This is a genomic window from Thiomicrorhabdus sp. Milos-T2, from assembly GCF_000702325.1.
Lineage (GTDB): Bacteria > Pseudomonadota > Gammaproteobacteria > Thiomicrospirales > Thiomicrospiraceae > Thiomicrorhabdus.
Genome location: NZ_KL370891.1, coordinates 2,137,921 through 2,195,591, shown reverse-complemented (window position 1 = coordinate 2,195,591; position 57,671 = coordinate 2,137,921). Strand labels below are relative to the sequence as shown.

Sequence of the window (57,671 nt, the reverse complement as noted above, 5' to 3'; positions counted from 1 at the left end):
CGTTTGACAACAACACGGCGCATCTGGAATTGACCAAGACGTTTTTTCTGGCTTGAACCACTAAACTCAATGCATTGGTCTTCAAGAATATGAGGGGCTTTTTCATCGAGTTCGTAGGATTGTATGACGGTAATTGCCGCTCTTTTTTTCAAACGACAGACCAGCTGGATTTTTTGGTCATTGAGCTTTTTCCACCAGAGGTAGTCTAAGTACCCTTTATCCATCACATAGGTTGAACCTGGTTCTAAATTCCACTCTCGTGCTTGAGTAATATCAGGAATATTGGCCTGTGTGATTTCAAAACAAACAGGGACTTGGTTGGATAGTTCTAGTTGCATATGCAGCTTAAAGCCTGTGACTCGAGAACCTTGTACTGCCCAGTCAAAACCTTTACCGAGCAGTTGAATTGGAGAAGAGTCTATTAGATAGGTAAAAGCGTGGAGTTCTTTTCGTAATTGTCGATTCACACCAGCCATGAGTTGTTGGCAAAGTGCTTGGTAGACATCAGCAGAGCGTTTACGGTTTGCTTCAGATAATGTGCTGCGTTTCAGCTCTTTTACGCCTAAGTGGTAGTGGTGAGAGGATTGGGCGTTAAACCCTTCAACCAACTGGCGTAATGATTTAGTGCCACTAAGTTGTGCGTACATCATCGCGACTAATTGATTCCAGCTACTAAACCCTTTGGCGTGTTTATCGGTTTGATATTGATGAACAAGTGATTGAAAAGTGGTACGAATGGGTTTTAAAAATTGGGCAAATCGGGTAGAGTTAAACATAGCCGTAATCTCATTGTTTTTGAAGTCTATTTCGTGGTGGAAATACTTCTATCCTAGGAGTTACGGCTTTTTTGTCAAGGCTTTTAATATTTATTCCGGACACTAGTGCCAGGCCTGGTAAGTTAGCTAGGGTGATACCCTTTTTGATCTTAAAGTGACCTTATTTAATTAGAGAGCCTGGTTGAAAACATCAAATGGTCCTGCACGGTTTTTGGCGAACCTTTTGGTATATGTTAGTAAGCGTAATAGAGAAACGTATAAAACCAAAGTTAAAATTGTATTAAAAATGGTTTATACGCAAATTCTAGGTTTTACCAGGCCTGGTAATTAGGGTATTCATCTCAGCATACTGCATAAGGTAAATCGTTATAGCTTAAATGACTTCTGCTTAAAGAATATCTGATTGAATCAGAGTTTTTTTTAGACTAAATCCCAAGTAATTTAACCAAAAAGTAACCACCAATAATCAGAATAACAAACAATATAGCCGCCAAAATAAATGCTTTTCCACCGACTTGTTTCATTTTACTGAATTGAGTTTCCATCCCTAAAGCGACCATTGCCATAGTTAATAAAAACGTATCTAAATGATGAATAGAATTGACGACATCTTTTGGTAATAGGTGTAATGAATTAAATGCAGCTACGGCTAAAAAAGCAATGGCAAACCAAGGAATTGCGGCCACAAAAGAGGATTTTTTGTTTTCATTTTCAGTGTTTTTACGAGACATTAACCAGCTGACTACTAATATTGCTGGCACAATCATTAGAACCCTAGTCATTTTTTCAATGACCGCATAGTCTTGCGCATTTTGCGGTAAGATGCTTGAAGCCCCGACCACTTGAGCGACTTCGTGAATAGTGGCACCAAAATAAAGTCCTTTTGCTTCATTGCCTAATTGAAACAGATGCATATCATTTAGGATTGGATATAAAAACATTGATAAGGTTCCAAAAACAACTACCGTGGCAACAGCAGCAGATGTTTGGTGGCCTTGGGCTTTGGTTGCAGGTTCCATTGCCAATACCGCTGCCGCACCACAAATAGCACTACCTGCCGAAGTAAGTAATGCGGTTTCTGAATCCATTTTTAAAACATTAGTACCAATAATATAGCCAACTGACAAAATGGTTGTTATGACCAATGCGGCTAATAAAATTCCCTGCCAACCGATAGAAGCGATTTCTTGTAATGTAATAGAAAAACCATAAAGAATAATCGCCAAACGTAAGATCTTACGTGCTGAGAAGCTAATTCCAGAATGCCATTCAAGTGGTATATGTTGATGTAATGTATTGCCGTAGATTGCGCCAAGCAAAATTCCAACAATTAACGGGCTTAAACCTAGTTGAGTGATAAATCCTGTTTGAGCAATGGAGTGAGCGGCAATCGCAAATAATGCGACCAGTAAGATACCTTTTAAAGCGTCTCCTGTTGGGAATGACAGAGCAGATAAATTCATGACTTTTCTCGTTAAATTTTTAGTGATGTTGTTAATGAATGGATATTGAGTTACATTTTAGAAGAGTCTGTATATAATTAAATCTTATTTATTTATATATAATATCGGAATTTCTGATGATTAAGGCCAACTACCTTCTCACCTTTGCTAAGGTGGCAGAATTAAAAAATATTTCACTCGCCGCTGAAGCCTTACACCGCTCTCAACCAGCAGTATCAGGTCAGTTAAAAAGCTTACAAGAATCATTTTCTGAACCATTGTATGTGCGTAAAGGCACAGGGGTGGAGTTAACCGAGTTAGGGCTATCTTTATTACCTTATGCACAGCGTCAAACCAAACTATTAATTGATGCAGAAACATTTCGTTCTCAGATAGAAAATGATAATGTCGTGACCTTAAAAATAGGTGCTTCAACTACTATAGCCAATTACTCTTTACCAAGATTAATTGCCCAATTTCATAAAAATTATCCAATGATAAAAGTGGATGTTTTGGTGGGAAATACTCAAAAAGTTTTAAATAATATCACTACTTTAGATGCTGCTTTTGTAGAGGGGCGGGTGCGTGGCATAAAAAATACTGGTTATTACTCCATAACTTGGCAACAAGATGAACTGATTGTCATTATGCCGCAAAATCATCCATTAACAGGTGTTGAGCAAATAACGCTTAAATCGTTAATAGAATATCAAATAATACTAAGAGAACCAGGTTCTGGTACACGAGAAATGATTGAATTGGCGTTTAAACAGAAACTTGATTTTGAAATTGATCCTGTAATCGAGCTTTACAGCACCGAATCAATAAAAGAATCTGTAAGAGTTGGTTTAGGTATTGCCTTAGTATCAAAGCAGGCGATAGAAACCTTACCCCCAACTATTGAATGGCGTGACCTTGCCGAAGAAGACAGGATTATTAGGCCACTGTCCTTGTTATTACCTGAGCTAGGCCATAATACTCATTGGATTCGTGCGTTTATTCGCTGAATTTAATAAAATTGCAGGCCTGGTAATTATGGTTTGTATTGTTTTAAAGAAAATAAAAACAGCCTATCTCACCAGTGAGATGGCGAAGCAAGTGACCATGATTTTGTCCAGTTAATAGGCACGGTAGCTTCATTGAGCAAACAACCTTTTTCTAAACAGGGAAATATTTCTGCATAGGTTTTGACTTCCGTTGCACTGACCCTTCGATTAAGATCCTTAGCTTGTATTTCAGTTGGGCTTGATAAACCAATAGCCGCGGTTATTTCCGTTAAATTTTTGATTAATTTGGCTTGGTAGCTAGCGACTCGTTCTCCTTTGATTTCAATATCTAAGGCTTTATAACGACTTGGGTCTTGAGTGGCGATGCCTGTTGGACATTTATTGGTGTTACAGCTTCTTGATTGAATGCAGCCCAGCGCAAACATCATACCGCGTGCAGAATTAACCGTATCTGCACCTAAGGCTAATAATCTAAAAACATGAAAAGCTGAAAATGCTTTACCTGAAGCAATTAAACGAATCTCATCTTTAAGGCCAAACCCGACTAATGTAGAGTGCACGATATTCAGGGCATCTCTTAAAGGTGTACCAACGGAATTGGTAAATTCAATTGGCGCCGCACCGGTGCCACCTTCGCCGCCATCTACGGTAATAAAGTCAGGTTTAATGCCTGTTTTAAGCATCGCTTTACAGATAGCAATAAATTCTTCTGGTTTTCCTAAGCTTAGTTTAAAGCCGATGGGTTTACCTTGCGATAACTCTCTAAGTTGCTGTATAAATTCTAATAGCTCAATAGGGGTTGAAAATGCACTATGACCTGGTGGCGATTCAACATCTTCACCCAATTTTACATTACGTATTTGGGCGATTTCAGGTGTCACTTTAGCCGCAGGTAATATGCCGCCATGCCCAGGTTTTGCACCTTGAGAAAGCTTGATTTCAATCATTTTGACATTTGGATGACAGGCGTTTTTTACAAATAGCTCGGGGTTAAAATCTCCGCTATGGGTTCGGCATGAGAAATAACCGGTGCCAATTTGCCAAACTAAATCTCCATTCTCTTGCAAATGGTGCGGTGATAAACCACCTTCTCCAGTGTTATGAAAAAAACCACCTATCTTTGCACCTCTGTTTAAGGCGAGTATGGCATGACGACTTAAAGCGCCATAACTCATAGCTGAGATATTAAAGATTGCGGATTCATAAGGTTGTAAACAAGCGGAGCCACCAAAACGTATTCTGCAGGCCTCGTGTTTGGCTTGCTTAGGCTGCTTGGCCTGTTTAGGTGCTAAAGAGTGATTAACCCATTCATACCCGACTCTATAAACATCAAATTGGGTTCCAAAGGGGCGTGTGTCTCGCATACCTTTAGCACGTTCATAAATTAACGAGCGAAACTCTCTACTGACGGGAGAGCCATTAATATTATCTTCCACAAAATACTGTTGCATCTCTGGCCGAATGGATTCAAATAAATATCTTAAATGCCCTATAACAGGGTATAAACGCAGTATGGTGTGAGTTTTTTGGGTTATGTCGTATAGGCCTAAACCTACAATGGGAAGAATAAAAACATAAACCCACAAAGCTCCTGACCAAACCCAAGATAGAAGGTAAATAAAGAGTATAGAAAACGCAGAAACCCATAAAAATAATTGTTTAACGTTTGGCATGTCTACTCCAATATATGGTGTTTTTAAGGAAGTTTACGCTTAGATTTTACCTCATTCCATCGTAGGGTCGATGAAATAGGTGTTTGCGAACCAATATGCCATACAACGCTTCAAACATAACAGAAGCCAATATAAAGCAGATAAAAACAATAATCGCATTAGGATTCTTTTGATAAGTATTCACAAGTAAAACCGCTAAAGCCCCAAAACTGACGATACTTGCTAGTAATACAATGAATTTATTAGCATTGATTTGATGACGTAAACGATAGGCCGCTATGTTTACAATAAAGAACACCAGTAAAAAGCTTGCACTACCAATAATAGCAATCTCTTCTAAACTAATGGTATTGGCAATAGTTAGGCTAAAAACTGCAGTAAGAATTGCACCCATAAAAGGGATATTTCTTTTCTCAGAATCCATTATTTTAGGCAATTCACCTTTAATAGCGAGAATGTAAGCTAGCCGAGAATTGCCATAAATAGTGGCATTAATGGCTGAAAAGGTCGCCAATAATGCAGCAATGGATACAAGAATAAATCCAAAAGAACCTAGAGCAGGTTTTGCAGCTACAGCTAAAGCATAATCTTTAGCCGTTATTAGCTCACTTTCAGGTACGGTTCCCACCGTAATTAACGCAATTAAAACATACAAGACAACCACTAAAATAACCGAACCATAAAAGGCTCTAGGTAGGTTTTTATTGGGGTTTTTAATGTCTTCAGAAGCATTAGCAATGAGCTCAAATCCTTCATAGGCTACGAAGATAATCATACCGGCAATGACAATAGATAACGGGCTTTCCCAGTATTCATAGGATAAACGTTCAACATCAACAAATGAGGCACTAGCTGCAATCACAATAATTAATAAAGCCACTTTTATCACCACAATAATGGTTTCGGACTTTCCTACAAATGACGCACTAACAAGATTTATGGCTAAGGGCAGAAGAATTGCAAAACTAATAAAGAGGTGATTGAGTAACCATGCATTTAATTCAATTCCCGAGTCGCCTTTAAAAAAGGTTTGCGCATAAGAAGAAAAAGCCACTGCATATAAAGATATGGTCACCAAATAACTGAGCCAAAGGAGTAAATTCATTGAACCCGATAACAAGTTATGATTAAACGCCTTGTCTACAAAGGTGACTGTACCGCCTTGGCTTTGGAACTTAACCGATAATTTTGCATACGAATAAGAGGTTAATAATGCCACAATGCCCGCAAACAAAAATGCGATAGCCGTTGCCCCATTAGCAAGCGATACTGCCTCACCTAAAACCGCAAATATACCACCACCAACCATGCCTCCAATACCAATAGAAATTGCACCTAACAGACCAATCGTTCTGGCTTTTTCATGGTGGTTTTGATCTGACATAGTTACCCTTTAATATTGAATAGTTCTTAAAAACGAGAGTTCGACTTTATGAAAAATAATCATACTCTAAAATAGGCATAATACGATGAAGATAAAGATAAATTTCATCCTTTTAGGGTTTGTATTATCAATTTAATTAAAGTAACCAGGCCTGGTAACTCTAGAAAAAGGGTAGCGTCCCTAAATTTCAGGCCTGGTAGCTTCTGTTTTAAGGTTTGATTTGTCTCAGCTATTGAGAAGCCTTTACGAATATTGATAGACCTTTCATTTCGACGATAAGGCTACCCCTTCCTTTCTTTGCTTGCCCAAAGAAAGGAAGCAAAGAAAAGGCACCCCGCTGACAAAATTGATTTTACTAAGCTTGTCTGCTGAAATTCCCATAACTCGCTTCGCTCAAACAATGGGAATTTTTAACCGCATCCTACGCTAAGTAAAAGAGCAATTTCTTACAGAGGGGAGGCTTTTCTACGTTAATTCATCATTTCTTTAGTTGTTTTTATCGTGGGTTGCGGATATTACCAGGCCTGGTAAATTGATTTTTTAATAGATGAAGCAAACCACAAACGCCAAGGTTCCCCTTGGAATAAATTGTGCAGAGTTCTTAACGAAGTGAACGTTTAAAAACTTCAGCTGTTTGAGTACCCCAAGGGCATTTCCTACGGGGCACCAGCGAGTTCTGAAGTTTCAGTGAACAAGTTTAGAACTTGCCAATTTATGGAGTGGGGTGCCCTTTTTGTGGTTACTATTTTTAGGCAAGTAAAAATAGTAACGGGAAGCCTGAATGATAATTTCAAAGGTATATAAATATTAAAAAGGCTTCTCAATCGCAAAGATTAATCATACCTACCAGGCCTGGTAACTTTATAGAAAAGGGTAACGTCCCTATATTCCGTTGATTCTTTTTGATTCTTTTCAGCCATAACATTTAAGCTAACCGGCCGCGCATTAGCGCGGTCAGGTTTAGGGCATTGTTAAGTTATTACTTTCCGTCGTCCCATGAATTTAAAAAATCAGCCAATACATCTCCATGACAGGCTTGTGGTTTACAGAAACAACCAAGTCTTTTCCCTGCAAGTTTATAGACTTCTGATTTTTCTTTATTTGGGAATTTTTCAAAATCAAAGTCATATTTGTATTTTCTAATAACTTCATTTCGGTCGTCTCCTTCCTCATACATTGAATAAGGGTTCCCCCAATATGAACCACGGCCAATGTATTCATAATTAGGTGTACTTTTTTGATTTTTATATTCAGGTTTATCTTTAATATTAATTACACGGGTAAGTTCAATTTTTATTTGGCGAAGGGGGACGTTATTTTCTTTTAATAGTCTTGTCTCTTTGGGGAATTCCTCCCCATCATCAAAAATTATTGAGTGGGTTATATTATCAATGTTCCAGGTTTCAAGTTGAGTTGCAGAATTTATAAATTGGCTCTGCTCAGAGAGTTTTTTAACAAACCCATTAGGGTCGTCTAAATACACTAACGTAACATTTTTAAGCTGCGAAACTATCCGTTCAATTTTACGTTGAAACTTTGAATAGCAATTAAAGATTTTAGGATAGAGAACTAGGACATTATTCATCTTAGTATAAATGTTTTACTTTTAAGTCTAGGTCAGAGTTTTCATTTAAATAATCTACCACTAAACGTCTGTGGCATAAGTGAGGTTCATGTTCACTACATAATAAACAACCATGTTCAAGTATGGTTGGCTTGACAATTTTTTCAATATTTCGTTGAGCCATTAAGTTAAGAAATTTGTCTTCATAAATTTCCCAAGACATGTTTCCTTTTTTGTACGCATTTAGTATTTCTTTTGTTGGTGCTAATTCTGGTGTATGGATATATTCAGCACCACATAGTTCCTTAAGAAAGAATTTTAAATCATCTCTTTTAGCAAAGCCTGCAAGTTGAGAAATATTGTTCAACCGCACATCAAGTAATGTTTTTACATTTTCTTGTTTGATAAAACCAAAAAAGGTTTCGGCATTTTTTTTGGTAAATCCAATTGTGTAAATATCCATTGATAACCTTCCTTAAAAAATTGTTGCGATTAGCTTAAAACAATAACCTTCAAACTCTTCTCCTAAGCTAATACACAAAATATTTTTTAGCTCCGGAGAGTTTGAGATTATATTGTCAAAATTAGGATCCGTAACTGCAAGCTCATAATTTGAACCGTTGTAAATAAAACATGCTCTTCTTTTGTTATAGTTATTGACGAACAAATACAATTCTTCTACTTTAATTAAATAAAGAGATTGTTGTATTGATAACTGACCTGATTGGATTAAATGAAAATTGACTCTATCACCTGTTCCCCAAATATCACTAGGCTTATCTAAGTAATTTACTAGTTCATTTTCATCAATTCGATAATTTTGTTGCCAAGTCGAACCATCTATTAAATAGTTTTCTGGTTGATTTATTAACGGGACGTGTCTTGCAATACCTATAGTTACTTTTTGAAGTGGTTTTACATTGAATTTACCGTGTGGGTTTTGACATTTCGCTTGCTCATGCGTCAGTTCACAACCTTGTTCATCTGATACAGGTCTAACCCAATGATAATGATGAGTATTTACAGTCTTTCCAGCAACACAGTGTTGGTGATGCTTTACGGAGTTTGCAAGTATAACTATTTGATGATTACTCAAAATATCTCCTTAGCCTAAAGCTTGATTGGCCTTTTTAGGTTTTGTTGTATTTGCACCCACACGCTCCGCATGAACATTGTATCCAACCACAATTAGCGCAAATGCCAAAATCGGTAGAACTAAGATTTTCCGCACAACGAAAACAATGAGTTACTCTGAGCCTTTTCCGGGCTTGTGCGTAGGGTTGAAGCAGTTTGCTGCATTTGGTTCTGCTGAGTTTTCGGTCCGCGGATAGATTTCTTCGAATAATGGCCTTTTTAAACGGTGAGGATTTGTTTCGCTCAATAATATACAACCGAACCAAATCGCTCGTCTCTGCAGCTTGGACAAGCGGGTCAAATATCAAAAAACCCAACTTCGGGTTGTGGCCAACCCAATATTCCTTATCGTCTACTTCAAACTTCAACATTGCGGAAACCTAACATTTATTATCAGGCAATTTTGCCTGTTTATTGGTTATTAAATATCTTTCATGTCAAATTAGCAGATTATTTTGCTTATTTGTCTATGTGACAGGTTATGCTCTATTATCTTAATTATCTGTCATTACGAAAGGTTTAACTTTATAAATAATACATTAATAAAGCCTATGTTGCTAGATGAAATGCGTAGTAAATTGCGTCGTGAAGGTTATGCGTATTCTACCGAGAATAGTTATTGTGATTGGGTAAAGCGATTTGTGAAGTTTCATGGTTTTTTGGACAGAGAGTCGATGTTGATTGAATCAATGGGGGGATTATTTAGTGTTGCACTTGATTCTTGAATACAAGGCGTCCCCAATTTCTATTTCTCTTAAAACAATAAAAAACCCGCTAAGGAAATCCTTGCGGGTTTTTTAATTGGCCTATTGAAAATCAATAGGCCTGGTTAGTTTGGAAAAAACTTAAACTTCTAAATAATCCAACATCCCTTCTGCTGCGGTACGACCTTGTGCAATCGCTTCAACCACTAAGCTTGAACCACGAACCATATCACCATTTAGTAAGTATTTTATAAACGGCAAGAGAATCGGCAAAAAATAGGTTTGCACGCGCTAGTTAGTGGGTTTAATATATTGATTTATATATAAATAAAAACGGCAAGAGAATCGGCAAATGAATGAGTTAACTCCTTTTATACCTAATGAAAATGCAAAGGGATATCCTGAGTTGTTAAAACGCTTGGAGGCTTTGCATGTTGCTAGTTATTCGCTTAGTGCTGGGTTGCATCCTTGCGTGTTAGAGGAGGTTGCCAAAGGCATTGCTTTGGTTAATAACTATTATTCTAATTTAATTGAAAGTGAAGGGACGCATCCTGCAGATATATCTAGAGCGATGAATAGAGATTTCTCCAGTGAACTCGATAACCAAAAAAAACAGCGTTTAGCTCTAGCTTACCGCGAGGCACAGGAATTTGTTTTGCATGCTGAGGAAAGTGTTGACTTTGCACATTCTGAAAATCTTAAAATGATTCATGAGGCGTTTTATGGCGCTGCTGATTTATTGCCTGAACAATTATGTGTTACAGACATTAAAGGTGTACAGCATCAAATTATTCCTGGTGAATTTAGAATTTTAGATGTTGAAGTTGGTTTACATTTGGCACCAGCTCCCTCGGATATTCCTAGATTGCTAAATGACTTCTATCTAAATTATCGGGTGTTATCTTCTGATTTGGTTCTTATTAAGATGATGAAAGCGTTTGCAGCACATCATCGCTATATGTATATTCACCCTTTTTTAGATGGAAATGGCCGTACAGGAAGGTTACTAACCGATGCAATGCTTAAGCAGGCTTTGCCAGAGAGCTATGGTTTGTGGTCGTTGTCGCGTGGCTTGGCAAGGAACAATGAAAAATATAAGCAATTCTTGGCTAGGGCGGACCAAAAACGACAAGGAAATATAGACGGCCGTGGTTTACGGAGTGAATCGGGGTTAGTTGAGTTTATTAGATTTATGACTGAGACAGCTCTTGATCAAGCTGAATATATGAAGAACATGTTAAAGCTTGATCGATTGCATGATCGGTTACAAAAATATGTGGACTATAGCGAAGAGTCGATACCAAATGAATATAAAGCGATATTACCAGTAATGCTGATTTCTGGAGAAGTAAAAAAAGCAGAGTTACCAGGTTTGTGGGGGTGCTCAGAAAGAAAGGCGAGAGACATCGCCAAGCAGCTTAAATTATTGGGGTTAATTGACGATGCAAGTAAGTTTGCACCTTATCGCTTATGTTTGAACAGTAAGATGTTGAGCTTTGTTTTCCCTGGTTTGGTACCCGTTAAGAATTGAATTTGTTAGTAAGTTATTTAACAATAAAAAACCCGCTAAGGACATCCTTGCGGGTTTATTAGTTTCAGGCTTATAAATTACCAGGCCTGGTATTCCCTGTGGCCTTTTCTGAAAATTGAGCACAGGGTAATTCAGAGAATTAAACTTCTAAATAATCCAACATCCCTTCTGCTGCGGTACGACCTTCTGCAATGGCTTCAACTACTAAGCTTGAACCTCGCACCATATCACCACCCGCAAAGATTTTTGGGTTAGTGGTTTGGAAAGGGTATAGAGAGGTTTTAGATGCTACAACGCCATTCCAGTTATTGACTTCGATATCGTAGTCCTTAAACCACGCAGGTGGATTTGGTTGGAAACCGAATGCAACGATAACCGCGTCACAGTCAATAACACGTTCTGAACCTTCAACCATCTCAGCACGACGACGACCGTTTTCATCTGGCTCACCCATGCGTGTTTCGATGACTTTGAGTCCCACGACTTTACCGTCACCAATCACTTCAACAGGCGCTAGGTTAAACAGGAACTCGACACCTTCTTCTTTAGCGTTTTGTACTTCGGCACGTGAACCGGGCATGTTAGCTTCATCACGACGATATACACAATAAACGTTATCGGCACCTTGACGAATTGAAGTACGTGTGCAGTCCATAGTTGTGTCACCACCACCAAGAACAACGACTTTTTTACCGGCCATGCTAACGAAAGGTTCAGGCGTTTGTTCCATAGCAAGTTCGTGTTTAACGTTACCAATTAGGAAGTCTAGGGCTTTGTAAACACCAGGAAGGTCTTCTCCAGGGAAGCGTCCTGCCAATGGCTTGTAAGTTCCCATCCCTAGGAATACAGCGTCATAGTCATCAACCAAAGTTTGCATTGAGATGTCTTTACCCACTTCAGTATTGACGTGGAACTCAATCCCCATTTCTTCTAGTATTTGACGACGACGAACAACAATGTCTTTGTCTAGCTTAAATTGTGGAATACCGAAGGTTAATAGACCACCAATTTCCGGTTGTTTTTCAAATACAACAGGTTTTACACCATTACGGATTAAGATGTCGGCCGCTGCAATACCGGCAGGACCACCACCAATAATAGCGACTTTTTTATCTGTCATTGGGATATTAGAAATATCAGGTTTCCAACCTGCAGCAAACGCAGTATCGGTAATGAATTTTTCAATTTGACCAATTGTTACCGAACCAAAGTTGGTGTCTTCCAAAGTACACGCTTGTTCACATAGTCTGTCTTGTGGGCAGATACGACCACACATTTCAGGAAGCGAGTTAGATTTATGGGAAATTTCTGCGGCTTCCATTACGTTACCTTCGGCAACCAGTTTTAACCAGTTGGGAATGTAGTTGTGGACTGGGCAAGCCCATTCGCAATATGGATTACCACAATGCAAACAACGGTCTGCCTGAGCCATAGCATCTTCTAGTTTGAACTCTGAATAGATTTCAGTGAACTCTTTATTTCTTTGGTTAGCCGCTTTCTTTTCAGGAAGCTGGCGGTTTAATTCTAAAAATTGTCTTGGATTTGGCATTTTTAAATTCCTTCCAGTTTCGCTTAGTCAGCTGCTTTTACAAATAAGTCGAAAAGATTGTCTATATCAATCGCTAAAGATTTAACTAACCAGAACTTGCCAATGTAAGCACTGAAGTTATCTAAAACTTCTTTACCCCAAGGACTGTTGGTTTTTTCAACATATTCAGTCAATAGGTTTTTTAGGTAAACACGGTAGGCTTCAGTATTTTCTGTGTCGATGTGAATTGCTTCAACCATTTCTGGGTTTAGGCGATCAGGCAGTGTACGTTCTTCATCAAGAATGAAAGCCATACCACCAGACATACCGGCACCAAAGTTAACACCTACTTCACCTAAACTCACAACCGTACCACCGGTCATGTATTCACAACCGTGGTCCCCTAAACCTTCAACCACTGCCACAGCACCAGAGTTACGAACACCAAAGCGTTCACCACCTGTACCATTGGCAAATAATTTACCGCCAGTTGCACCGTATAAACAAGTGTTACCAACAATAGGCGTCTCTTTAGGGTTAAACTTGCTGCCAGCTGGTGGACGAATAACAATTTCACCACCTGCCATACCTTTACCAACGTAGTCGTTAGCATCACCGTTTAGGTGAAGGTTTAGGCCGTCCACGTTAAACACACCAAACGACTGCCCAGCAATACCGGTTAGGTTTAGCGTGATTGGTGAATTTTTCATGCCATTGTTGCCATAACGTTCAGCAATTTCACCTGCAACACGCGCACCAATTGAACGGCCAGTGTTAACAAGATTAAAGTTGAATGAACCGCCGGTTTTAGCTTCAATAGCTGGTAGAGTGGTTTTTACCATCTCTTCTGCGATATCGCCATGATCCCAAGGGTTGTTACGCTTTACTTGAACGGTATGTGGTTTGTCCGCTGGAACACCACCATCTGAGATAAACGCAGATAAATCGATGTTTTTCTGTTTTTCAGTCAGCGGATTATCAATCATTTTTAATAGATCAACACGCCCAACAAGCTCTTTAAGTGAGCTCACACCTAATTTAGCCATCCACTCACGTGTTTCTTCAGCAACAAAGTGGAAGTAGTTCATAACCATTTCAGGCATACCAATAAAGTGTTCTTTACGTAAACGCTTATCTTGTGTTGCAACGCCTACTGCACAAGTATTTAAGTGACAAATACGTAGATATTTACAACCTAATGCCACCATAGGTACGGTACCAAAACCAAATGACTCTGCACCTAAGATTGCCGCTTTAACCACATCTAAACCAGTTTTTAAACCACCATCCGCTTGCACGATAACTTGACCACGAAGGTCATTAGCACGTAAAACTTGGTGGGTTTCTGCTAGACCCATTTCAAATGGATTACCTGCATATTTAACAGAAGTCATTGGTGATGCACCTGTACCACCGTCATAACCTGAGATAGTGATAAGGTCAGCATACGCTTTAGCAACACCTGCGGCGATGGTTCCCACACCCGGTTCAGCAACCAGTTTTACAGAGACTAATGCGTTAGGGTTAATCTGTTTTAAATCGTAGATTAGCTGAGCTAAATCTTCGATTGAGTAAATATCGTGATGTGGAGGAGGTGAGATTAACGTAACACCAGGTACTGAGTGACGTAATTTTGCAATCATCATGTCTACTTTGTGACCAGGAAGCTGTCCGCCTTCACCTGGTTTTGCACCTTGGGCAACCTTAATTTGTAGTACTTCTGCATTACGTAGGTAATGAGCCGTTACTCCAAAACGTCCAGAAGCAATTTGCTTAATTTTAGACATTCTTTCTGTGCCGTAACGAGCAGGATCTTCTGCTCCTTCACCCGAGTTAGAACGTGCGCCTAAACGGTTCATTGCGGTTGCGAGTGATTCGTGAGCTTCTGGAGATAGCGCTCCTAAAGAGATACCGGCAGAGTCAAAACGCTTAAAGATTGCTTCAACAGGCTCAACTTTATCGATATCAATCGATTGAATGCCCTCTTTAAAGGTAAATAAATCACGAATGGTCATTGCTGGACGATTGTTAACCAGTTCACGGAATTCGTTATATTTTATTTGATCATTTTTCTGTACGGCTTCACGAATGCTATTAACTACTTCAGGGTTAAAGGCATGGTATTCTCCACCGTGCACATATTTGAATAGACCACCTTGTTGTAAAGGCTTACGAGGATTAAATGCTTCCCATGCAAGACGACGCTGGTCTAGTTCAATATGCTCGTACTTAGTACCTTGAATACGTGAAGGGGTGCCTTTGAAACAAAGGTCAACAATATCTGCACTTAAACCAACGGCTTCAAATAACTGTGAACCACGGTAAGACGTAATTGTTGAAATACCCATTTTAGAAAGGATTTTAAATAACCCTTTGTTAATCGCTTTACGGTAGTTTTTAATGTAAAAGCTAACCGGTTTTTCAGCATCAAGCTCATTAGTGCGACGCATATCTTCAATGCTTTCGTAAGCCAGGTATGGGAATACTGCCGTTGCACCGTAACCGAATAACACCGCATAGTGATGAGGGTCACGGGTTGTAGCGGTTTGCACCACAATATTGGCTTCTGTACGTAACTCGTTTGCAATTAAGTGGTGGTGAACCGCACCGGTTGCCATCGCTGCAGGAATAGACGTTTTACCATTTTCAATTTCTAAATCGCTTAGTATCAGAATGGTTTTACCGGCTTTAACTTCCGCTTCTGCTTGTGCGCAAACCGCTTTAATAGCAGCTTCTAACCCTAATTCTTCATGGTTGTACTGTAGAGAAATCGTGCAATTTTCATAACCTGGCTCTTGTATATTTAAAAGCTTTTCCATCATTGATGGGCTTAACACCGGCGACTGAACTTCTAAACGTCTAGCGTGATCAGGTCCTTCTTCAAACATATTAAGTTCTTTACCAAAACAAGTGTTTAAAGACATAACGATGTTTTCACGCAGAGGATCAATCGGTGGGTTGGTGACCTGTGCGAACATTTGACGGAAGTAGTCAAATATTGAGCGGGCTTTGTGTGAGAAAACGGGTAGAGGAGCATCATCACCCATTGAAACAGTGGCTTCTTGACCTTCTTCAGCAAGAACACGAATAACCGCATCACGTTCTTCAAAAGTAACTTGGAAATACTTTTGGTAAATGTCCGCAGTATTGCTATCCCAATCTAATGTTTTTTCAGTTTGGTTTAGCTTCTCTTCAATGTGCATATAACCTTGATCCATCCACTGACGGTATGGCTTGGCGGTTTTTAGCTGATCATCAATATTTTCAGGTTTAATTAATGTACCGGCTTCTAAGTCAACAGCAATGACTTGGCCTGGTTTTAAGCGACCTTTTTCAACCACATCTTCAGGCTTGTAGTTATAAACTCCAATTTCAGACGCAAAAGTGATGTGGCGGTCTTTAGTAATAACATAACGAGTTGGACGAAGACCATTACGGTCAACACCACAAATTGCATATTTACCAGTGTTAATAACCATACCTGCTGGACCATCCCAAGGTTCCATATGCATTGAGTTATACTCTAAAAATGCTTTTTTATCGGCATCCATTGAAGGGATGTTTTGCCATGCAGGGGGTACAAGTAAACGTAACGCTTGGAAGATGTGCATATCGCCCATCATCAAGATTTCCATCATGTTATCTAATGAGTTTGAATCAGAACCTGACTGAGCAACTAATGGCTTTAATTCACCTAGTTCAGGAAGCAAAGGTGTTTCAAATTTCTTTTGACGAGCTAATGCCCAGTTACGGTTACCACGGATAGTATTTAACTCACCATTGTGCGCTAAGAAACGGAACGGTTGCGCTAATCGCCATTGTGGCGATGTATTGGTTGAGAAGCGCTGATGATATGAGATTGAGGACGAAGCAAACTCATCATTTTTAAGGTCAAGATAGAACTCAGGGAGTTCTTTAGGCATGACCAAACCTTTATAGGACAGCAGCTGACTGTTTAATGATGCAATATAGAAAGTGTCATCATTAGGTTCAATTTCCATTTCTGTTTTACGACGCGCAGTGAAAAGCGAACGGTTAAAGTCCGCTTCTGACATATCAGCAGGTGCATTAACAAAAATTTGTTCAATTACCGGTTCCATGCCTGCCGCTTGTGCTCCAAGCACTTCTGAACGAACAGGAACTTTACGCCAGCCAGCAACCGTTAAACCTTTATTGGTTAGACGAGCTTCTAAATATTCACGTGCAGCTTGTGCTTTGTCACTGTCTTGGTTTAAAAATACCATACCAGCCGCATAAATTTCAGCTAGTTCAAAACCTTCAGTAGCCGCAACAGAAGCTAAAAAGCTGGTTGGTTTTTTGATAAGAAGTCCGCAACCGTCACCTGTGCAACAGTCCGCAGCAACACCACCACGGTGAGTCATATTAGCAAGAGATTCAATCGCTGTTTGAACGACCCAGTGGCTTGGTTTGTTGTCCATGTTGGCAATCAAACCAAAACCACAGTTCTCCTTTTCAAACTCAGGAGAGTAAAGGCCTGTTAAATTAAGGCCGTGTGGGGATTGTATTGGGTTCATAATTTCCGTGTCCTGTCCGTCAAAAACGCTATTTTTTTAAAATAAGCTAAAACTTAACCCTTTGATAAACCTAGTTTTGAAGGAGTTTTAGCGCATTCAAAAAATAAAAATGGTGCGAGATTATACTTTATATATACATTTGGAATCAAATTGTACCACTGTTTTTAGAGCGCTTTTTTTCAAATTCTTGAGTGATAACTCAGTGATGAGTAAGACTAAAGGTCGCTACTAGAGGATTGTGGTCAGAGATTTCAGGTACTGATAAAACAACTGCGTCCCGCATACTTAAGTCACGATAAAAGATATAGTCTAGCGGATGACGGTTTAAGGTCTTGATGGCTCGGCTATCAGAAAAAACAACTTGTGATAGGTTTAACTGTTTGGTGGCTTTTAATAAGGTATTTAGACGCAATTTGTTCCAGGTATTAAAGTCGCCGCTGACTATTAATGGCCCCTGGGTAAGTTTTATATTATCCCATAATATGCGAAGCTCTGTTTTGAAAATATAATGAGGCACAAAATTAATAGCATGAATATTTACATGTGTCAGGGTTTGTCCATTATGTAAAGGATGCTTTGTGACTAATGCGGCCTTATGAGTCATCACACCAAGTTCACGATGTTGAGTAAGATGTTGTGAAAATGCTGATTGATAATAATTGGATGCTGTCACCACTCCATAAAATTGTTTTTTGGTTTCAATATTAGGTGTCATAAAGAAGGGCAAGTTAAAAAAGCGGTTTTGTTTGGGTTTTATAGCCGCTTCTTGTAACGAGAGTAAATGAACCTTAGGTATGGATAGTAATGTCTCAATTGGGCGGTGAATGTAATGTGAAAAATCCACTTTTTGCAAATTCCAGGTCAGTAAAGTAAAGCATTCTGGAAGTGTTTGCTGGCAATTGATTTGCGAAATAGGGGTTATTTTGGGTTTTAACATTAGAGACCAGGCCTGGTTAAAGTATTGGCGCAAAAATTCGGGTTAGATTCTCTAGTAATCTTTTGGTTCGACTAGTCTCTGAATTGTAGCCATCACTTTGCTCTAATTGTTTTTGTAGCCAAGTTAGTAGAGTCTTTATTAGCGTTTCTGAGTAGACAAAATTAACGATTTCATGGTTGATAAACAGCGAGCGATAGTCAAAATTTGCTGATCCTATAATGGCGAGGTCTTCATCAATAATGATGAGTTTTGAATGTAGCATATTGTTTTGAAATAGATAAATTTTTCCGCCAGCTTCAGCCAGCTCTCGCATGTAAGAGCTTCGGCCTAAATCAAAAATAAGGTGGTCTGAAGTTGCTGGCGTTAATAGAGTGACTTCAATGCCGCGTTTAACAGCAATGAGTAGTGCTTTCATGATGGCGTTATCGGGAATAAAATATGGCGTTACAATCAGTATTTGTTGTTTGGCAAAATATAAGCTGTTTAGTAACGACTCGTAAAGCGCATCTTCTTGAATGTCTGGCCCAGAAGGCACTACCTGCATCATTTCTCCTGTTCTTATTGAATTTGAGTGAAAAAGTTTTGGCCTAGTAAGTTTTTCTTGAGTGGTGTAAAACCAGTCATCATTAAAAAGGTTTTGATAGTGAAAGGTGATTGGTCCTTTTATTTCAAACATTAAATCTATCCAGCGTTGGGTTTGGTGTTTTTTTCTTTTTGGGCCTAGATAGTCATCAGATAGATTCATTCCACCGGTGAATAGGGTGGTTTGGTCAAATAAATAGATTTTACGATGATTTCTTAAGTTAGCTTGAGCGCTAAAGATAGATGACCACAAGGGTTGGAAAAAACGGTATTTTCCCCCTGCGGCTTTAAGTGCTTTAAGTTTTTTTTGATTAATGTAAAGATGAAATGAGCCTAAGGCATCAAGTAATAAACAAACTTCGACTCCTTGTTTGGCTTTTTTGATTAAGGCGTTAAGAATTTGTTGGCCTGTAGCATCAAGTTCAAAAATATAAGTTTCAATATGGATATGTTTTTGGGCTTGTTCTATAGCAGCTAAAAACGCTGTAAATGCCTCATTATCTTTTTCATAGACTAAGACTTGGTTGTTGTCTGAAGTGCCAGCAATGTTATTAGTTTGTAAGATACGGTTTAGTTGAATGGCTAGCTGATTTTTAGGTTGTACACTGGTACATGGTCGCATTTCAACCTTGGGTTTTATCGATTTTTTTAAAAATTTACGAGAGCTAAAAGCTAGGTATAGAAAGACACCAATATAAGGTAATAAAATTAAAGTTAATAGCCATGCCATAAGGTTTTGTGGAGATCTTCTCTGATAAAGCATGTGCAAAACAACGGATAAAACAAGCAGAATGTTTACGCTATAAAGCCAGAATAGTGGTTGAGAAACAGCTAAGCTCATAATAGTACTTTCCTGTTTGGCCAAATGAAATTGAGTCGAATGTTTAGAGACCTTTGCACGAGAGTATGCACGAGTAAAAATGGTTCTAGGTGCCCCTTGAGGGTAAAAATTCACCTGATTTTTGTTGTACCCCAAGGGCACTTCCGTTGGGCGACAACTAGCGAATAGCTAGCTATTCCCTAAGTTTCCCGCCGCAAACGAAGAACTCGACGCCCGAAGGGGTAAGTCGAGAATCAGGCAAATTCCCCCTCATTTTTCTTTCGCACCTATCTCGTGTTTATGCCCTTGGGTGCAAAGGTCTCAGAATAATTCTTAAGTTAAAAATTATCCAGTTGAAATTAAAAAAGGCTTGCAGAGAATCCTCTACAAGCCTTTTAACTAATTCTTCATGCAGTTTTGAGTTTAGTTTGATTCAGTAAGGCTTTTACCAGTCATCTCAACAGGTTGTTTAATACCCATTAAGTTTAGCATGGTCGGCATCACATCTGGTAAAGCTCCGCCGCTACGAAGGGTAACGTCTTTAGGGCCAAAGTAAACTAATGGAACAGGGCATGTTGTATGAGAAGTAAATGGCTTACCTGTTTCTGGGTCAACAAGCATTTCCATGTTTCCGTGATCCGCAGTAACAATCACCTGTCCGCCAGCTTTTTCGATAGCGGCAAGAATTTTGCCTAAGGCTTCATCAACCGCTTCAACCGCTTTAATACAAGCTTCAAAGTTACCCGTGTGTCCAACCATGTCTGGGTTAGCGATATTACAAATAAACGTATCGTATTTAGACGAGTCAATCGCGCCAACTAATTTTTCAGTTAATTCGCCTACACTCATTTCTGGCTTAAGGTCGTATGTGCGTACTTGTGGTGATGGTACCAAAATACGATCTTCTCCCAAATAAGGCGCTTCTAATCCACCGTTTAAAAAGAAGGTAACGTGTGCGTATTTCTCTGTTTCGGCTATGCGCAGTTGGCGTAACTTGTTTTTAGCAATGATTTCACCAAAGGTATTGATTAGTTTGGTTGGTCTGTAAGCGATGGTAGCGCCAAAATTTTCAAAGTTTTTATTGTATTCGGTTAAGGTGACAAACGCAGAAAGCATCGGGGTTTTGCAACGGTGAAATTCACCAAAATCAGGCATAATAAAAGCACTAGTTACTTGGCGCGCACGATCTGAACGATAGTTCATAAAGATGATTGAATCAGCATCTTTCACTTTTGCTTTTTTGCCTTTTTTGCTCAAAATAGCTGTTGCTTGAATGAATTCATCAGTTTCGCCACGTTTGTATGCCATTTCGACGGCTTGTTTTGCAGAATCTGCATTAAAATGGGCATCGCCACAGCAGATTAGGTTGTAAGCCTCCTGAATGCGTTCCCAGCGATTGTCTCGGTCTAGTGCAAAGAAACGTCCAATAACCGTAGCAATTCTGCAGTTACCACCAATTTCAGCAATATGGTTTTCAATGTCTTCGATATATTGCAGGGCGCTTTCTGGTGGTGTATCACGACCATCAGTAATGACGTGTAGGTAGGTTTTAGCGCCTCTGTCTACCGAAAGAGAAAGGGCTGCTTTGATGTGCTCAATATGTGAGTGAACACCACCGTCTGAAAGTAAACCTAAAATGTGAACGGGGTTTGAACGCTCGTTTGCTTTATCAATGGCGTTTAATAACGCATTGTTATTAAAGAAACGACCATCATCAATATCTTTTTGAATACGGGTTAATTCTTGATAAACCACACGGCCGGCACCTAGGTTCATGTGGCCAACTTCTGAATTTCCCATTTGACCTTGAGGTAAACCTACATCTAAACCAGAAGTATTGATTAAAGTATTTGGGTGATTTGCAACCAGTTTATCCCAATTTGGAGTGTTTGCTTGAGCAATTGCATTGTATTCTGTTTCTTCTCTGTAACCCCAGCCATCAAGTATTAATAGGCCTGTAGGTCGTTGTTCAATTTTGATTTTTGGTTTTAGTTCTTGTGACATTTTGGTTACCACCATATAAATAATTAGTCAATTCGGTTTATTGTATCGAGTTTCGCTGTTAAAATCATCAGGTTTGAAAATATACATACCAAGGGAATGTAAATGTTTAATGAATTCTTTCAAGATCAGTGGCCTTTATTTGTTGCTGTAGCTGTCATTATTGCGATGCTGATTTATAGCTATGTTGGCGATAAAATCGCAGGTTACCAATCTGTTAACACCGATCAAGCAACTCGCCTATTTAACGACGATGCGTTTGTACTTGATGTGAGATCATCCGGAGAATTTAGAGAAGGATATATTGGTAATGCTTTAAATATCTCTGCAGCGGATGTAGGCTCTAAATTAGGGCAATTACCATCTGATAAAACTACGCCTATTTTGATTTATTGTTTGTCTGGGGCACGTTCTGCTCGTGCAGCAGGTACGTTGGCTAAAAATGGTTATACCAATGTAAATAATTTATCCGGTGGTATTAATGCGTGGAAAGCCGCGGGTTTGCCAGTAGGTAAAGAAAAGTCTAAAAAAAACAAAAAAAAGTAAAGAAAGGTAGTTCGCCTTCTGTAAAAGAAGACGTTTTGCCAAAAAAAGGAAAAAACATGGCTGAAGTCGTAATTTATTGCACAGCAACGTGCCCATTTTGTGTGATGGCAAAACGTTTATTTGACTCAAAAGGAGTTGAATATCAAAGCATTGATATTGGTAATGATGCTGAAAAGTGGGCAGAGTTAGAAGCTAAAACTGGTCGAAATACTGTTCCGCAAATTTTTATTGGTGAACAGCATATTGGTGGCTTTGATGATTTATCAGCTGCCGATAAACGCGGCGAAGTTGACTCATTACTAAAAGCATAATTTTAGATGAGAGCTTTGCGCGAGTGACTCTCAAGCAAAGTTCTTTATTAAAACTGAACTAAGGAATAATCATGTCTGAAGCACCACAACAAACATTTGTAATTCAAAAAATCTATACAAAAGATGTCTCTTTTGAATCACCAAATACTCCTGAACTGTTTACTACAGAATTTCAGCCAGGCCTCTCAATGGATTTAAATGTTGAAAGCCGAAATTTAGAAGGCGATGTTTATCATGTCGTTGTTCGTGTTACGGCGCAAACTGAGATTGAAGAAAAGACTGCTTTTTTATGTGAAGTTGAACAAGCAGGAATTTTTACCATTGGTGGCTTTAATGACGCAGAGTTATCTTATATGTTAGGTGTTCAGTGCCCTAATGCGTTATTTCCATATGCACGTGAAACCGTTTCTGATTTAGTCGCTCGTGGAGGATTTCCTCAGTTATTGCTTGAGCCTGTTAATTTTGAAGCAATGTATCATGAGCATATGCAGCAACTTGCTCAAGAATCAGAAACAGCGCAATAAATTTTAGGCATTCACTTGAGTTGTCCTCATAAAATAGCGGTTTTAGGTGCGGGTGCTTGGGGTACCGCTTTGGCTTTGCATTTAGCTAAGGTTGGGCATAGCGTAAATTTATGGACTCATCGCCAGCAACAAGCAGAGCAGCTTAAAACAGAACGTGAAAATTCACGTTATTTGCCCGGTGTTGTTTTGCCAGATAACCTATACCCAATGGCAAGTTTAAAGGACGCGCTTGAACAGGTTGAAAGTATTTTAGTGGTTGTCCCTAGTAATGCTTTTAGAGAAACCTTAATTGCCATTAAAAGTTTACTTAAAGAAAAGTCTTGTCATATCGCTTGGGCAACCAAGGGGTTTGAACCGGTAACTCAAAAACTGTTGCATGAAGTGGCGTTTGAAGTTTTAGGTAAAGAGGCTAATGTCACGGTTTTATCTGGACCAACATTTGCCAATGAAGTCGCTAAAGGTTTACCTACTGCCATGGTGAGTTCTTCTAACCAAAAGAACGAAGCTCAATATTGGGCGGATCTATTTCATTGTGATTCTTTTAGAATGTACACTCAATCAGATATGATTGGGGTTGAGGTGGGTGGCGCCTATAAAAATATCATGGCGATTGCGACAGGTATAAGTGACGGATTAGGTATGGGGGCTAATGCTCGAGCCGCTCTAGTGTCACGAGGCATGGTTGAAATGATGCGTTTAAGCCAAGCTTTAGGTGGGCAAACTGAAACCATTATGGGGTTAGCAGGCCTGGGTGATTTAGTGTTAACTTGTACAGATGATTTATCTAGAAATCGCCGATTTGGTTTTGGCTTGGCTCGTAATGATATGAATTCTGAGCAAGTGATGAATGAGATTGGTCAAGTGGTTGAAGGTGCTAAGGCGGTAAATACGGTTAAACAGCTGGCGGATAAATTAGGTTTAGACTTACCTATTATGGAGCAGGTTTACCTGCTCGTTTCGGAACAGATAACACCAAAGCAAGCGGTTAAAGCGTTAATGACACGTTCAGGTAAGTCTGAGTAATAAGTTTATATAAACCTACCACACCCCGCGAGGGGGTATAACGGCCTGGTGGGTTGTGTTTACAATTCCATATTAAAATCAAGTTGACGCCAAGCTTCATAACTAACCAAAGATACGGCATTAGCTAAGTTTAAGCTTCTACCGCCAGGCATCATCGGAATGGTTAATCTTTGTTCTGGGGGCAAGCTTGCAATCACTTCAGCTGGAAGCCCTCGGGTCTCTGGGCCAAACATAAAAGCATCGCCATTTTCAAATTTGGGCTCTGTATAATAGCGAGTAGTTTTTGTGGTTAGCGCAAAAACTCGATTAGGTTTTACGTCTTCAAGACAGCTTGCTAGGTTTTGGTGTTCATGAACGTTAGCCAATTCAGCATAGTCTAATCCGGCTCTACGCACCTTTTTTTCACTTAAGTCGAAAGTAATGGGGTGAATTAAATGTAAGTGAGCGCCCATGTTGGCGCTTAGGCGAATTAAGGCGCCAGTATTTTGCGGGATTTCAGGCTCGTAAAGAATAATATGTAACATATAGGATAGTTTCTGTGGTTGATTTATCGGTCGATTTTTGTGGTATGCATTTTACTTCCCCTGTAGCCATGGCTTCAGGAAATGCAGGATACGGCATAGAATACCAGTCTGTCTCAGGCTTTTCCAATCGAGATGTGGGAGCGGTATTTTTAAAAGGCACTACATTAGAGCCTAAACTCGGTAATAAGCCTGATCGAGTCATGGAATCACCTAGTGGTCTATTAAATTCAATTGGTTTGCAGAATCCTGGGGCAAAGGCTGTTATTAATGAATATTTGCCAAAGTTAGATTTAAGTCAGTCGCAGTTTATTATTAATGTATCGGGTTCAAGTATTGAAGAATACGCAGAGGTGGTTCGCTTGTTTAATGACACCGCTTTGCCAGCGATTGAAGTAAATATTTCTTGCCCGAATGTTAAAAAGGGTGGGGCAGCTTTTGGTAATGATCCTGATATGGCGGCAAGAGTGGTTGAAGCCTGTAGAGCAAATACAACTAAACCGTTAATTGTTAAATTGTCACCTAACCAAACGGATATTGCTGAAGGTGCAAGGCGAGTCATTGATGCGGGTGCAGATGCACTGTCAGCTATAAATACGTTAATGGGAATGCAAATTGATGTGAATACCCGCATGCCAACGCTTGGGAATAATCAAGGTGGTCTATCCGGGCCGGCAATTAAACCTGTTGCGTTGTTGAAAGTACATCAAGTGTATCAAGTCGCTAAGCAACATAATGTTCCAATCGTTGGTTTGGGTGGTATTGCGAGTGCAGAAGATGCGATTGAATTTTTATTGGCAGGCGCATCCATTGTGGCAATTGGTACGGCGGTGGCAAAAGACCCTTTATTAGTTAAAAAGGTTAATAAAGGCATTGCTCAATATTTAAAAGCAAATAACATGACTTCAGTGTCTGAGCTCACTGGAAAATTAGAATTAAATACTGACACAGTTTTGTGTGGTGCGGTTTAATCGGTTCTACCAGGCCTTTATCCCCCCCTTGCGGGGTGTGGTTGGTTAATAAATAACAAATTTAATAAATTTAAGTAAGTATGAATATGAAAACAGTACAAGAGCAGTTAGCCATTATTAAACGTGGTGCAGATGAAATTTTGGTTGAAAAAGAATTAATTGAAAAATTAGAAAAAGGTCAGCCATTGCGCGTTAAAGCCGGTTTTGATCCAACAGCTGCAGATTTGCACTTAGGTCATACCGTTTTAATTAATAAATTAAAGCAATTTCAAGACTTAGGTCATCAAGTACTGTTTTTAATTGGCGACTTTACCGCAATGATTGGTGATCCAACGGGTAAAAGTGTTACTCGTCCACCATTAACAGCAGAAGAAGTGCTTCAAAATGCTGAGACCTATAAAGAGCAGGTTTTTAAAATTTTAGACCCAGAAAAAACGAAGGTTGTGTTTAACTCTGAATGGATGTCTAAGATGTCTGCCGCTGATTTAATTCAATTAGCAGGAAAACAAACTGTAGCCAGAATGCTTGAGCGTAATGATTTTGGTGACCGTTATGCAGCGAATACACCGATTGCTATTCATGAGTTTTTATATCCACTTGTTCAAGGTTATGATTCCGTTGCGCTAGATGCAGATATTGAATTGGGCGGAACAGATCAAAAGTTTAACTTGTTAATGGGGCGGACTTTACAAGGGCATTACGGTAAGCCACAACAATGTACATTAACAATGCCTATTCTTGAAGGTTTAGATGGTGTGCAAAAGATGTCTAAATCTTTAAATAACTATATCGGCATTAAAGATGCACCAAATGATATGTTCGGTAAGGTGATGTCTGTCTCTGACGATTTAATGTGGCGCTATTATGAGTTACTCAGCTTTGAAAGTATTGAATCAATAGAAGAGTTAAAGCAAGCTGTGCAAGAGGGTGAAAACCCAAGAAATGTTAAAGTAAAGTTGGCATTAGAACTCATTACACGTTTCCACTCTGAAGAAGCTGCTCAAAATGCATTAAAAGACTTTGAAACCAAATTTAGTAAAAATGCTATTCCTGATGATATTGATGAAGTCACAATTGAAGGTGAAATGCCATTAGCTAATTTATTAAAAGAAGCAGGCCTGGTAAATACAACCTCTGATGCGCATCGAATGACTAAGCAGGGAGCGGTTAAAATTAATGGCGAAAAAGTGAATGATAGCCGACAAATTATGCCAACAGGGTCAACTTCAGTTTATCAAGTGGGTAAACGTAAGTTTGCCAAGATTACAATTGCTTAAAAGCAGGGGATATATTATCTATCTTATATAATTTTGTTTTATGCGCTTAAGGTTTATAAGTGAATTAAAGCTTACATAAATAGAGTGCATGGGTAATGTAATAATCAATGTGATAGGTAATTTGATAAGTAATGCTTAAAAAGCGCCGTCGAAAGACGGCGCTTTTTTCGTTTAAGCAAAGCACTAAATAAAATCAGACCCTTTAAAAACAACCACACCCCGCAAGGGGGTATAAAGGCCTGGTTGTTTAGATAATCATTCCTGTTTAAAACACCTATAAAATAAACCCAAATTCCTCAAAATGTGAATAACCCTGTGGATAAGTAGTGAGTAAAGTGGGGTTAACTCTAAAAATGTCATAAAAGCGTAAAAAAGTATAAAAAAGGTGAATAAAGGGGTTGCGTTGTTGGTGGAAATGACTAGAATACGCACCTGTTCCAACGCAGACACCCAAAACAAGCAACTTAGTTGCGAGTAAGCGTGGTTGAGAACACCGCTTAAAGCCTACGGGTTTTACAGGTTGATTAAAAAATGAGTTGAAAATAATTTAAAATAAATTGTTGACAACGAATTCTAAATCAGCTTACAATAAGCGGCTTACCGAGAAGGAAAAGCAATCGAATTTAATTCGACTCTTCATCTTCTCGAAGAGACCTAAGTTCTTTAAAAATCAGGTAATTCAGAGATAATTTATGTGGAAACTCCTTAAGTGAGTAACCAAATAAAAAATCTCGATTTTTGACAAAAATGTATTTGGTAATAAATAATTTATTATTTTTATCATGTTTCACTTTGTCAATTCCGAGTGTTTATTTCCTGAGAAGGAATTGAAATATATCAGCAAGATTAAACTGAAGAGTTTGATCCTGGCTCAGAATGAACGCTGGCGGTAGGCTTAACACATGCAAGTCGGACGGAAACGATGAAAAGCTTGCTTTTCAGGCGTCGAGTGGCGGACGGGTGAGTAACGCGTGGGAATCTACCCTATAGTTGGGGACAACATATGGAAACGTATGCTAATACCGAATATGCTCTACGGAGTAAAGGTGCCCTCTCCTTGGAAGGTATCGCTATAGGATGAGCCCGCGTGAGATTAGTTAGTTGGTAAGGTAATGGCTTACCAAGGCAACGATCTCTAGCTGGTTTGAGAGGATGATCAGCCACACTGGGACTGAGACACGGCCCAGACTCCTACGGGAGGCAGCAGTGGGGAATATTGCACAATGAGCGAAAGCTTGATGCAGCCATACCGCGTGTGTGAAGAAGGCCCGAGGGTTGTAAAGCACTTTCAATTGTGAGGAAGATAGTGTCGTTAATATCGGCATTGTTTGACGTTAACTTTAGAAGAAGCACCGGCTAACTCTGTGCCAGCAGCCGCGGTAATACAGAGGGTGCAAGCGTTATTCGGAATTACTGGGCGTAAAGCGCGCGTAGGCGGATTATTAAGTCAGTTGTGAAAGCCCTGGGCTCAACCTGGGAACTGCATCTGATACTGGTAGTCTAGAGTTTAAGAGAGGGAAGTGGAATTCCAGGTGTAGCAGTGAAATGCGTAGATATCTGGAGGAACATCAGTGGCGAAGGCGACTTCCTGGCTTAAAACTGACGCTGAGGTGCGAAAGCGTGGGTAGCGAACGGGATTAGATACCCCGGTAGTCCACGCCGTAAACGATGTCAACTAGTTGTTGGTCTTATTAAAAAGATTAGTAACGCAGCTAACGCGATAAGTTGACCGCCTGGGGAGTACGGTCGCAAGATTAAAACTCAAAGGAATTGACGGGGGCCCGCACAAGCGGTGGAGCATGTGGTTTAATTCGATGCAACGCGAAGAACCTTACCATCCCTTGACATGTAGAGAACTTTCTAGAGATAGATTGGTGCCTTCGGGAACTCTAACACAGGTGCTGCATGGCTGTCGTCAGCTCGTGTCGTGAGATGTTGGGTTAAGTCCCGCAACGAGCGCAACCCTTATCATTAGTTGCTACCATTTAGTTGAGAACTCTAATGAGACTGCCGGTGATAAACCGGAGGAAGGCGGGGACGACGTCAAGTCATCATGGCCCTTATGGGATGGGCTACACACGTGCTACAATGGGGGGTACAAAGAGCAGCCAACTGGCAACAGTGCGCGAATCTCAAAAAACCCTTCGTAGTCCGGATTGGAGTCTGCAACTCGACTCCATGAAGTCGGAATCGCTAGTAATCGCGGATCAGAATGCCGCGGTGAATACGTTCCCGGGCCTTGTACACACCGCCCGTCACACCATGGGAGTGGATTGCAAAAGAAGTAGGTAGCTTAACCTTCGGGAGAGCGCTTACCACTTTGTGGTTCATGACTGGGGTGAAGTCGTAACAAGGTAGCCCTAGCGGAAGCTGGGGCTGGATCACCTCCTTTAAGATAAAAATGGTTGCGAGCTTAAGTGAGTTTTCACATAAATTGTCTCTGAATTACATGAAAGTACAAACTGGGGCTATAGCTCAGCTGGGAGAGCGCCTGCCTTGCACGCAGGAGGTCTGCGGTTCGATCCCGCATAGCTCCACCAAATTCAATTTGGGGAGCCTGCTCCCCAAATAAATATTTGGGTCTGTAGCTCAGTTGGTTAGAGCGCACCCCTGATAAGGGTGAGGTCGGTGGTTCAAATCCACCCAGACCCACCAATTTTTAGTTGATCTTGAATCTTTTTACTTGCTCATTTGCTTATCGCAAACTTCGCAAATAAAAATATCCAACCTCAAGCAAAAATGGTACGTTTTAACAAAGATGCATTTCACTATCAATACGTTTTAAAGTAAAAAAGCTTTAGAATTTATTTACAGTGGAAAACACTGAAAGTTCTTTAAAAATTTGGAATAGATCTCTCGATTGAGGTTTTAAATGCAAACTTTACTTATTGATTTATCAATAGGCACTGTAGTTGGTTTAAGACTCAATCAATGAGAAGCCCAACGCTCAGCCGACATTTGAGCGTTGGGTGTGGTAAGTCTCCCTTCCAGGGGCTTACCACGCAAAACTGGATAGTTTTTAAGCATTGCTTAGAAATTATCAAGTATAGGTAAAATATATAATTGAGAATACTCAAGCGTATATCATGACAGCGAAAACAGACAATTCATGTTGTTTGTTTTAAAACTTTTAGTTGCATACTCTCATCAGACCTTATAAACAGAAGCTTAATGATTAAATGGTATAGCTACCAAATTAAGTGGAGTTAACAAAAGGCATAAGGTTATTTTTGAGTTGTATAGTTAAGTGACTAAGCGTATACGGTGGATGCCTAGGCAGAAGAAGGCGATGAAGGACGTAGTAACTTGCGATAAGCCACGGGGAGCCAGTAAACATGCTTTGATCCGTGGATTTCCGAATGGGAAAACCCATCCAATATGGATATCCTGCTTGCAGGAGGCTAACCCGGGGAACTGAAACATCTAAGTACCCGGAGGAAAAGAAATCAACCGAGATTCCCTAAGTAGCGGCGAGCGAACGGGGACCAGCCCTTAAGCATTTATAAGATTAGTAAAATAGTCTGGAAAGTCTAACGATACAAGGTGATAGTCCTGTATACGAAAATCTTTTAAGTGTGAAATCGAGTAAGACGGGACACGAGAAATCCTGTTTGAAGATGGGGGGACCACCCTCCAAGGCTAAATACTCTCTTCTGACCGATAGTGAACCAGTACCGTGAGGGAAAGGCGAAAAGAACCCCTGAAGGGGAGTGAAATAGAACCTGAAACCGTGTACGTACAAGCAGTAGGAGCCCCTCATTAAAGGGTCTTTATCCGAGCGATAAAATGCTCAAAAGCGAAGCAGTGTTTGAACAAGGTCGTTATTTTAGATGAGAACCGTAGCGCAGTGTAGCCAAAGCTACATGAGCAACGGAAGTGAATCAAAATGGCGAGATTGTCAAACAATGCAAGCGGAAGATTTTTTAATGAGGGGTGACTGCGTACCTTTTGTATAATGGGTCAGCGACTTACATTATGTAGCGAGATTAACCGAATAGGGGAGTCGTAGGGAAACCGAGTCTTAAATGGGCGACTAGTTGCATGGTGTAGACCCGAAACCGGGCGATCTATCCATGGCCAGGTTGAAGGTGCCGTAACAGGTACTGGAGGACCGAACCCACGTATGTTGAAAAATGCGGGGATGAGCTGTGGATCGGAGTGAAAGGCTAATCAAGCCCGGAGATAGCTGGTTCTCCTCGAAAACTATTTAGGTAGTGCCTCATGTATCACTGTTGGGGGTAGAGCACTGTTATGGTCTAGCGGTCCGTCAAGGATTAGCAGCCCATTGCAAACTCCGAATACCAACAAGTGCAATCATGGGAGACAGACTGCGGGTGCTAACGTCCGTAGTCAAGAGGGAAACAACCCAGACCGCCATCTAAGGTCCCTAAATATTACTAAGTGGGAAAGGATGTGGGAAGGCTCAGACAGTCAGGAGGTTGGCTTAGAAGCAGCCACCCTTTAAAGAAAGCGTAATAGCTCACTGATCGAGTCGGCCTGCGCCGAAGATTTAACGGGGCTAAGTAATATACCGAAGATGCGGATGCCGTAAGGCATGGTAGAGGAGCGTTCTGTAAGCCTGCGAAGGGGCATTGTAAAGTGTCCTGGAGGTATCAGAAGTGCGAATGCTGACATGAGTAGCGATAAAGGGAGTGAAAAGCTCCCTCGCCGAAAGACCAAGGTTTCCTACGCAACGTTAATCGACGTAGGGTTAGTCGACCCCTAAGACGAGGCCGAGAGGCGTAGTCGATGGGAAGCAGGTTAATATTCCTGCACTAGTTATTACTGCGATGGAGGGACGGAGTAGGCTAAATCAGCCTGGCGATGGTTGTCCAGGTTTAAGGATGTAGGCAGATATCTTAGGTAAATCCGGGATATTAATGCTGAGATCTGATGACGAGTCCTCTTTTGGACGAAGTGATTGATGCCATGCTTCCAAGAAAAGCTTCTAAGCTTCAGGTAATAACTAATCGTACCCCAAACCAACACAGGTGGTCAGGATGAGAATTCTAAGGCGCTTGAGAGAACTCGGGTGAAGGAACTAGGCAAAATGGTACCGTAACTTCGGGAGAAGGTACGCCCTCTTAAGTGAAAGACTTGCTCTGTAAGCTCTAGAGGGTTGCAATAAAATGGTGGCTGCAACTGTTTACTAAAAACATAGCACTGTGCAAAATCGAAAGATGACGTATACGGTGTGACGCCTGCCCGGTGCCGGAAGGTTAATTGATGGGGTTAGCTTAGGCGAAGCTCTTGATCGAAGCCCCGGTAAACGGCGGCCGTAACTATAACGGTCCTAAGGTAGCGAAATTCCTTGTCGGGTAAGTTCCGACCTGCACGAATGGCGTAATGATGGCCACACTGTCTCCACCCGAGACTCAGCGAAATTGAAATCGCAGTTAAGATGCTGCGTACCCGCGGCTAGACGGAAAGACCCCGTGAACCTTTACTACAGCTTTGCACTGGACTTTGATACTATCTGTGTAGGATAGGTGGGAGGCTTTGAAACCGAGACGCTAGTCCCGGTGGAGCCAATCTTGAAATACCACCCTGATATTATTGAGGTTCTAACCTCGACCAGTGAATCCTGGTCAGGGACAGTGTATGGTGGGTAGTTTGACTGGGGCGGTCTCCTCCTAAAGAGTAACGGAGGAGCGCGAAGGTACCCTCAGCACGGTCGGACATCGTGCAATGAGCGCAAGAGTAAAAGGGTGCTTGACTGCGAGACTGACACGTCGAGCAGGTGCGAAAGCAGGTTCTAGTGATCCGGTGGTTCTGTGTGGAAGGGCCATCGCTCAACGGATAAAAGGTACTCCGGGGATAACAGGCTGATACCGCCCAAGAGTTCATATCGACGGCGGTGTTTGGCACCTCGATGTCGGCTCATCACATCCTGGGGCTGAAGTCGGTCCCAAGGGTATGGCTGTTCGCCATTTAAAGTGGTACGCGAGCTGGGTTTAGAACGTCGTGAGACAGTTCGGTCCCTATCTGCCGTGGGCGTTGGAAATTTGAGGGAGGCTGCTCCTAGTACGAGAGGACCGGAGTGGACGAACCGCTGGTGTTCGGGTTGTTATGCCAATAGCATTGCCCGGTAGCTACGTTCGGAAAGGATAACCGCTGAAAGCATCTAAGCGGGAAACCTGTCCCAAGATAAGATTTCCCTAGACTTTAAGTCTTCTGAAGGGCCGTTAGAGACTATGACGTTGATAGGCAAGGTGTGGAAGAGCAGTAATGTTTGAAGCTAACTTGTACTAATTACCCGTGAGGCTTAACTATACAACTCAAAAGTGACTTGTGATGATGAGACATTATCAAATTGACATTATCAAATGATAAGACATCAATGCCAAGCGATGTTGTGATATACCTTGACTATTATCGATTATATATGACATAAAAACCTAATTAATGTTGCATTGAGTGATCAGTGTGATGAATAGACGATCTATTCCAAAGAATTTTACGTGGTTGACTAATCTCAGCCCGTAACACCAAATTGCTTGGTGACAATAGCAAGATGGAACCACCTGATCCCATTCCGAACTCAGAAGTGAAACGTCTTAGCGCCGATGGTAGTGTGGGAGGTCCCATGTGAGAGTAGGTCATTGCCAAGCTTATATTCTAAAAACCCGTTATATCTCTGATATAGCGGGTTTTTTTTTGGCTTAATTTATTCGAGATTTTGTCATTATTATTCAATTTGAACTTTGCTGATAAACTATGAATTATTCAGTGCGATAGTCATTATATTGTGTATCATATCGTTCACTTATATTAGGCAGCATTGTTGCTTTACAGATGATATATGGAATTATGATGTTCTCCTTGGATTTTGATTACTTATGAATAAATTATTTATAGATATTGGCAACAGTTTAGTTAAAAGTGCGACTGTTATTGATAGTCAATATAAAACTAATGATGCGATTACATTAGTTGAATTGTTAGACAGCAAATTGCAGAAATTAGAAGAAAATGGTATTCCAAGTGAAGTTTACATTTGCAGTGTGGCTGACGATGCCCAGGTAGAAATCTTAACTTCTATGATCCAAAATAGATGGAGTATATTTCCAATTAGACTATCATCACAACAAAACTGTTGTGGTCTTAAATCAGGATATGAAGTATTTACTAAATTAGGTGCAGACCGCTGGTATGCGATGCAGGGTGGCATAGCTATCTATGACTGTCCTTTAATTATTATTGATGCGGGTACTGCCTTAACCATTGATTCGGTTATTGATGGTAAACACATAGGTGGTTTTATTGTTCCAGGTCTGTATACGATGCATTCATCTTTATCTGTAAGTACAGCTAATTTAGAGATAGAGGGTCAGGATAATGTTAATGTTGAATTCAATGATGGTCAGTTATTAGCAAATAATACACAGTCAGCAATTTTGGGTGGCACACTATATATGGTTGCAGCGTACGTTAATCGTGTCATTTATGACTTAAGTTGTCAGATGGAAACCCAATTTAAGGTGCTTATCACCGGCGGGGATGCTGTTCAAATAGGGCGAATTTTAGATGTGTCGTATGACTATATTCCTGACCTTGTTTTACAAGGAATGGTCAATACCGTTGAGGCTGTAAAAAAAGTATAAAAAAGTTTATAAAAGTGTTGACACTTTTCTGCCAAGTCTTATAATACGCACCAACTCGCCGACATAGCACAATTGGTAGTGCAACTGATTTGTAATCAGTAGGTTTCAAGTTCAAGTCTTGATGTCGGCACCATATTTTAAAGCCCGTAGTTTCATAAGAAACTACGGGCTTTTTTGTATTCTGTTTAACGCATTGAATTGCACTCTTACGTCCTGTTATAATGTAGGGTATTTGATACAACATTGGTAAACCAAATGGAACAACAATCTAGTTATACAAGAGAAGAACTTTTATCAAGTGGCCGTGGTGAGCTTTTTGGTCCTGGTAATGCACAATTGCCATTACCTCCTATGCTTATGATGGATCGTATCACGCATATTTCTGAAGAAGGTGGTGCTTATGGTAAGGGTCAAATTCGCGCTGAACTAGATATCACAAAAGATCTTTGGTTTTTTGAATGTCACTTTAATGAAGATCCTGTCATGCCTGGTTGTCTTGGTTTAGATGCTATGTGGCAATTAATAGGTTTTTTTCTTGGTTGGACAGGTGGTCCTGGGCGTGGACGTGCATTAGGTTCAGGTGAAGTTAAGTTTTATGGTCAAGTTCTTCCAACAGCTAAAAAAGTAGAATACGTTATTGATATGAAACGTGTAATCAAACGTAAGTTATATATGGGTCTTGGTGACGCTAAGATGTTTGTAGATGGCCGTGAAATTTATAGTGCAACAGATTTAAAAGTTGGCTTATTCACTAATACGGATAATTTTTAATTATGAAAAGAGTCGTTATTACAGGTGTAGGTATTGTTTCTAGTATTGGTAACAATGTAGAAGAAGTTACACAATCTTTAAAAGATGGTCAGTCTGGTATTGTCTTTGCACCAGAGTATGCTGAAAACGGAATGCGTTCTCAGGTACATGGTGCAATTAAAAATCTACAATTTAAAGATCATATTGACCGTAAGCAATTACGTTTTATGGGTGATGCTGCAGCTTATTCTTATATTGCTATGCAGCAAGCAGTTAAGGATTCAGGTTTAACTGAAGATCAAATTTCTAATCCTCGTACCGGTTTAATTGCTGGTTCGGGTGGTGGATCTAACTCTAATTCTACTCAGGCGGTAGAAATTGCACGTGAGAAAAGTGTGAAACGTGTTGGTCCTTATATGGTAACTCGCACTATGGGTTCAACCGTTTCGGCTTGTCTAGCGACACCTTTTAAAATTAAAGGAATTAACTATTCAATCAGTTCAGCGTGTTCAACTTCAGCACATTGTATTGGGTCTGCAGTAGAACAGATTCAACTTGGTAAGCAAGATGTTGTATTTGCAGGTGGTGGTGAAGAGCTTCACTGGACAATGTCTGTTATGTTTGATGCGATGGGTGCTTTATCTTCTAAATATAATGATACGCCTGAAAAATCTTCTCGTGCCTATGATGCTGACCGTGACGGTTTTGTTATTGCAGGTGGCGGTGGAATGGTTGTTGTTGAAGAGCTAGAGCACGCTTTGGCTCGTGGCGCTAAAATTTATGCTGAAATTACTGGTTATGGCGCTAACTCTGATGGTTATGACATGGTTGCTCCTTCTGGTGAAGGTGCTGTGCGTTGTATGCAGATGGCGTTATCTACGGTTGATGGTGATGTGGATTACATTAACCCTCATGGAACATCGACTCCTGTTGGAGATACTAAAGAAACTGCGGCAATTCGTGAAGTCTTTGGTGAGAATATTCCAAAGATTAGTTCAACTAAATCAATGTCTGGTCATTCATTAGGTGCAGCAGGTGTACATGAATTTATCTATAGTTTAATGATGTTAGAAAATGACTTTATTTGTCCTTCAATTAATATTGAAAACTTAGATTCAGAGTGTGAAGGTATGCCTATCGTTACTGAGCGTATTGATAATGCGGGATTAAACCGTATTATGAGTAACAGTTTTGGTTTTGGTGGTACAAATGCATCGGTTGTTTTTGAGCGTTATAAAGGTTAATTAATCGTATCAAAATATCCGTAAGCTACTAGACCCAGGCCTGGTAACTTTTAAAAAACCGAGAAGGGATAATCCTAACTCGGTTTTTTTGTATCTAATCTTTTTGTGTAATCCCTTAATGCGAGTTAATGCAAAGTTCTGCTTAATCTTATCGACAACGATAATATTGTTTTTTATACATTCTTGCTCGATTGGATACTTTTTTGGCCACAGCCAACAGCCATTTCTTTTTTAAATAAGTGCGGCGTGAATAACCGCCACGTCCTTCGTGATAGGCCAAATATAACTTATAAGTATCCTTACGGGAAATTTTAAGGCGTTTGTAAGATTGGTAGTTATACCAGCCAATGAAATCTAAAGAGTCTTCAATATCTGATCTAGATGCTCCCCAATTTCCAGTGGCTTTCATATAATCATGCCAGGTCCCGTCTTTGGCTTGAGAGTAGCCATACGCTGATGATTTTCTAGGTAAAGGAATCATGCCTAAAGCATACTCTCTAGGCGGCTGAGCATTAGGTTTAAAGCGTGATTCCTGATGTACCAAAGCCATTAAAACGTAGGGTGGAGTTCCCCATTTTTTATAAGACTTGTAGGCGGCTGATTTCCATTCTCGATCGTGACTATAAATTGAGCAAATATTATCGTAAGTCTTTTTAGGTGGTGGCGTGGAGCTACAGCCAGTCATAAGGAGAGTTATTAATGATAAACTGAGAACTAATAGGCTTTTTAAAGGTTTCAAGGTTTACCCCCATAATTAAACGATAGTCGGTAGATAACATTTTTATTGCTATCCAATACTTCAATATACCATTGTCCTAGCCAAGCACTCGAAAGCTTTTTAGTAGACCAGGTCTTAAATTTATTGCTTCCAATTGGAAGTGCTATTGTTGCTAATATTTGGTTGTTGGTGCGCCAACGATGATAAATGGTTTGACCATTTGCGTTTTCAATTTCTGTAAAAAATGCCAATTTGCGTATGTACTTTGGCACACGGTTGCTGAGAGGCGAAATAGGTTCTCTATTTTCAATATTTTCACTTAAAACCGCTTGCTTAACCGTAATTGAGCTTTTTATTATAGGGTCTAAACTCAAAGGTGCATCAACAGCTTGTTGTTGTTTGTTCAACTCCAGGTCTTTTCTTTGCTGATTTGAGAGCAGAGATAGGGTAGGTAATGATGAGCTTGAGTTAGCAATGTTTGCAGGGGATGACTTTGCTAGATTTGTATCTGGCGAAGGCTTTGAGTCTGGTAATTTTTGAGTATCACTTTTAGAAGGTTTCACCTCTAACCGAGCTTGTTGCTCTGCAATATCAGATTCAATGTTTTTAATCATTAAGCTTGCCGTAGCAATACCACCTAACACCATAAAAGCGAACCAAATAAAACGAGTGCGCCAGTTGGGTTTGTTTTGTATTTGGTAATTCAGCGACATATCTTCAATGGCTTGTTCCCAGCCTTGTTGAAAATACTCCCGCATCATCATGTCTCGACGAACCTTACTGGGCATGCTGGTGACTCGTTTACCGTCAACGGCCATTCTATAGCCTTGCTTAAAGGCGTATTGATAGTCGATATTGTCGGTATCAGGAAGTTGCATGGTTTCTTAATCGTTTAACGGGTTGTCGATTGGTCAAACAAAGCTTCGGTAAAACTTCTGCTGTCAAAGGTACGCAAATCATCAATAGATTCACCAACACCAATAAATCGAATGGGAATTTGGCGTTGCTCAGCAAGGGCAAAAACAATCCCCCCTTTAGCTGTGCCATCTAATTTAGTGAGAGTAATTCCAGAAACCTCAACCGCTTCTTGAAACTGTTGCGCTTGATTCAACGCATTTTGTCCTGTTCCAGCATCGATTACTAACATCACCTCATGAGGCGCCGTGTCATCCACTTTAGCAATAACACGTTTTACTTTTTTAAGCTCTTCCATTAAATTGGACTGCGTGTGCAAGCGACCAGCGGTGTCAGCAATAAGAACATCAACCTTTTTGGCTTTAGCGGATTGAATCGCATCAAAAATAACCGCGGCTGAATCGGCACCTGTTTTTTGAGCCATAACCGGAACATTGTTGCGTTCTCCCCAAGTTTGAAGCTGCTCAACCGCCGCTGCACGAAAGGTATCTCCTGCCGCAAGCATGACCGATTTGCCTTCAAGTTGATATTTTTTAGCCAACTTACCAATGGTTGTAGTTTTACCGACGCCATTAATACCGACCATTAAAATCACAAAGGGGCCGGAATTTTCGGCCAAATGGGTATCAATGTCTAAAGGTTTAGACATGGGATCTAGGATTTCTTGTAATTGATTTTTTAGTGAGTTAATTAGGGCTTCAGGGTTTCTAAGTTCTTTGCGAGAAACTTGTTCCGTTAAGTTCTGAATAATACGATCAGTGGCATCAATCCCTACATCCGCGGTTAGTAAAATCATTTCTAACTCATCAAGCAGGTCGTCGTCAATCTCTTTACGACCTAACACTAAGCTAGCAAGACTTTCTGTAAAACTGTGTCGTGTTTTACTTAATCCTTTTTTAAGACGAGTAAAAAAGCTCGATTTTTCCTCGGGCTCCTCATCTAGTGTAAGGTCTTTAGTTGATTTAGAGGTAGGTGCAGCAGGTTCAATATTTTCTAGAGATTGATCATTCGCTTCTGTTTCTATGACAGACTTAGTTTTTATAACTGGTTCAGTTTGAATTGTTTCGTCTATTTTTGCTTGAGGTTCTTCGGTGGCTTCCACTTCTTCAACAAGTGTTGTCTGTTGCACCATAGAGGGTTCGTTAGCGGTGTCCTGAGTATTAGAATCTTCTTGAGTATTAGCATTTTCTTGATGGCTGGATTCTGAAGTGACTTCTTGATTCTCTTCAATAGCAGTATCAATGGCGTCTTCTGTTGTCTCTTTTTGGTCTTTTTTGCGGCGCAAAAAACTAAACATTTGTTTATCCTAAAGCTTGTTAGATATGAGTATTGGGGTTAAATTCAAGTTTTATTCATACTTAAATTATCAACTATCGCTATTATAAAGTAATTCATTAATAAGATGGGTGAAGACAATAGGCAATATAGTTTTCAGTTGTTCATCTTACCGATTAGTCTAATTTAACAAAGCGTGAAGGAATTACTATGTCATTTTGGAAAAAACAGACAACCCCTTGGATAGCGGGTATTTTACTCTCGTTAACCAGTAGTTTAAGTTTTGCCAATGTTACTGAATTTACTTTAGATAACCAAATGAAAGTTCTTGTCAAAGAGGATCACCGCGCTCCGGTAGTGGTTCATCAAGTTTGGTATCGAATTGGTTCTAATTTTGAACATAACGGTAAAACCGGTATATCTCATATGCTTGAACATATGATGTTTAAAGGGACTAAAAAACTTAAGCCGGGCGAGTTTTCAAAAATCGTTTCAAAGCTGGGTGGTCAAGAAAATGCCTTTACTTCTACCGATTACACCGCCTATTACCAGGTGATTGGTAAACAGCATTTGGGTGAAGTCATGCGTTTGGAGGCTGACCGAATGCGTAATATTGTTCTAACGGATGCAGAGTTTAAAAAAGAGCGTGATGTAGTCACCGAAGAACGTCGTTGGCGTACTGAAGATAAGCCTACGGGTAAATTATATGAGCAATTTATGGCAACCGCATTTGTGAACAGTCCACCACATCATCCGGTTATTGGTTGGATGACTGATATTAGAAACTGGAAAGCGGAAGATGTTCGTAAATGGTATAAGCGTTGGTATGCGCCCAATAATGCGACATTAGTCGTGGTAGGGGATGTTAATCCTCAAGAGGTTTATCAGTTGGCGCAAAAATATTATGGACATATCGAGCAAGAAACAATCACGCCGCCAGAACCCCAAATAGAGATTGAGCAAGAAGGCCCAAGACGTATTGTCTTAAAAGGCGCGACTAAAACGCCAAGTCTATTAATGGGGTTTCATGCGCCAACATTGGTTACCGCTAAAAATGAGGAACAGCGAAAAGAAGTCTTTGCTTTAGAAGTGTTAAGTTCTATTTTAGACGGAGACGATTCTGCTCGTTTAACCAAAGACTTAGTTAGAAAACAGCAAATTGTTGCCAGTGCTGGTGCCGGCTATGATGCGACTTCTCGCTTAAAGACATTATTTATGTTTAGCGCAACACCGTCTGAAAATGTAACCCCAGAACAGACTGAACAAGCTATTTGGAGCGAAATTGAAAAACTCCAAACTACGCCAGTTTCACAAGCAGAATTGGATAGAGTTTTAGCTCAATCAGAAGCCCAATATGTATATCATCAAGATTCGGTGCAGTCACAAGCGATTGTTTTAGGTTCTTTAGTCAGTGTTGGATTACCCGCTGATACCCTTGATAAATGGGTTGATGAACTGCGTAAAGTCACGCCACAAGAAGTGCAGGCGGTGGCTAAAAAATATTTGCAAAAAGATAAAGTCACCGTGGGTACTTTATTACCAAATGGCAAAACGATTCATAGAAAAGCCGGTGCAGGCATGCATTTAGGAGATATTCACTAATGAAAGATTTTATGACAAAACCAATTTACCAGGCCTGGTTATTTATCGGGACTTTATTGCTCAGTGTTTCGGCCTTTGCAGGTGTCAATATTCAAAGTTGGCAAACTGAGAATGGCGCAAAAGTGATGTATGTTCAGGCTAAGCAGCTTCCTATGCTGGATATTGAAATGACTTTTGATGCGGGTTCTGCAAGAGATGGTGATGTTTGGGGGCTTGCTTCAATGACTTCAACGTTACTGGGTACCAGTACTTCTAAACTTAATGAAGAGCAAGTATCCGAAACCTTTAATAACATTGGCGCTCAGATGGGGTCTAGTGTCAGTCGTGACAATGCTTCTATCTCTTTGCGAACCTTAACGCGACCAGAAATTATGAAAACGGCTCTGAATAATTTTGCCAATTTATTGAGTGATAGCCAGTTTAAAAAAGCCATTTTTAAGCGTGAGATGCGACGTCTAAAAATTGGTTTAAAACAAAACTCAGTAAAACCACAAATTATGGCTAATGAGGCATTATGGAAGGCATTATATGGTAAGCATCCTTATGCTCATCCTGTGTCAGGAATGCTTGAATCGGTGGATAATATTACGCTAGATAAAATCAAAGCGTTTTATAAAAAATACTATGTGGCTTCAAATGCAGTCATTGCCATTGTGGGTAATGTCGATAAAGCTCAAGCGAAAGTCATTGCCAATCAATTAACTAAAAACTTGCCACGCGGTACAAAACCACCAGGCCTGGTAAGTCCCCAAAAGACACCTAAAAAACAAACCATAAAAGTTGATTTTGATTCAACCCAAACCTATTATTCTTTAGCTCAATTGGGTATTGAACGGGGAAATCCGGATTATGTCCCTTTATTTGTTGGTAATCATTTATTGGGTGGAGCTGGGTTTGGCTCATTATTAATGGAAGAAGTTCGTGAAAAACGCGGCTTGGTGTATAGCGTTTACAGTTATTTTGCGCCACAAAAAGTCACAGGCCCTTTTATCATAGGGCTATCAACCAAAAATGCGACCGCTAATGAAGCTGATAAAGTCGTCAGGGAAACCTTAAATGCCTTTTTAAAGGACTTCTCAGATAAAAAACTGCAAGCGATTAAAGATAATTTAATTGGTGGTTTCCCATTAAGGGCAGACAATAATGGCAAGATCTTAGGGTATATTTCAATGATTGGTTTCTATGATTTGCCATTAGATTATTTAGATGAGTTTCCCAAACTAATTGAAAAAGTCACAAAGCAAGATGTCCTTAAGGCTTGGAGAAAGCACGTAAAACCTGCGAATATGATAAATATTATGGTCGGTAAACCTCAGTAATTTGTAGCTCATGAAGTTCATGAAGTTCAATGTTTAAAATTTAAATATGATATGAGGCCTTTGCATTCCATTGGGTGCAAAGGCCTTTTTTAATTAATCTGAAAAAATTTAACTGAATCTGATAACCGAAGTGAATTAATAAGTTAACTTGATAACCATTAGTTACGAAATTTGAGTTATTTTGCTCTTTTGGAATGTTTAATATTGAAGCTAGGACAAACGCCTTAAGTCCCCTTGTAATAAAGGGTGCAAGGTTCTTAGTGTAGTGAACGGTAAAAAAACGCTGCTGTTTGAGCGCAGCGAGTTCAGCGTTTTCAGTTCACAAGCTTAGAACTTGCCCGTTTATGCAGTGGGGTTTGTTTTTTGGTTACTTTTTGCCAAACTGCAAAAAGTAACGGGAAGCCTGAGTGACAAAAATTAAGGCAAAGTATTGTATTTAAAAAGGCTTCTCAACTCTTGTAATGATTGATGAAATTTTAGCTATTTTATTACTCATTATGGCTTTGGTGGGTATTGTTCCAAAATTGCGCTTACTACTTTATTAACAACCTTAGTTGTTTCATTTGGAGTGCTTTGCTCTACTAGTCTTGACGGGCTGATACCGCGCCAAACTAATTGGTTATTTCGATTGATAATATCAATCACCAAACGCCCTTCTTCATATTCATAAAGATCGGGAGAAGTGTTAAACATAACACCACCATGTCCCCCAAATACACCAAAGCCAAATGTAGTTGAAACAGGGTCTGTTTGTAATACACGTTTAGTTGAGTAGTGATAAGTTACAAAAGCATCTACCAGGCCTGGTTGACGGGTTGAAATCCCTTTAAGTTTTAATTGTTCTGTAATGGCATTTTGAATGCGTTTTGCCATTAATGGATTTTTCTGCGCAAAAGTAATGGCTTTAGGTGCAACTTGTTGTTTAGTTGGTAACCAAGCGACTGAGCGTATGCTAGAAAAATCAACACTGGTGTCATAGTCTTGATTGACCGAAACAGTAGAACAACCACTCATTACCATTGGAAGTATTGAAAAGCCGATAATGATCCATATTTTTTTCATAAATTCTCCTAGCCTATAATTGGCTGGTTTGAGCGGTTTCAATAAATGTTTTTTGAATTAAAGCCGCATCAAAACTGGCACGAGTTAATCCAAAAAAATAAATTATCTTTGTTTATACCTTAAGAGTTATCACTTAACAAGTGCTAACAAATAATGAACTAAAAAGTGTATCCAAAGCGACAGAACTAAATAAGCTACAGTAAATTACCCGGCATGGTTATAATTACGGCAAAGTTCTATTACGTAAAAAGGTTTTGAAAATGGCTCAAATTGGACAGATGAATCAATTACAAATTGTTAAAGAGGTCGAATTTGGACTCTATTTGGATGGTGGTGATTTAGGTGAAATTTTATTGCCTAAACGCTATGTTCCTGCCAAAGCCAAAGTGGGTCAGACGCTCGAAGTTTTTATTCATTTAGATTCGCAAGACCGTTTAGTAGCCACCACTGATAAGCCTCTGGCGGAGATAGGTGAGGTAGCTCATTTAAAAGTAACCGATGTAAATCGAACTGGCGCTTTTATGGATTGGGGTATGCCAAAAGATTTATTAGCTCCTTATGCAGAACAGCGCGTGCCTATGGAGCAGGGTAAGTCGTATTGTGTATTTCTTTACATTGATTTAAGTGGTCGTATTGCCGCCTCTAGTAAATTGAGTATGCATTTAAAAGAAACTAACGATACGTTTAAGAGCGGTCAACCAGTAAAACTAATGGTGGTTAGCAGAAGTAAAATGGGCTATACCGCATTAATTAATGGTACTCATTTAGGCTTAATTCACAATAGTGATATTTTACAGCCTTTAAGAATGGGGCAAAAAATGCAAGGCTATATTAAAGGGATTCGTCCAGACCATAAAATTAACCTTACTCTACAAAAACGTGGTCAAGAAGCTCAAGATGAATTAGGGCAAATGATTATGGCAGTATTAGAAGCTAATGATGGTGTTTCAGAATTAACCGATAAAAGTACGCCGGAGGCGATTTTTGATCGTTATCGAGTGAGTAAAGCTAGTTATAAAAAAGCATTAGGGCGTTTACTTTCCGCTAAAAAAATCGAAATTACGCCGCAACAAATAACCTTAGCTAAATAAAACCATAAATTCATAACTCTATTATGTCTAAAAACAAACGTTATCACACCCAAGCAAAACCCTCTAAACAATCTACCCGGCCTGGTCGGTCTAAAGCAGACAGTTTAGGAGAGGTGCGTATTATTGGTGGTGACTGGCGTGGTCGAAAACTTCCTGTGTTGAATGCAGAAGGCTTAAGACCTACTTCTGATAGGGTTCGTGAAACGCTGTTTAACTGGTTGCAGTTTGACGTACCAGGAGCCACCTGTTTAGATGTTTTTGCGGGTTCTGGCGCATTAAGCTTTGAAGCCTTATCACGAGGTGCCAAACACGCTACTTTATTAGAGTTAGATATCGCTAATTCAAAACAGCTTAAACAAAACTTACTGACCCTTAAGGTTGATAATGCGCAAGTTGAACAAACAGATAGTTTACAGTGGCTTTCTAATCAATCGGATTCAGTATTTGATTTGGTCTTTTTAGACCCACCTTTTCATCAAGACTTAATGCAAAAATCGGTAGATTTACTGTTTAAAAATGGTTATGTAAATCACCAGGCCTGGTTATATTTAGAACAAGAAAAACCACTAGATTGGCCATTATTACCAAATGGCTGGATTTGTCATAGAGAAAAAAACACATCACAAGTTCGTTTTGGTTTGTTTAAATTTGACGAGTGAGTCTTGCGTTGTAAATTAAAAATAATATTTTTATTGATACGCTTAACGTAAAATGCGTTGAAACCATCACTAAGATGAAAATAAAGACTTCAATTTAAAGGAATTTCATGTCTATTACTGCGGTTTATCCAGGTACATTTGATCCGATTACTTGCGGACATTTTGACTTAATTGAGCGAGCTGGACGTTTTTACGATCGCCTAGTGATTGCGGTAGCGGATAACCGTAATAAACAATCACTTTTTACTCTAGAAGAAAGAGTCTCTTTAGCTAAAGCGGTAACCAAAGATATGCCAAATGTAGAGGTTGTTGGATTTAGTGGTCTATTGGTTGATTTTGTAAAAGAGATTGATGGCCAGGTTTTATTACGTGGCTTAAGAGCGGTTTCGGATTTTGAATATGAGTTTCAATTAGCGTCAATGAACCGTAAATTAGCCCCAGAAGTTGAAACCATGTTTATGACGCCAGCGGAACAATACGCTTTTATTTCATCGAGTTTAGTTCGTGAAATCTCCGCTTTAGGTGGCGATGTATCAGAATTTGTTCACCCGGTTGTCGGGCAAGCTTTAAAGCAAAAACAAGCACTTTAAAGCGATAATCTTAGACTCTTGTAAAGGCCTCTATTTACGATTGTTCGTTTCTAACGTATATGGGATTTGAATTTGCATGCCATCTTTTTGATGAATCATCAATGTGACTTGCCAGTTCATTGTTTGATTGGTACAAAATGCCAACATAGATGTTCCTATATATCGAGTAGGGCTTGCAGGGGTCAACGTTACGCGGTTATAACCCATATACATATTAATACCGGTAATATCTAGCTCAACTTTTTGCACATCTAAATTCTCAATATCCACCTCAATTCCTAATGGCCTAGCAATCGGAATAGGGTGTGGACTAATTTTTAAGGTGACCTTAGCACCGTCCTTTTCTGCCGTACAGCTTTCTTGGTGTAAATTACACGCTTTATCCGTTGGCCATTGCACAATGTTATCTTGCGAATGATTACTGCAGCCATTTAAACCAAAAAGGCTGAACAATATGATTGCCAATGCGGGGCGATAAAGGCTAAGAGTTTGTTTCATGAAAAGCATCCTTGTACACATCTTCGTAAACTAGTCGACTGATGATTTAAATTACCACCTACTATTACTATATTCAATGATTTCATTTATAAAGTGAGACCTTTGCACGAGAGTATGCACGAATAAAAATGGTTAAAATTCACCCGATTTTTGTTGAAAAACTTGCGAATAGCTAGCTATTCCCTGCGTTTTCCGCCGCAATCAGGCAAATTTTTCCTCATTTTTCTTTCGCACCTATCTTGTGAAAAGGTCTCAGAATGAATACTTTCTGACTATTTATCAAGCCTTGACAATAAAGAGATGATAACTCAAAATGTGCATCGTTATGTATTAAAGGTAATATAGCTTTGTTAGAATCCCATCCTGAACAACTTGTGCACGCATTTTTAATGGGTTCTAAGCAGTCCCGTTCGGGACAAAGACGCCTAGAATTGTTAAATAAAATTGCTTCTTTGGGGTCTTTATCTGCCGCAGCTAAAGCGTGCGGTTTAAGTTATAAAGGGGCTTGGCAGGCTATTGAAGCGATGAATTTGGCTGCAGAAAAACCTTTGGTAACCGCTCAAAAAGGTGGTTCTGGGGGCGGGGGAATGGTATTAACGCCGGCAGGTCAGGCGTTGTTATCCGCTTATCAACTGTTTAACGAGCAAATGCAGCATTGGATGAGGGATTTAGAAAATCTTTCACCAGGAGTACTCAGCCAATTAGAAATCATGAGAAAAGTATCAATGAAAACTAGTGCAAGAAATCTATTTCATGGTTCGGTAATTAAAATTACAAAAGGCCCGGTTAATTGTGAAGTGGTTTTAGTCATTGGCGAACACAGAGAAATCGTTGCGCAAATTACTCCGGACAGTGCAGAGCGCTTGGGTTTAGAAATCGGGTCAGATGCCTTCGCTTTAATTAAAGCGAGTTGGGTTATTTTAAGTGAAGACATTCAAGGTAAATTTAAAACCAGTGCCCGCAATATGTTTTGTGGCGAAGTGCTTGCCATAGAGACTGGCGCGGTTAATAGCGACGTGACTTTTGATATAGGTGGAGGTCAAAAAATGTCGGCGGTTGTGACTAATCAAAGTATCGATAACCTTGAACTAGTAGAAGGTAAACGCTGTTGTGCATTGGTCAAAGCAAGCCATGTTTTATTGGCAATAGCAGATTAATAGCCGATTAACAAAAGATTAACAACAGATGAACAAAAGAATTAAACGTTAAGAGTCCTTTTTATGCAAAGGTCTCGTTATAGAGGAAATACCATGAGAGTAAAACAAATAAGCCTTTCGGTTGTGTTAATGGCATCCATATTAGGCAGTTCAGCCGCAACTGCTCAAGAGAGTATTCGTATAGCGGTGGCATCTAATTTTTTGGCCACATTAAAATCGTTATCCAAGGACTTTACCGCTGAAACCGGGATTAAAGTACAAGTCTCTAACGGTGCAACGGGGATGTTATATGCGCAAATAAAAAAAGGGGCTCCTTATGATCTATTTTTTGCAGCAGATGCGGCGCGACCAGAACGATTAGAGAAAGAGGGCTTGATTGAACCGAATAGTCGTTTTACCTATGTTACCGGTAAATTAGTCGCCTGGTCACCTGATGCACATAAAGTTTCACCTGACTTAACCCGGTTTAATCCTAATAACCCACGTTTACATTTTTTTGCTATTGCCAATCCAAAGACGGCACCCTATGGTTTAGCGGCGGTAGCCACCTTAAAACATTATGGTTTTTATGAACCTTTAGTCTCACAGAATAAAATTGCCTTAGGTGAAAATGCGGGCAAAACCTTTCACTATGTTGTGAGTCAAAATGCTCAGATAGGGCTTATTGCAAAATCTTATGTTTCTAATCCTAATAAAACAATTGGCGGCAAATATTTTGAAATTCCAAGCAACCTTTATCCCAAGTTGCTTCAACAAGCGGTGGTGTTAAAAGGTAAACAAACGCCAGCAACCCAAGCTTTTTTAAAGTTTTTTAAATCTCAAAAAGCACGTAAAAAAATTGAAGCCTATGGTTACGGTTTAGGAGATTAAAATGTGTTGAGACCTTTGCACCCAAGGGCATAAACACGAGAGTATGTACGAGTAAAAATGGTTCTAGGTGCCCCTTGAGGGTAAAAATTAACCTTATTTTTGTTGTACCCCAAGGGTACTTCCGTTGGGCGACAACTTGCGAATAGCTAGCTATTCCCTGCATTTTCCGCCGCAATAAGGTAAATTTTTTACCCTCAAGGGGTACTTACGCCTATTTTTCTTTCGCACCTATCTCGAGCAAAGGTCTCAAGTTACCAATCTTATTTGAATCATTTATAAGCTCTCACAATTAAGTTAGGACAAAAATGTTAGCAGGTGTCGATTTACAGCCTTTGTGGATTTCCTTACAGGTAGCGTTTTATACCACGATATTATTAATTATTTTAGGTACGCCATTGGCTTTATGGCTAGCTCGAGTACAAGGCATGAAAAAAGCCGTATTTGAAGCGATGGTGGCTTTACCATTAGTGTTGCCGCCTACCGTTTTAGGGTTTTACCTGTTAGTGACGATTGGCCCGGGAGGTCCTATTGGTGAGCTTTGGGCTTCAATGGGGTTTTCACCGCTGCCATTTTCAATGTCAGGTTTGGTTATAGGGTCATTTTTATACTCTTTACCCTTTGCCATTCAGCCGCTTATGAATGGCTTTGAACAGCTAGGTTCACGATCAAGTGAAGTGGCTGCCACCTTAGGCGCAGGGCCAATAGACCGCTTTTTTAGTGTGACCTTGCCACTAACCAGAAGGCATTACTTAGTCGCCGCTACCTTGGCCTTTGCGCATACCATGGGCGAGTTTGGTGTGATTCTAATGATAGGCGGAAATATCCCTGGTGTGACGCAAGTGGCTTCTATTGCTATTTATGATCATGTTGATGCGCTTGAATATTCAGAAGCGCATGTGCTATCAGCCATTATGTTGGGTATGAGTTTAGTGGTGTTAACTATTGTTTATGGGGTTAACCGTCGCATGGAGCTTAAGTTAAGATGACAAAGCCTAAACAGAGCATCAAAAATGCAGAATTAACGGGGCTTTTACAGGGTCAACTCTATTGGCAACGCGGTGATTTCACTTTAGATACCGGTAATTTTGAAATACCTGCGAAGGGGTTAACCGCTATTTTTGGCCATTCAGGCAGCGGTAAAACGACCTTTTTAAGATGCTTAGCGGGTTTTGAAAACACGGCGAAAGGCCAAGTTGTGTTTTCTGACCAGGCCTGGTTACTTAATGGCAAATCAATGCCCATTTATAAACGCCAGTTAGGTTATGTGTTTCAAGAAGCCAGTCTTTTCTCGCATTTAAATGTAGAAGACAATTTACGTTATGGCCTAAAAAGGGCACAAAAAAAGTCACCAGGCCTGGTAGATATTGAATTTGAACAGGTTATTGAATGGTTGGGTTTAGCCGATTTATTAAATCGCAATACAATCACCTTGTCAGGAGGAGAGCGCCAACGTGTGGCGATTGGTCGCACATTATTATCGCAGCCTAAAATTCTTATGATGGATGAACCCATGGCCGCCTTAGACTTGTTTGCCAAACGCGCGATTATGCCGTATTTGGAACGCTTGCGAGATGAGTTAGCGATTCCAATTTTATACATCACCCATTCACCCGAAGAGGTAGAACGTTTAGCGGATACGGTGATTTTTATGCAACAAGGCCGCATCACTTCGATAGAGCCGATTGAACCCGCATTAAATCGACCCAATACGCCGCTCTATCAAGGGGCTGAGCCGCGTTCGGTTTTGTCTGCCAAGGTGGTTGAAAAGTTTGATGATGAGGGCTTAACTCGATTACAGGTCGGAGATGCAGAACTGTTTGTGCCGTCCGTTGAAGACGCACAAGCGAATCAAATGGGCGGGCAGGTTCGTGTTGTTATCTCTGCCAAACAGGTGAGTTTGCTGTCTGAGCAACCCTCTCAGACCTCAATGTTAAATCATTTAGCCGTCACCATTGAAAGCATTGATACACATAATGAGTATAGTTATCTGCTGAAGCTTCGAGTTGAGAATGAGCCTTGGCCACTGCTAGCACAAGTGACCAAACGCTCACACAATAAACTGAATTTGCAAGTTGGACAGGCCTGGGTGGCGGCGATTAAATCAGTGTCGATTCTCAATTAAGCATCGCTGAGCTCCGAGGCGATGATGCCTAAGCTTATGACCACAATTTATAACCATTTTAAGTTAAAAATACTGTTAATTGCAGACAGCAACAGAACCGGTAAGGCGCCCACTAAAAACGCCAATCCAAGATGTTCTGGATTCAACGGCAAGGTGCCCAACAGCAAATTGCCGAAAGGCGTATAAACCATCATTAACGATAATAAACCGGAGCCGGCGACCGCCACTAATAAAACTCGATTCCCAAACGGATTGCGACGGTAAATATTGGTGGTGGTTCGGCTATCAAAGACCTGTACCAGCTGTCCAAAAATTAGGGTCATAAATGCTAAGGTTTGCGCATAGGATTGCTCTAAACCAAGGTTGATGGCGTAGATAAACATCCCGTAAGTCACGGCCCCCATAATCAAACCACGAACTAGAATAGTCTGCCCTAATCGCCCGGAGAAGAAACTCTCATGTTTGGCTCGTGGTGAGCGTTCCATCACATTATCTTCGGCGCCATCCACCCCCAGCGCTAAGGAGGGTAGACCGTCACTGATTAAGTTAATCCATAAAATCATCAGTGGGGCAAGCGTCAGCAGTGGTTCTTCCACGATTAAAATAAACGCGAATAGCAGGGCGGAGACTTCACCGACATTGGTGGTTAAATCTTGGCGAATAAACTTTCGAATATTGTCATAGATGCGTCGCCCCTCTTTGACCGCCTCGACAATGGTGGCAAAGTTGTCATCCAGTAAAATTAAGTCGGCCGACTCTTTGGATACCCCAGTTCCTGTAATTCCCATTGCCACACCCATATCCGCTGTTCGTAATGCTGGGGCATCGTTGACGCCGTCGCCGGTCATGGCTACCACATGGTCGTGTTTCTGCAACGCTTGCACGATTCGTAACTTGTGTTCAGGGGTCACACGAGCAAATACCGAGGTCTGTTCGACCTGTTCATACAGATCATCATCTGACATTTTAGAGAGCGTTTTACCTTCCAATACCGGAGCATCACTGTCGCTGATAATGCCCATTTTAAGAGCAATGGCTTTGGCGGTAATGGCATGGTCTCCGGTAATCATAGAGACTCGAATCCCAGCAGAGTGGCAAGCAGAAACCGCTTCAATGGCTTCCGGTCGAGGCGGGTCGATAATGCCAAAAATACCAGCTAAAAGCAGATTGCTTTCTAACTCTTCATAACTGAGTTCTAGGTCGCTAAGCTCTAATTTACGGTAGCCAATCGCCAGTGTGCGCAGGGCTTGATTGGCAAAGTTCTCAACCACTCCATGAATTTGGCACTGATCGCTGAGCATATCGCCCAAACCGTCTTTCAGTTGTACCGCAATGCTGTTTTGTATCATCACATCCGGCGCACCTTTGACAATTAACCAGTGCTGCTGCTGGTGATCTTTGACGATGACACTCATCATTTTTCGTTTGGAATCAAAAGGGAAGGTTTGCACCACTGTGTAGGCGTTTTTGGCGATGTCTTTGGTCATGCCCATTTTGGCGGCGGCGACTAAAATAGAGCCTTCGGTTGGTGAGCCAATGATGCTGTGTTTGCCGTCGTTTTCGACATGTTGGGCTTCATTGCAGAGCACAGCTAGTGTCATCATATATTCGAGATTATGAATCTCTTTATGGGCAATCGGCGTGTGGTTATGGTCTAAAAACTGGCCGACGGGTTGGTAGCCTTTTCCTTCGAGGTGATAGTAGTTTCCAGCTGTCCAAAGTTGGGTGACCTGCATTTTATTTTGGGTCAGGGTGCCGGTTTTATCCGAGCAGATAATGGAGGTTGAGCCTAAGGTTTCAACTGAAGCCAGTTGTCGAACGAGGCCATTGTTGCGCATCATTCGGGTCGCCCCTAAGGTCAAGACAATCGTTAAAATCGTCATTAAGCCTTCTGGTGTCGCGGCCACCGCCAAGGAGATTCCCGTCGTCATTAAAACTGACCAACTCATGCCATGCATTAAACCGATGCTGATGACCACCATGACCACGATTAACGCAGCCATGATTAAGACTTTAGAGAGACGGTGAACTCGGGCTTGTAAGGGGGTGAGATGAGTGCTGGCAGTTTGCATTAAATCGGCGATTTTTCCAACTTCGGTGTGCATGCCGGTGTTCACCACCACACCCAAACCTTGGCCTTCTGTCACCGCAGTGCTCATAAACGCCATATTTGATTGGTCGGCAATCGGTAGGTCGGCTTGTTGAATGGAATTGCAATGTTTGCCAACGGGTTCGGATTCGCCGGTTAAAGCGGCTTCGTCAATTTTTAGTTGTTGGGTATCCAGCAGTCTTAAGTCGGCGGGAACAATGCTACCGGCATCCAGTCTAACGATGTCTCCTGGAACCAGTTCGGAAGCCGCCAGGGTTTGCCACTGTTGATTTCGCAATACAATGCATTGCGGTGCGGCCATCTGTTTGAGTGCATCGATGGATTTTTGTGCGCGGTATTCTTGGATAAAACTGATGAGTGCGTTGATTAGAATAATCACGGTGATGGCAATGGCGTCGACCATGTGAGCGGTGATAAACGACAGCACCGCACCAAACATCAAAATAATCAGCAAGGGGTTTTTAAATTGGCTTATCAACATCCAAACCCCTGACACCGACTTTTGAGCCACAATTTGATTTAAACCAAATTGGGCTTGAGCATCCGCAATGTCTGTTTCATTTAAGCCGGTTTGAAGGTCGCTTTTGAGCGTTGTCATGACCTGCTGTGGGTCTTGTTTGAACCAATCCATCTTTTTCACCCTTGTGATTGTTGCCAGTGTTAAAAAACCAGCTTGTTGCTTGCATTGTTAATCACAGGTGAATGCTCGTCAATGGGGTGACATTGGATTTCATTAAAAAGTCATGAGGATTGGGTACGTTTCTTTTTCTGACAGTTTGGGCAAAAATAGCTAGCACGTTGATTCAGAATCATACGTTCTATTGTTGTACCACAAACAGTGCAGGGCTTGCCTGCTTGGTCATAGACATTTAATTTCTGTACAAAATAGCCTGGCTTACCGTCGGGTGATAAAAAGTCTTTCAAGGTGGTTCCGCCTTGTTCAATGGCTGCGGCTAAAACCTTTTTAATGTTTTCAGCTAAAAGCGTGCATTGCTTTTTTGTCAGTTTACTGGCTGGTTTTTGTGGATGGATTTTGCTCATAAACAACGATTCATTGGCGTAAATATTGCCGGCTCCAACCACAATATGGCTATTCATTACAAAGCTTTTAATGGCAACTTTTCGATGACGAGATTTTTGATAAAGGTATTCACCATTAAAGTCATCCGATAAGGGTTCTGGCCCGAGTTTACCGATTAGTTTATGGTTGCTAATGTCACCCTCTTTAGCATCATGCCATAAAACTGCGCCAAAACGCCGTGGATCATTTAAGCGAACCACAAAGCCATTCGCTAATCCAATATCAACATGGTCATGTTTAAGTAAAGCCGTTTCTTTAGGCAGTATTCTTAAATTGCCAGACATTCCTAAATGTATCAGTAAAGTTCCTGCTTTAGTCTTTAGCAGAAGGTATTTTCCTCTTCGATCAATGGACTGAATTACCAGGCCTGGTAACTTGTTTGAGAGGCTTAAATCGATTGGCCAGCGTAATTGTGGATTACGAACAATAAAATCAGTAATCGTTTGTTTGTTCGCTTTGGGGGTTATTCCTTTACGAGTGGTTTCTACTTCGGGTAATTCAGGCATAGTTTTGAGTGATTGAATTTATATAAGAAACTCATATTGTAATCAAAGCGTGAAAAAAGCGTTAGAAATCTGTCAAAGTTTGGTTGTGGTTTTAGGCATAAAATTTGTTTAATGAGACCTTTGCACGAGATAGGTGCGAAAGAAAAATGAGGGAAAATTTTCCTGATTGCGGCGGAAAACGCAGGGAATAGCTAGCTATTCGCAAGTTTTTCAACAAAAATCGGGGGAATTTTAACCATTTTTACTCGCGCATACTCTCGTGCAAAGGTCTCTTAATGATTAATAACGGTTTTTAAAGGTGCTTTATCAATATTTGTGCTTTCCTGCCGTTAAATTAAATAGAGATTGACTCATTGAGACCTCTGAACGCCATTTGTGGGAAAGGTCTCTAATTAAGCTGATAACGGAGATAAAATGAATACCTCTAACTATTATGTAGAGTTTGATGGCAGTGACTATATTGTGCTTTTTGGTACCAATGTAGTTGCCGCCTTTGCAAACTCAGATGAGGCTTATAGTGCAAAACGAAGCTTTGAAGAGCGGCCGGTGATTCAACAACAAGATAGAACGCCTCCCGCAATGAAAGTCGCCAAAGCACTATATTACTCACAACTAAACGCTCAATTAGCCTAAGACAGCTTGGGTATGATTAGAAATCTTACGTATCATTCAAAATAATCAGTATTTCTATACAAAGCTTTTTAATTTTTAAAACTATGAATTCAGGTTAAATTTTTTTATACTTGGAGTTTAATTAACTCATACGAGTGTGTTTAATGAAACCTAGCAATTGGTTGCCAGAGAAATTCTTCTCTATTTTTTTTATGGCATGGTTTCTATTTGCTTTTTCTTCGATTGCCAATTCCTCTGATGTTCAAACCACAACCGCTTTAAAAAACAGTAAAACGTTAACCCCTATAAAACTTCAAATAAATTGGAATCATCAATTTCAGTTTGCAGGTTTTTATGCCGCTATTCAACAAGGCTACTATCAGCAAGCAGGCATGGATGTAAATATGATTAGCTGGAAGCCAGGATTAGTGATGACCGATGAGGTCATTTCTGGACGAGCTGATTTTGCTGTGGCTAAGGGTAACGTTATTACCGACTATGCAAAGGGCAAGCCGCTTTCTTTGGTTATGGCCTCTTTTCAGTATTCGCCTTTGGTTTTGTTGGCGCATGAACCTACCTCTGATTTAGCTCAGCTTTCTGGTAAATCCGTTATGTATGATGGAGGTATACAGATTGCTGGTTTACTTCATACAGCCAAACCAAAATTAAATAAAGTCATCAAAAAGATTAAAAGTTCTGGAAATATACAGGATTTTATTGATCATAAAGTCGATTATTATACCGCCTATGCCACTAATGAGCCTTATCGATTAAAACAGTTAGGTGTGCCATTTTATGTGTTGGACCCAAAAACCTATGGTGTGCAAACTTATGGTGATTATGTGGTGACATCACAAAAAATGGCCATGTTATACCCCAATAGGGTAAAAGATTTTAAAGATGCCACTATCAAAGGCTGGCAATACGCTATTGCCCATCAAGAAGAGATTGTTGATTTTATAATAAAAAATTACCCCGTCGTTAAATCTCGTGATGCCTTATTGGCAGAAGCCAAAATGACGACTGGCTATGTGCAATCAGGTAGTGTGTCTATAGGCAATGTGTCACCTATAAAATTACAGGCAGATGCTGCTACTTTTCAAGAATTGGGCTTTATGACTCAGGCCGAACTGGACGCATTAAAACCGAAAGACTTTATTTTTAATGACAATCAGAGCCCTTATTCAAAACAAGAAATCGATTACTTAAAAAACCATCCTATTATTAAGCTAGGCAGTGACCGTGATTGGGCTCCTTTTGAGTTTTATGATACTCAGCATGGCTATACTGGGCTGTCCGCAGATTATTTTAAGATTTTTGAGAAGAAACTCGGGGTAAAGTTTAAGGCTGTATTTTCTGATTCATGGGCTTCTGTGGTTAAGATGGCTAAAAATGGTGAGTTAGCAATGTATTCCTGTGCGGTACCTTCGCCAGAGCGTAAAGAGTACATGAATTTTACTCAGCCTTATCTGTCGTTTCCAATGGCCTTAGCAAGTGTTGATGCGATTCAATTTGTGGATCAATATTCACAGCTAGAAGGTCATACCATCGCTGTTGTTAAGGGGTATTGGTCTCACGAAATATTGGCGAATGATTATCCCAAGGTAAAATTGTTAGTGGTTGATAATATTGTTGATGGCCTTAATGCATTGGTGGATGGCCGTGCCGATGGTTATTTAGGAAATTTGGCGAGTATTAACTATAGCGCTGAAAAATATGGTTTAGATGGGGTGAAAATTGTTGGGCAGTTTCCTGAGCGTTTTGAACTAGCGATGGGGGTGCAGAAATCAGATCCCATTTTATTTAGTATTATTCAAAAAACGCTTAATTCAATTACCCCAGAGGAGCGCAAAACCATTTTTAACCGCTGGGTTCAGCTTGAGGTGGTTAATGAATTAAACAAAAAACAGCTATGGCAGATTTTTGTTCCTGTTGTTCTGGTTATCTTGAGTCTTCTTGCTTTAGTGGGTATTTATGCCTTTCAAAAGAGTAAGCAAAATTCTTATATTGGAGAGATTCATGAACTTTCTTATGCCACTGTAATTGATGTAGCGACGCTAAAAATTATTTGGAGTAGCCAATCTTTTGCGGAGTTATCAGGTTATTCTCCAGACGAGTTAGTCGGTATGCCTTATCTCAACCTTTCTTGGAAAGGGTTAGAGGATAAAGAAATTAAATATATCTATACAAAACTGATAAGTGGTTTTTCATGGTCTGGAGAAATGCATGCAAAAACCAAAAAAGGCACTTCATATTGGGTTGAATTAACCCTCACGCCTAAAAAGAATGTATTTGGTCAAGTCAAAACTGTTTTGGCAACACGAGTAAACATTACAGATAAAAAACGTTTGGAGCAATTATCGGTTACGGATGAACTCACAGGACTCTATAACCGTCGTTACTTTAATGAAGTGATTCAATCAGAAATTAAGCGTGCCCAGCGAGACCAAAGAGCAATGAGCGTGGCTATGTTGGACATTGATTTATTTAAAAAAGTAAACGATACCTATGGCCACCAGTTCGGTGATGAGGTGCTTAAACAAATATCTAAAGAATTAAAATTACATTTTCATCGAGCGAGTGATTTTGTTTTTAGAATGGGGGGCGAGGAGTTTCTTATTATTAGCGCATTTAAAGAAGAGACGCAATTTAATGCCTATTTAGAAGCATTTAGAGAACAGATTCAGGCGCTTAATATCAAAAATGAACAAGCCCCATTAAAAGTGGTGACAATCTCAGTGGGTGGTCTTTATACTCAAGCTGATAAAGAGATGGATTTCGAAGCTATTCTTAAACGTGTTGATGACATGCTCTATCGGGCAAAAGAAAAGGGTCGCAACAGAGTAGAAATGTATAAAAACACACCCGCTAAGGTATAGCCAGGTATTTAATAAAGGCCTAGGTTTATAAGTTTGGGTATATGTATTTTATGATTGATTAAACAAATCTTTTAACCACGAAGACACGAAAGCACGAAGATTTCTAATATCTAATACCAACTTAAATTTAGCCAATAACCAAACTAAACGTATAACCAAACTAAACATAATAAATTAATCGCTTTTACACTTTACAAATGCAGAGCTTCAGAGCTT

Annotated in this window: 43 protein-coding genes, 3 tRNA genes and 3 rRNA genes (1 of these 49 running past the window's edge); 29 read left to right on the top strand and 20 right to left on the bottom strand. The window is 40.2% G+C overall.

Translation table 11 applies throughout. The features are described 5' to 3' along the window. Positions 1 to 776, bottom strand: partial view of an IS4 family transposase gene (locus BS34_RS0109910; RefSeq protein WP_051640610.1) — the 5' portion only. Its footprint begins 379 nt before the window's first position; only the first 776 of its 1,155 coding nucleotides appear in the window; the start codon lies at positions 774 to 776; its stop codon lies off the left edge, out of view. A gap of 425 nt (positions 777 to 1,201) precedes the next feature. Then, positions 1,202 to 2,239 carry a YeiH family protein gene (locus BS34_RS0109905; protein WP_029408361.1) on the bottom strand — a complete coding sequence of 346 codons (1,038 nt, stop codon included), beginning with the start codon at positions 2,237 to 2,239 and terminating at the stop codon, positions 1,202 to 1,204. A 116-nt stretch (positions 2,240 to 2,355) separates the two neighbouring features. On the opposite strand from BS34_RS0109905, the gene BS34_RS0109900 reads away from it, so the two are divergent. Further along, positions 2,356 to 3,225, top strand: a complete 870-nt coding sequence (locus BS34_RS0109900; protein ID WP_051640790.1) for a LysR substrate-binding domain-containing protein — start codon at positions 2,356 to 2,358, stop codon at positions 3,223 to 3,225. A 68-nt stretch (positions 3,226 to 3,293) separates the two neighbouring features. Here the strand turns inward: BS34_RS0109900 and BS34_RS0109895 are convergent, their stop codons facing one another. The 5 genes from BS34_RS0109895 to BS34_RS0109875 all read right to left on the bottom strand — a co-directional run bounded on the left by BS34_RS0109895 (position 3,294) and on the right by BS34_RS0109875 (position 8,942). Next, positions 3,294 to 4,898: an FMN-binding glutamate synthase family protein gene (locus tag BS34_RS0109895; RefSeq protein ID WP_029408359.1), complete on the bottom strand. Its 1,605-nt coding sequence runs from the start codon at positions 4,896 to 4,898 to the stop codon at positions 3,294 to 3,296. A 46-nt stretch (positions 4,899 to 4,944) separates the two neighbouring features. Next, a complete protein-coding gene (locus BS34_RS0109890; protein ID WP_029408358.1) occupies positions 4,945 to 6,282 on the bottom strand; it encodes an APC family permease in 1,338 nt (445 codons plus the stop codon). Between the two features lie 979 nt (positions 6,283 to 7,261). Then, complete coding sequence (locus tag BS34_RS0109885) at positions 7,262 to 7,867, bottom strand: DUF4326 domain-containing protein (protein ID WP_029408357.1); 606 nt, start codon at positions 7,865 to 7,867, stop codon at positions 7,262 to 7,264. A 1-nt stretch (position 7,868) separates the two neighbouring features. Next, complete coding sequence (locus BS34_RS0109880; protein ID WP_029408356.1) at positions 7,869 to 8,309, bottom strand: DUF488 domain-containing protein; 441 nt, start codon at positions 8,307 to 8,309, stop codon at positions 7,869 to 7,871. A gap of 12 nt (positions 8,310 to 8,321) precedes the next feature. After that, entirely contained in the window at positions 8,322 to 8,942 is a 621-nt protein-coding gene (locus tag BS34_RS0109875) for a dual OB domain-containing protein (RefSeq protein ID WP_029408355.1), read from the bottom strand. A gap of 604 nt (positions 8,943 to 9,546) precedes the next feature. Between BS34_RS0109875 and BS34_RS12870 the strand changes: the two genes are divergently transcribed. Together BS34_RS12870 and BS34_RS0109855 are read left to right on the top strand one after the other, a co-directional pair. After that, positions 9,547 to 9,705 carry a phage integrase N-terminal SAM-like domain-containing protein gene (locus BS34_RS12870; RefSeq protein ID WP_233993188.1) on the top strand — a complete coding sequence of 53 codons (159 nt, stop codon included), beginning with the start codon at positions 9,547 to 9,549 and terminating at the stop codon, positions 9,703 to 9,705. 331 nt (positions 9,706 to 10,036) lie between these two features. After that, positions 10,037 to 11,215 (top strand): Fic family protein, encoded by a 1,179-nt coding sequence (locus BS34_RS0109855; RefSeq protein ID WP_029408353.1) that lies wholly within the window; start codon positions 10,037 to 10,039, stop codon positions 11,213 to 11,215. A gap of 139 nt (positions 11,216 to 11,354) precedes the next feature. Here BS34_RS0109855 and BS34_RS0109850 read toward each other — a convergent pair whose 3' ends face one another. The 5 genes from BS34_RS0109850 to gpmI form a co-directional block, all read right to left on the bottom strand. Beyond that, on the bottom strand, positions 11,355 to 12,764 hold the full coding sequence (locus tag BS34_RS0109850) for an FAD-dependent oxidoreductase (RefSeq protein ID WP_029408352.1): 1,410 nt from the start codon (positions 12,762 to 12,764) through the stop codon (positions 11,355 to 11,357). A 23-nt stretch (positions 12,765 to 12,787) separates the two neighbouring features. Beyond that, entirely contained in the window at positions 12,788 to 17,278 is a 4,491-nt protein-coding gene (gene gltB / locus BS34_RS0109845; protein WP_029408351.1) for a glutamate synthase large subunit, read from the bottom strand. A gap of 199 nt (positions 17,279 to 17,477) precedes the next feature. Continuing rightward, positions 17,478 to 18,248, bottom strand: coding sequence for an endonuclease/exonuclease/phosphatase family protein (locus BS34_RS0109840; protein ID WP_233993187.1), 771 nt, complete (start codon positions 18,246 to 18,248; stop codon positions 17,478 to 17,480). Continuing rightward, the gene (gene cls, locus BS34_RS0109835) at positions 18,232 to 19,638 is read right to left on the bottom strand and encodes a cardiolipin synthase (RefSeq protein ID WP_029408349.1); all 1,407 of its coding nucleotides are present in this window, start codon (positions 19,636 to 19,638) and stop codon (positions 18,232 to 18,234) included. The genes BS34_RS0109840 and cls overlap by 17 nt, the downstream gene beginning before the upstream one ends. Before the next feature lie 402 nt (positions 19,639 to 20,040). Continuing rightward, complete coding sequence (gene gpmI / locus BS34_RS0109830; protein ID WP_029408348.1) at positions 20,041 to 21,621, bottom strand: 2,3-bisphosphoglycerate-independent phosphoglycerate mutase; 1,581 nt, start codon at positions 21,619 to 21,621, stop codon at positions 20,041 to 20,043. A 102-nt stretch (positions 21,622 to 21,723) separates the two neighbouring features. On the opposite strand from gpmI, the gene BS34_RS0109825 reads away from it, so the two are divergent. The 4 genes from BS34_RS0109825 to BS34_RS0109810 all read left to right on the top strand — a co-directional run bounded on the left by BS34_RS0109825 (position 21,724) and on the right by BS34_RS0109810 (position 24,022). Next, a complete protein-coding gene (locus BS34_RS0109825; RefSeq protein ID WP_029408347.1) occupies positions 21,724 to 22,164 on the top strand; it encodes a rhodanese-like domain-containing protein in 441 nt (146 codons plus the stop codon). 56 nt (positions 22,165 to 22,220) lie between these two features. Then, on the top strand, positions 22,221 to 22,475 hold the full coding sequence (gene grxC, locus BS34_RS0109820; RefSeq protein ID WP_029408346.1) for a glutaredoxin 3: 255 nt from the start codon (positions 22,221 to 22,223) through the stop codon (positions 22,473 to 22,475). Between the two features lie 71 nt (positions 22,476 to 22,546). After that, on the top strand, positions 22,547 to 22,999 hold the full coding sequence (gene secB / locus BS34_RS0109815; RefSeq protein ID WP_029408345.1) for a protein-export chaperone SecB: 453 nt from the start codon (positions 22,547 to 22,549) through the stop codon (positions 22,997 to 22,999). Positions 23,000 to 23,014: 15 nt separating this feature from the next. Beyond that, the gene (locus BS34_RS0109810; protein WP_029408344.1) at positions 23,015 to 24,022 is read left to right on the top strand and encodes an NAD(P)H-dependent glycerol-3-phosphate dehydrogenase; all 1,008 of its coding nucleotides are present in this window, start codon (positions 23,015 to 23,017) and stop codon (positions 24,020 to 24,022) included. 59 nt (positions 24,023 to 24,081) lie between these two features. On the opposite strand, the gene BS34_RS0109805 is transcribed toward BS34_RS0109810, so the two are convergent. After that, positions 24,082 to 24,546, bottom strand: coding sequence for a tRNA (cytidine(34)-2'-O)-methyltransferase (locus tag BS34_RS0109805; protein ID WP_029408343.1), 465 nt, complete (start codon positions 24,544 to 24,546; stop codon positions 24,082 to 24,084). A 14-nt stretch (positions 24,547 to 24,560) separates the two neighbouring features. Here BS34_RS0109805 and BS34_RS0109800 point away from each other — a divergent pair, with 14 nt between their 5' ends. The 11 genes from BS34_RS0109800 to fabB all read left to right on the top strand — a co-directional run bounded on the left by BS34_RS0109800 (position 24,561) and on the right by fabB (position 36,389). After that, a complete protein-coding gene (locus tag BS34_RS0109800; protein ID WP_029408342.1) occupies positions 24,561 to 25,514 on the top strand; it encodes a dihydroorotate dehydrogenase in 954 nt (317 codons plus the stop codon). Positions 25,515 to 25,600: 86 nt separating this feature from the next. After that, positions 25,601 to 26,791, top strand: a complete 1,191-nt coding sequence (gene tyrS / locus BS34_RS0109795) for a tyrosine--tRNA ligase (protein ID WP_029408341.1) — start codon at positions 25,601 to 25,603, stop codon at positions 26,789 to 26,791. 848 nt (positions 26,792 to 27,639) lie between these two features. Then, a 16S ribosomal RNA gene (locus tag BS34_RS0109790) occupies positions 27,640 to 29,183 on the top strand. 72 nt (positions 29,184 to 29,255) lie between these two features. Beyond that, positions 29,256 to 29,331 (top strand) — tRNA-Ala (locus BS34_RS0109785). Between the two features lie 38 nt (positions 29,332 to 29,369). Beyond that, positions 29,370 to 29,446 (top strand) — tRNA-Ile (locus tag BS34_RS0109780). A gap of 586 nt (positions 29,447 to 30,032) precedes the next feature. Beyond that, positions 30,033 to 33,064, top strand: a 23S ribosomal RNA gene (locus BS34_RS0109775). Positions 33,065 to 33,287: 223 nt separating this feature from the next. After that, a 5S ribosomal RNA gene (gene rrf / locus BS34_RS0109770) occupies positions 33,288 to 33,402 on the top strand. Together the 16S, 23S and 5S rRNA genes with 2 tRNA genes alongside form the textbook arrangement of a ribosomal RNA operon. Positions 33,403 to 33,630: 228 nt before the next feature. After that, a complete protein-coding gene (locus BS34_RS0109765) occupies positions 33,631 to 34,395 on the top strand; it encodes a type III pantothenate kinase (protein ID WP_029408340.1) in 765 nt (254 codons plus the stop codon). A 57-nt stretch (positions 34,396 to 34,452) separates the two neighbouring features. Then, a tRNA-Thr gene (locus tag BS34_RS0109760) sits at positions 34,453 to 34,528 on the top strand. A 122-nt stretch (positions 34,529 to 34,650) separates the two neighbouring features. Next, positions 34,651 to 35,166, top strand: a complete 516-nt coding sequence (gene fabA, locus BS34_RS0109755) for a 3-hydroxyacyl-[acyl-carrier-protein] dehydratase FabA (RefSeq protein WP_029408339.1) — start codon at positions 34,651 to 34,653, stop codon at positions 35,164 to 35,166. 2 nt (positions 35,167 to 35,168) lie between these two features. Next, the gene (fabB, locus tag BS34_RS0109750; RefSeq protein ID WP_029408338.1) at positions 35,169 to 36,389 is read left to right on the top strand and encodes a beta-ketoacyl-ACP synthase I; all 1,221 of its coding nucleotides are present in this window, start codon (positions 35,169 to 35,171) and stop codon (positions 36,387 to 36,389) included. Positions 36,390 to 36,537: 148 nt separating this feature from the next. On the opposite strand, the gene BS34_RS0109745 is transcribed toward fabB, so the two are convergent. From BS34_RS0109745 to ftsY, 3 genes are read right to left on the bottom strand one after another with little or no spacing between them, the layout of a single operon-like run. Beyond that, positions 36,538 to 37,128, bottom strand: a complete 591-nt coding sequence (locus tag BS34_RS0109745; RefSeq protein WP_029408337.1) for a transglycosylase SLT domain-containing protein — start codon at positions 37,126 to 37,128, stop codon at positions 36,538 to 36,540. Beyond that, positions 37,125 to 37,985, bottom strand: coding sequence for a DUF2914 domain-containing protein (locus BS34_RS0109740; RefSeq protein ID WP_029408336.1), 861 nt, complete (start codon positions 37,983 to 37,985; stop codon positions 37,125 to 37,127). Before BS34_RS0109740 ends, BS34_RS0109745 begins: the two co-directional genes overlap by 4 nt. A gap of 14 nt (positions 37,986 to 37,999) precedes the next feature. Beyond that, positions 38,000 to 39,319: a signal recognition particle-docking protein FtsY gene (gene ftsY / locus BS34_RS0109735; protein ID WP_029408335.1), complete on the bottom strand. Its 1,320-nt coding sequence runs from the start codon at positions 39,317 to 39,319 to the stop codon at positions 38,000 to 38,002. 188 nt (positions 39,320 to 39,507) lie between these two features. Between ftsY and BS34_RS0109730 the strand changes: the two genes are divergently transcribed. Together BS34_RS0109730 and BS34_RS0109725 are read left to right on the top strand one after the other, a co-directional pair. Beyond that, on the top strand, positions 39,508 to 40,899 hold the full coding sequence (locus BS34_RS0109730; protein WP_029408334.1) for a M16 family metallopeptidase: 1,392 nt from the start codon (positions 39,508 to 39,510) through the stop codon (positions 40,897 to 40,899). A gap of 11 nt (positions 40,900 to 40,910) precedes the next feature. Next, on the top strand, positions 40,911 to 42,218 hold the full coding sequence (locus BS34_RS0109725) for a M16 family metallopeptidase (RefSeq protein ID WP_029408333.1): 1,308 nt from the start codon (positions 40,911 to 40,913) through the stop codon (positions 42,216 to 42,218). A 495-nt stretch (positions 42,219 to 42,713) separates the two neighbouring features. On the opposite strand, the gene BS34_RS12690 is transcribed toward BS34_RS0109725, so the two are convergent. Beyond that, the gene (locus tag BS34_RS12690) at positions 42,714 to 43,280 is read right to left on the bottom strand and encodes a DUF4136 domain-containing protein (RefSeq protein WP_029408332.1); all 567 of its coding nucleotides are present in this window, start codon (positions 43,278 to 43,280) and stop codon (positions 42,714 to 42,716) included. Between the two features lie 260 nt (positions 43,281 to 43,540). Here BS34_RS12690 and BS34_RS0109715 point away from each other — a divergent pair, with 260 nt between their 5' ends. The 3 genes from BS34_RS0109715 to coaD all read left to right on the top strand — a co-directional run bounded on the left by BS34_RS0109715 (position 43,541) and on the right by coaD (position 45,620). After that, positions 43,541 to 44,371, top strand: coding sequence for a CvfB family protein (locus BS34_RS0109715; protein ID WP_029408331.1), 831 nt, complete (start codon positions 43,541 to 43,543; stop codon positions 44,369 to 44,371). 23 nt (positions 44,372 to 44,394) lie between these two features. Next, entirely contained in the window at positions 44,395 to 45,030 is a 636-nt protein-coding gene (rsmD, locus tag BS34_RS0109710) for a 16S rRNA (guanine(966)-N(2))-methyltransferase RsmD (protein ID WP_038126342.1), read from the top strand. A gap of 107 nt (positions 45,031 to 45,137) precedes the next feature. Then, entirely contained in the window at positions 45,138 to 45,620 is a 483-nt protein-coding gene (coaD, locus tag BS34_RS0109705) for a pantetheine-phosphate adenylyltransferase (protein ID WP_029408329.1), read from the top strand. Positions 45,621 to 45,650: 30 nt separating this feature from the next. On the opposite strand, the gene BS34_RS0109700 is transcribed toward coaD, so the two are convergent. Further along, positions 45,651 to 46,118, bottom strand: coding sequence for a hypothetical protein (locus BS34_RS0109700; RefSeq protein ID WP_051640789.1), 468 nt, complete (start codon positions 46,116 to 46,118; stop codon positions 45,651 to 45,653). Positions 46,119 to 46,465: 347 nt separating this feature from the next. On the opposite strand from BS34_RS0109700, the gene BS34_RS0109695 reads away from it, so the two are divergent. From BS34_RS0109695 to modC, 4 genes are all read left to right on the top strand, one after another. Next, positions 46,466 to 47,275, top strand: coding sequence for a TOBE domain-containing protein (locus BS34_RS0109695; RefSeq protein WP_029408327.1), 810 nt, complete (start codon positions 46,466 to 46,468; stop codon positions 47,273 to 47,275). Positions 47,276 to 47,368: 93 nt separating this feature from the next. Beyond that, the gene (gene modA / locus BS34_RS0109690; protein WP_029408326.1) at positions 47,369 to 48,145 is read left to right on the top strand and encodes a molybdate ABC transporter substrate-binding protein; all 777 of its coding nucleotides are present in this window, start codon (positions 47,369 to 47,371) and stop codon (positions 48,143 to 48,145) included. 305 nt (positions 48,146 to 48,450) lie between these two features. Then, positions 48,451 to 49,131: a molybdate ABC transporter permease subunit gene (gene modB, locus BS34_RS0109685; RefSeq protein ID WP_029408325.1), complete on the top strand. Its 681-nt coding sequence runs from the start codon at positions 48,451 to 48,453 to the stop codon at positions 49,129 to 49,131. Then, positions 49,128 to 50,267 (top strand): molybdenum ABC transporter ATP-binding protein, encoded by a 1,140-nt coding sequence (modC, locus tag BS34_RS0109680; protein WP_051640788.1) that lies wholly within the window; start codon positions 49,128 to 49,130, stop codon positions 50,265 to 50,267. Before modB ends, modC begins: the two co-directional genes overlap by 4 nt. A 47-nt stretch (positions 50,268 to 50,314) precedes the next feature. Here modC and BS34_RS0109675 read toward each other — a convergent pair whose 3' ends face one another. Beyond that, a complete protein-coding gene (locus BS34_RS0109675; protein WP_029408323.1) occupies positions 50,315 to 53,008 on the bottom strand; it encodes a cation-translocating P-type ATPase in 2,694 nt (897 codons plus the stop codon). Positions 53,009 to 53,118: 110 nt separating this feature from the next. Then, positions 53,119 to 53,964 carry a bifunctional DNA-formamidopyrimidine glycosylase/DNA-(apurinic or apyrimidinic site) lyase gene (mutM, locus tag BS34_RS0109670; protein WP_029408322.1) on the bottom strand — a complete coding sequence of 282 codons (846 nt, stop codon included), beginning with the start codon at positions 53,962 to 53,964 and terminating at the stop codon, positions 53,119 to 53,121. A 414-nt stretch (positions 53,965 to 54,378) separates the two neighbouring features. On the opposite strand from mutM, the gene BS34_RS0109665 reads away from it, so the two are divergent. After that, on the top strand, positions 54,379 to 54,597 hold the full coding sequence (locus BS34_RS0109665) for a hypothetical protein (protein ID WP_029408321.1): 219 nt from the start codon (positions 54,379 to 54,381) through the stop codon (positions 54,595 to 54,597). Between the two features lie 143 nt (positions 54,598 to 54,740). Beyond that, the gene (locus BS34_RS0109660) at positions 54,741 to 57,455 is read left to right on the top strand and encodes a diguanylate cyclase (protein WP_233993186.1); all 2,715 of its coding nucleotides are present in this window, start codon (positions 54,741 to 54,743) and stop codon (positions 57,453 to 57,455) included. Positions 57,456 to 57,671 lie beyond the last annotated feature (216 nt).

Bases quoted from the DNA above. Each gene is read 5' to 3' on its own strand.
- BS34_RS0109700 (WP_051640789.1), bottom strand. From the start codon at position 46,118: ATGAAACAAACTCTTAGCCTTTATCGCCCCGCATTGGCAATCATATTG.
- secB (WP_029408345.1), top strand. From the start codon at position 22,547: ATGTCTGAAGCACCACAACAAACATTTGTAATTCAAAAAATCTATACA.
- BS34_RS0109825 (WP_029408347.1), top strand. From the start codon at position 21,724: ATGTTTAATGAATTCTTTCAAGATCAGTGGCCTTTATTTGTTGCTGTA.
- coaD (WP_029408329.1), top strand. From the start codon at position 45,138: ATGTCTATTACTGCGGTTTATCCAGGTACATTTGATCCGATTACTTGC.
- BS34_RS12870 (WP_233993188.1), top strand. From the start codon at position 9,547: ATGCGTAGTAAATTGCGTCGTGAAGGTTATGCGTATTCTACCGAGAAT.
- BS34_RS0109900 (WP_051640790.1), top strand. From the start codon at position 2,356: ATGATTAAGGCCAACTACCTTCTCACCTTTGCTAAGGTGGCAGAATTA.
- fabB (WP_029408338.1), top strand. From the start codon at position 35,169: ATGAAAAGAGTCGTTATTACAGGTGTAGGTATTGTTTCTAGTATTGGT.
- BS34_RS0109885 (WP_029408357.1), bottom strand. From the start codon at position 7,867: ATGAATAATGTCCTAGTTCTCTATCCTAAAATCTTTAATTGCTATTCA.
- modB (WP_029408325.1), top strand. From the start codon at position 48,451: ATGTTAGCAGGTGTCGATTTACAGCCTTTGTGGATTTCCTTACAGGTA.
- BS34_RS0109740 (WP_029408336.1), bottom strand. From the start codon at position 37,985: ATGCAACTTCCTGATACCGACAATATCGACTATCAATACGCCTTTAAG.
- modA (WP_029408326.1), top strand. From the start codon at position 47,369: ATGAGAGTAAAACAAATAAGCCTTTCGGTTGTGTTAATGGCATCCATA.
- BS34_RS12690 (WP_029408332.1), bottom strand. From the start codon at position 43,280: ATGAAAAAAATATGGATCATTATCGGCTTTTCAATACTTCCAATGGTA.
- BS34_RS0109730 (WP_029408334.1), top strand. From the start codon at position 39,508: ATGTCATTTTGGAAAAAACAGACAACCCCTTGGATAGCGGGTATTTTA.
- mutM (WP_029408322.1), bottom strand. From the start codon at position 53,964: ATGCCTGAATTACCCGAAGTAGAAACCACTCGTAAAGGAATAACCCCC.
- BS34_RS0109665 (WP_029408321.1), top strand. From the start codon at position 54,379: ATGAATACCTCTAACTATTATGTAGAGTTTGATGGCAGTGACTATATT.
- BS34_RS0109765 (WP_029408340.1), top strand. From the start codon at position 33,631: ATGAATAAATTATTTATAGATATTGGCAACAGTTTAGTTAAAAGTGCG.
- BS34_RS0109725 (WP_029408333.1), top strand. From the start codon at position 40,911: ATGACAAAACCAATTTACCAGGCCTGGTTATTTATCGGGACTTTATTG.
- BS34_RS0109660 (WP_233993186.1), top strand. From the start codon at position 54,741: ATGAAACCTAGCAATTGGTTGCCAGAGAAATTCTTCTCTATTTTTTTT.
- modC (WP_051640788.1), top strand. From the start codon at position 49,128: ATGACAAAGCCTAAACAGAGCATCAAAAATGCAGAATTAACGGGGCTT.
- BS34_RS0109675 (WP_029408323.1), bottom strand. From the start codon at position 53,008: ATGGATTGGTTCAAACAAGACCCACAGCAGGTCATGACAACGCTCAAA.
- BS34_RS0109880 (WP_029408356.1), bottom strand. From the start codon at position 8,309: ATGGATATTTACACAATTGGATTTACCAAAAAAAATGCCGAAACCTTT.
- grxC (WP_029408346.1), top strand. From the start codon at position 22,221: ATGGCTGAAGTCGTAATTTATTGCACAGCAACGTGCCCATTTTGTGTG.
- cls (WP_029408349.1), bottom strand. From the start codon at position 19,638: ATGAGCTTAGCTGTTTCTCAACCACTATTCTGGCTTTATAGCGTAAAC.
- BS34_RS0109715 (WP_029408331.1), top strand. From the start codon at position 43,541: ATGGCTCAAATTGGACAGATGAATCAATTACAAATTGTTAAAGAGGTC.
- rsmD (WP_038126342.1), top strand. From the start codon at position 44,395: ATGTCTAAAAACAAACGTTATCACACCCAAGCAAAACCCTCTAAACAA.
- gpmI (WP_029408348.1), bottom strand. From the start codon at position 21,621: ATGTCACAAGAACTAAAACCAAAAATCAAAATTGAACAACGACCTACA.
- fabA (WP_029408339.1), top strand. From the start codon at position 34,651: ATGGAACAACAATCTAGTTATACAAGAGAAGAACTTTTATCAAGTGGC.
- BS34_RS0109890 (WP_029408358.1), bottom strand. From the start codon at position 6,282: ATGTCAGATCAAAACCACCATGAAAAAGCCAGAACGATTGGTCTGTTA.
- BS34_RS0109855 (WP_029408353.1), top strand. From the start codon at position 10,037: ATGAATGAGTTAACTCCTTTTATACCTAATGAAAATGCAAAGGGATAT.
- BS34_RS0109895 (WP_029408359.1), bottom strand. From the start codon at position 4,898: ATGCCAAACGTTAAACAATTATTTTTATGGGTTTCTGCGTTTTCTATA.
- gltB (WP_029408351.1), bottom strand. From the start codon at position 17,278: ATGAACCCAATACAATCCCCACACGGCCTTAATTTAACAGGCCTTTAC.
- BS34_RS0109805 (WP_029408343.1), bottom strand. From the start codon at position 24,546: ATGTTACATATTATTCTTTACGAGCCTGAAATCCCGCAAAATACTGGC.
- ftsY (WP_029408335.1), bottom strand. From the start codon at position 39,319: ATGTTTAGTTTTTTGCGCCGCAAAAAAGACCAAAAAGAGACAACAGAA.
- BS34_RS0109850 (WP_029408352.1), bottom strand. From the start codon at position 12,764: ATGCCAAATCCAAGACAATTTTTAGAATTAAACCGCCAGCTTCCTGAA.
- tyrS (WP_029408341.1), top strand. From the start codon at position 25,601: ATGAAAACAGTACAAGAGCAGTTAGCCATTATTAAACGTGGTGCAGAT.
- BS34_RS0109905 (WP_029408361.1), bottom strand. From the start codon at position 2,239: ATGAATTTATCTGCTCTGTCATTCCCAACAGGAGACGCTTTAAAAGGT.